General features: G+C 65.6%; 55 protein-coding genes and 1 tRNA gene (1 of these 56 only partly in view). 21 read left to right on the top strand and 35 right to left on the bottom strand.

Annotation, left to right across the window (positions count from 1 at the left end):
* Window positions 1-110: 110 nt before the first annotated feature.
* Entirely contained in the window at window positions 111-1,343 is a 1,233-nt protein-coding gene (locus FG486_RS13420) for a sel1 repeat family protein (protein ID WP_181267847.1), read from the top strand.
* Between the two features lie 3 nt (window positions 1,344-1,346).
* On the opposite strand, the gene FG486_RS13415 is transcribed toward FG486_RS13420, so the two are convergent.
* The 4 genes from FG486_RS13415 to FG486_RS13400 all read right to left on the bottom strand — a co-directional run bounded on the left by FG486_RS13415 (window position 1,347) and on the right by FG486_RS13400 (window position 4,127).
* The gene (locus tag FG486_RS13415; protein WP_066276981.1) at window positions 1,347-1,742 is read right to left on the bottom strand and encodes a hypothetical protein; all 396 of its coding nucleotides are present in this window, start codon (window positions 1,740-1,742) and stop codon (window positions 1,347-1,349) included.
* 65 nt (window positions 1,743-1,807) lie between these two features.
* Entirely contained in the window at window positions 1,808-2,266 is a 459-nt protein-coding gene (locus tag FG486_RS13410; protein WP_181267846.1) for a hypothetical protein, read from the bottom strand.
* A gap of 108 nt (window positions 2,267-2,374) precedes the next feature.
* Complete coding sequence (locus FG486_RS13405) at window positions 2,375-3,571, bottom strand: exo-beta-N-acetylmuramidase NamZ family protein (RefSeq protein ID WP_181267845.1); 1,197 nt, start codon at window positions 3,569-3,571, stop codon at window positions 2,375-2,377.
* A gap of 31 nt (window positions 3,572-3,602) precedes the next feature.
* The gene (locus tag FG486_RS13400) at window positions 3,603-4,127 is read right to left on the bottom strand and encodes a DOMON-like domain-containing protein (RefSeq protein ID WP_181267844.1); all 525 of its coding nucleotides are present in this window, start codon (window positions 4,125-4,127) and stop codon (window positions 3,603-3,605) included.
* 231 nt (window positions 4,128-4,358) lie between these two features.
* Here FG486_RS13400 and FG486_RS13395 point away from each other — a divergent pair, with 231 nt between their 5' ends.
* Window positions 4,359-5,300 carry a fatty acid desaturase family protein gene (locus FG486_RS13395; RefSeq protein WP_181267843.1) on the top strand — a complete coding sequence of 314 codons (942 nt, stop codon included), beginning with the start codon at window positions 4,359-4,361 and terminating at the stop codon, window positions 5,298-5,300.
* A gap of 9 nt (window positions 5,301-5,309) precedes the next feature.
* Here FG486_RS13395 and FG486_RS13390 read toward each other — a convergent pair whose 3' ends face one another.
* Genes FG486_RS13390 through FG486_RS13380 form a run of 3 tightly spaced genes read right to left on the bottom strand, consistent with a single transcriptional unit; the run spans window position 5,310 to window position 8,498 of the window.
* Window positions 5,310-5,873 carry a type 1 glutamine amidotransferase domain-containing protein gene (locus FG486_RS13390; RefSeq protein WP_181267842.1) on the bottom strand — a complete coding sequence of 188 codons (564 nt, stop codon included), beginning with the start codon at window positions 5,871-5,873 and terminating at the stop codon, window positions 5,310-5,312.
* 59 nt (window positions 5,874-5,932) lie between these two features.
* Window positions 5,933-6,913 (bottom strand): magnesium and cobalt transport protein CorA, encoded by a 981-nt coding sequence (locus tag FG486_RS13385; protein WP_181267841.1) that lies wholly within the window; start codon window positions 6,911-6,913, stop codon window positions 5,933-5,935.
* Between the two features lie 16 nt (window positions 6,914-6,929).
* Entirely contained in the window at window positions 6,930-8,498 is a 1,569-nt protein-coding gene (locus FG486_RS13380) for a lysine--tRNA ligase (RefSeq protein WP_194249920.1), read from the bottom strand.
* Between the two features lie 66 nt (window positions 8,499-8,564).
* Between FG486_RS13380 and FG486_RS13375 the strand changes: the two genes are divergently transcribed.
* From FG486_RS13375 to FG486_RS13365, 3 genes are read left to right on the top strand one after another with little or no spacing between them, the layout of a single operon-like run.
* The gene (locus tag FG486_RS13375; RefSeq protein WP_181267839.1) at window positions 8,565-11,390 is read left to right on the top strand and encodes an ATP-dependent DNA helicase; all 2,826 of its coding nucleotides are present in this window, start codon (window positions 8,565-8,567) and stop codon (window positions 11,388-11,390) included.
* Entirely contained in the window at window positions 11,387-11,932 is a 546-nt protein-coding gene (locus tag FG486_RS13370) for a SixA phosphatase family protein (RefSeq protein WP_181267838.1), read from the top strand. The genes FG486_RS13375 and FG486_RS13370 overlap by 4 nt, the downstream gene beginning before the upstream one ends.
* A 4-nt stretch (window positions 11,933-11,936) precedes the next feature.
* On the top strand, window positions 11,937-12,467 hold the full coding sequence (locus tag FG486_RS13365; protein ID WP_066277007.1) for a GNAT family N-acetyltransferase: 531 nt from the start codon (window positions 11,937-11,939) through the stop codon (window positions 12,465-12,467).
* A 15-nt stretch (window positions 12,468-12,482) separates the two neighbouring features.
* Here FG486_RS13365 and FG486_RS13360 read toward each other — a convergent pair whose 3' ends face one another.
* From FG486_RS13360 to rpmF, 5 genes are all read right to left on the bottom strand, one after another.
* Entirely contained in the window at window positions 12,483-12,860 is a 378-nt protein-coding gene (locus tag FG486_RS13360) for a MerR family transcriptional regulator (protein WP_338401613.1), read from the bottom strand.
* Entirely contained in the window at window positions 12,853-13,152 is a 300-nt protein-coding gene (locus FG486_RS13355; RefSeq protein ID WP_081097194.1) for an integration host factor subunit alpha, read from the bottom strand. The genes FG486_RS13360 and FG486_RS13355 overlap by 8 nt, the downstream gene beginning before the upstream one ends.
* Before the next feature lie 115 nt (window positions 13,153-13,267).
* Window positions 13,268-14,260, bottom strand: coding sequence for a beta-ketoacyl-ACP synthase III (locus FG486_RS13350; protein WP_181267837.1), 993 nt, complete (start codon window positions 14,258-14,260; stop codon window positions 13,268-13,270).
* Window positions 14,257-15,327 (bottom strand): phosphate acyltransferase PlsX, encoded by a 1,071-nt coding sequence (gene plsX / locus FG486_RS13345; protein ID WP_181267997.1) that lies wholly within the window; start codon window positions 15,325-15,327, stop codon window positions 14,257-14,259. Before plsX ends, FG486_RS13350 begins: the two co-directional genes overlap by 4 nt.
* Window positions 15,328-15,376: 49 nt before the next feature.
* Window positions 15,377-15,553: a 50S ribosomal protein L32 gene (gene rpmF / locus FG486_RS13340; protein ID WP_023837736.1), complete on the bottom strand. Its 177-nt coding sequence runs from the start codon at window positions 15,551-15,553 to the stop codon at window positions 15,377-15,379.
* 221 nt (window positions 15,554-15,774) lie between these two features.
* Here rpmF and FG486_RS13335 point away from each other — a divergent pair, with 221 nt between their 5' ends.
* Entirely contained in the window at window positions 15,775-16,173 is a 399-nt protein-coding gene (locus FG486_RS13335) for an MAPEG family protein (protein WP_181267836.1), read from the top strand.
* Window positions 16,174-16,199: 26 nt separating this feature from the next.
* Here FG486_RS13335 and recG read toward each other — a convergent pair whose 3' ends face one another.
* Window positions 16,200-18,257, bottom strand: coding sequence for an ATP-dependent DNA helicase RecG (gene recG, locus FG486_RS13330; RefSeq protein ID WP_181267835.1), 2,058 nt, complete (start codon window positions 18,255-18,257; stop codon window positions 16,200-16,202).
* 102 nt (window positions 18,258-18,359) lie between these two features.
* Here recG and FG486_RS13325 point away from each other — a divergent pair, with 102 nt between their 5' ends.
* Both FG486_RS13325 and mfd read left to right on the top strand, forming a co-directional pair.
* Window positions 18,360-18,626 (top strand): FAD assembly factor SdhE, encoded by a 267-nt coding sequence (locus FG486_RS13325; protein ID WP_181267834.1) that lies wholly within the window; start codon window positions 18,360-18,362, stop codon window positions 18,624-18,626.
* Window positions 18,627-18,654: 28 nt separating this feature from the next.
* The gene (mfd, locus tag FG486_RS13320) at window positions 18,655-22,152 is read left to right on the top strand and encodes a transcription-repair coupling factor (protein ID WP_181267833.1); all 3,498 of its coding nucleotides are present in this window, start codon (window positions 18,655-18,657) and stop codon (window positions 22,150-22,152) included.
* A 137-nt stretch (window positions 22,153-22,289) separates the two neighbouring features.
* On the opposite strand, the gene FG486_RS13315 is transcribed toward mfd, so the two are convergent.
* Entirely contained in the window at window positions 22,290-23,828 is a 1,539-nt protein-coding gene (locus FG486_RS13315; protein WP_181267832.1) for a bifunctional diguanylate cyclase/phosphodiesterase, read from the bottom strand.
* 189 nt (window positions 23,829-24,017) lie between these two features.
* Between FG486_RS13315 and FG486_RS13310 the strand changes: the two genes are divergently transcribed.
* Entirely contained in the window at window positions 24,018-24,806 is a 789-nt protein-coding gene (locus tag FG486_RS13310; RefSeq protein ID WP_066277038.1) for an NAD kinase, read from the top strand.
* A 94-nt stretch (window positions 24,807-24,900) separates the two neighbouring features.
* A tRNA-Asn gene (locus FG486_RS13305) sits at window positions 24,901-24,975 on the top strand.
* 97 nt (window positions 24,976-25,072) lie between these two features.
* Here FG486_RS13305 and FG486_RS13300 read toward each other — a convergent pair.
* From FG486_RS13300 to radA, 10 genes are all read right to left on the bottom strand, one after another.
* Window positions 25,073-25,468 carry a hypothetical protein gene (locus tag FG486_RS13300; RefSeq protein ID WP_181267831.1) on the bottom strand — a complete coding sequence of 132 codons (396 nt, stop codon included), beginning with the start codon at window positions 25,466-25,468 and terminating at the stop codon, window positions 25,073-25,075.
* 176 nt (window positions 25,469-25,644) lie between these two features.
* Window positions 25,645-26,664 (bottom strand): FkbM family methyltransferase, encoded by a 1,020-nt coding sequence (locus FG486_RS13295; protein WP_241695810.1) that lies wholly within the window; start codon window positions 26,662-26,664, stop codon window positions 25,645-25,647.
* A gap of 237 nt (window positions 26,665-26,901) precedes the next feature.
* Entirely contained in the window at window positions 26,902-27,177 is a 276-nt protein-coding gene (locus FG486_RS13290; protein WP_181267829.1) for a hypothetical protein, read from the bottom strand.
* 77 nt (window positions 27,178-27,254) lie between these two features.
* Entirely contained in the window at window positions 27,255-28,007 is a 753-nt protein-coding gene (locus tag FG486_RS13285; RefSeq protein ID WP_181267828.1) for a sulfite exporter TauE/SafE family protein, read from the bottom strand.
* A 6-nt stretch (window positions 28,008-28,013) separates the two neighbouring features.
* On the bottom strand, window positions 28,014-30,737 hold the full coding sequence (secA, locus tag FG486_RS13280) for a preprotein translocase subunit SecA (protein WP_066276595.1): 2,724 nt from the start codon (window positions 30,735-30,737) through the stop codon (window positions 28,014-28,016).
* Between the two features lie 122 nt (window positions 30,738-30,859).
* Window positions 30,860-31,138 (bottom strand): hypothetical protein, encoded by a 279-nt coding sequence (locus FG486_RS13275; RefSeq protein ID WP_181267827.1) that lies wholly within the window; start codon window positions 31,136-31,138, stop codon window positions 30,860-30,862.
* 74 nt (window positions 31,139-31,212) lie between these two features.
* Window positions 31,213-33,003, bottom strand: a complete 1,791-nt coding sequence (locus tag FG486_RS13270) for a monovalent cation:proton antiporter-2 (CPA2) family protein (RefSeq protein ID WP_181267826.1) — start codon at window positions 33,001-33,003, stop codon at window positions 31,213-31,215.
* 4 nt (window positions 33,004-33,007) lie between these two features.
* Entirely contained in the window at window positions 33,008-33,442 is a 435-nt protein-coding gene (locus FG486_RS13265) for an iron-sulfur cluster assembly scaffold protein (protein ID WP_181267825.1), read from the bottom strand.
* A gap of 20 nt (window positions 33,443-33,462) precedes the next feature.
* A complete protein-coding gene (locus FG486_RS13260; protein WP_066276610.1) occupies window positions 33,463-33,966 on the bottom strand; it encodes a CvpA family protein in 504 nt (167 codons plus the stop codon).
* Window positions 33,967-33,977: 11 nt separating this feature from the next.
* Complete coding sequence (gene radA / locus FG486_RS13255; protein ID WP_066276624.1) at window positions 33,978-35,357, bottom strand: DNA repair protein RadA; 1,380 nt, start codon at window positions 35,355-35,357, stop codon at window positions 33,978-33,980.
* A 130-nt stretch (window positions 35,358-35,487) separates the two neighbouring features.
* Between radA and FG486_RS13250 the strand changes: the two genes are divergently transcribed.
* The 5 genes from FG486_RS13250 (at window position 35,488) to FG486_RS13230 (ending at window position 41,024) form a co-directional block, all read left to right on the top strand.
* Window positions 35,488-37,824, top strand: a complete 2,337-nt coding sequence (locus FG486_RS13250) for a patatin-like protein (protein WP_181267824.1) — start codon at window positions 35,488-35,490, stop codon at window positions 37,822-37,824.
* 38 nt (window positions 37,825-37,862) lie between these two features.
* Window positions 37,863-38,783, top strand: coding sequence for a TraB/GumN family protein (locus tag FG486_RS13245; protein ID WP_181267823.1), 921 nt, complete (start codon window positions 37,863-37,865; stop codon window positions 38,781-38,783).
* Between the two features lie 119 nt (window positions 38,784-38,902).
* Complete coding sequence (locus FG486_RS13240) at window positions 38,903-39,514, top strand: 50S ribosomal protein L25/general stress protein Ctc (RefSeq protein WP_066276641.1); 612 nt, start codon at window positions 38,903-38,905, stop codon at window positions 39,512-39,514.
* 113 nt (window positions 39,515-39,627) lie between these two features.
* Complete coding sequence (gene pth, locus FG486_RS13235) at window positions 39,628-40,197, top strand: aminoacyl-tRNA hydrolase (protein WP_181267822.1); 570 nt, start codon at window positions 39,628-39,630, stop codon at window positions 40,195-40,197.
* Window positions 40,194-41,024 (top strand): hypothetical protein, encoded by an 831-nt coding sequence (locus tag FG486_RS13230; protein ID WP_181267821.1) that lies wholly within the window; start codon window positions 40,194-40,196, stop codon window positions 41,022-41,024. Before pth ends, FG486_RS13230 begins: the two co-directional genes overlap by 4 nt.
* Here the strand turns inward: FG486_RS13230 and aac(3) are convergent.
* A complete protein-coding gene (gene aac(3), locus FG486_RS13225; protein ID WP_181267820.1) occupies window positions 41,021-41,818 on the bottom strand; it encodes an aminoglycoside 3-N-acetyltransferase in 798 nt (265 codons plus the stop codon). The two genes, FG486_RS13230 and aac(3), sit on opposite strands and share 4 nt — an antisense overlap.
* 215 nt (window positions 41,819-42,033) lie before the next feature.
* Here aac(3) and FG486_RS13220 point away from each other — a divergent pair, with 215 nt between their 5' ends.
* The 6 genes from FG486_RS13220 (at window position 42,034) to FG486_RS13195 (ending at window position 49,595) form a co-directional block, all read left to right on the top strand.
* Entirely contained in the window at window positions 42,034-43,935 is a 1,902-nt protein-coding gene (locus tag FG486_RS13220; protein WP_181267819.1) for a PhoX family protein, read from the top strand.
* Between the two features lie 127 nt (window positions 43,936-44,062).
* Window positions 44,063-45,058 (top strand): SDR family oxidoreductase, encoded by a 996-nt coding sequence (locus tag FG486_RS13215; RefSeq protein WP_181267818.1) that lies wholly within the window; start codon window positions 44,063-44,065, stop codon window positions 45,056-45,058.
* Window positions 45,059-45,148: 90 nt separating this feature from the next.
* Window positions 45,149-46,249 (top strand): redox-regulated ATPase YchF, encoded by a 1,101-nt coding sequence (gene ychF, locus FG486_RS13210; protein ID WP_066277192.1) that lies wholly within the window; start codon window positions 45,149-45,151, stop codon window positions 46,247-46,249.
* Between the two features lie 71 nt (window positions 46,250-46,320).
* Window positions 46,321-47,877: an alkaline phosphatase D family protein gene (locus tag FG486_RS13205; RefSeq protein WP_181267817.1), complete on the top strand. Its 1,557-nt coding sequence runs from the start codon at window positions 46,321-46,323 to the stop codon at window positions 47,875-47,877.
* Window positions 47,874-49,088 carry an alkaline phosphatase family protein gene (locus tag FG486_RS13200; protein ID WP_181267816.1) on the top strand — a complete coding sequence of 405 codons (1,215 nt, stop codon included), beginning with the start codon at window positions 47,874-47,876 and terminating at the stop codon, window positions 49,086-49,088. Before FG486_RS13205 ends, FG486_RS13200 begins: the two co-directional genes overlap by 4 nt.
* 42 nt (window positions 49,089-49,130) lie before the next feature.
* A complete protein-coding gene (locus FG486_RS13195; RefSeq protein WP_066277202.1) occupies window positions 49,131-49,595 on the top strand; it encodes a MaoC family dehydratase in 465 nt (154 codons plus the stop codon).
* 12 nt (window positions 49,596-49,607) lie between these two features.
* On the opposite strand, the gene FG486_RS13190 is transcribed toward FG486_RS13195, so the two are convergent.
* The 10 genes from FG486_RS13190 to rpsH form a co-directional block, all read right to left on the bottom strand.
* Window positions 49,608-50,123, bottom strand: a complete 516-nt coding sequence (locus FG486_RS13190) for a hypothetical protein (protein ID WP_181267815.1) — start codon at window positions 50,121-50,123, stop codon at window positions 49,608-49,610.
* Between the two features lie 14 nt (window positions 50,124-50,137).
* The gene (locus FG486_RS13185; RefSeq protein WP_181267814.1) at window positions 50,138-50,431 is read right to left on the bottom strand and encodes a hypothetical protein; all 294 of its coding nucleotides are present in this window, start codon (window positions 50,429-50,431) and stop codon (window positions 50,138-50,140) included.
* 301 nt (window positions 50,432-50,732) lie between these two features.
* Window positions 50,733-51,380 (bottom strand): adenylate kinase, encoded by a 648-nt coding sequence (locus FG486_RS13180; protein WP_066277215.1) that lies wholly within the window; start codon window positions 51,378-51,380, stop codon window positions 50,733-50,735.
* 61 nt (window positions 51,381-51,441) lie between these two features.
* Window positions 51,442-52,809: a preprotein translocase subunit SecY gene (gene secY, locus FG486_RS13175; protein WP_066277220.1), complete on the bottom strand. Its 1,368-nt coding sequence runs from the start codon at window positions 52,807-52,809 to the stop codon at window positions 51,442-51,444.
* A 203-nt stretch (window positions 52,810-53,012) separates the two neighbouring features.
* Window positions 53,013-53,513, bottom strand: a complete 501-nt coding sequence (rplO, locus tag FG486_RS13170; RefSeq protein ID WP_066277223.1) for a 50S ribosomal protein L15 — start codon at window positions 53,511-53,513, stop codon at window positions 53,013-53,015.
* 185 nt (window positions 53,514-53,698) lie between these two features.
* Entirely contained in the window at window positions 53,699-53,875 is a 177-nt protein-coding gene (gene rpmD, locus FG486_RS13165; RefSeq protein WP_023837771.1) for a 50S ribosomal protein L30, read from the bottom strand.
* Between the two features lie 5 nt (window positions 53,876-53,880).
* Entirely contained in the window at window positions 53,881-54,585 is a 705-nt protein-coding gene (gene rpsE / locus FG486_RS13160) for a 30S ribosomal protein S5 (RefSeq protein ID WP_241695728.1), read from the bottom strand.
* Between the two features lie 3 nt (window positions 54,586-54,588).
* Complete coding sequence (gene rplR / locus FG486_RS13155; protein WP_060979877.1) at window positions 54,589-54,939, bottom strand: 50S ribosomal protein L18; 351 nt, start codon at window positions 54,937-54,939, stop codon at window positions 54,589-54,591.
* A 3-nt stretch (window positions 54,940-54,942) separates the two neighbouring features.
* Window positions 54,943-55,476, bottom strand: a complete 534-nt coding sequence (gene rplF, locus FG486_RS13150; RefSeq protein ID WP_031318019.1) for a 50S ribosomal protein L6 — start codon at window positions 55,474-55,476, stop codon at window positions 54,943-54,945.
* A gap of 1 nt (window position 55,477) precedes the next feature.
* Window positions 55,478-55,843 carry the 3' portion of a 30S ribosomal protein S8 gene (rpsH, locus tag FG486_RS13145; RefSeq protein WP_060979876.1) on the bottom strand. Its footprint extends 30 nt past the window's final position, so the window shows 366 of its 396 coding nt (coding positions 31-396); the start codon falls outside the window, past its right edge; its stop codon occupies window positions 55,478-55,480.

Below are 55,843 nucleotides of genomic sequence, written 5' to 3'. Positions count from 1 at the left end.
CGCGCGCGAGCATGACGGCCAAGCGCAAACATATGGTTAGGGGATGTTCCGCGAGCTTGACGAACCGCGCGCGTTCGCCTTTGACCTGGCGCGGACGCGAAAGGGGCATCATGCGCATTCTGACCTGGCTGGCAGCGATCGTTCTGGCGTGGTGCGGGGCACCTCAGGGTCTGGCGCAGGTGACCATGCCCGACGGATCGGTCATTGCCAAAGACCGGATCGATTCCGCAGCGGCCGCTTGCAAGGCGGGCAAGGCCGATGCCTGTCTGGTGCGCGGCCTTGCGCTGGAACGTGGCATCGGTGAACCCATCGAGATCAATCTCGCGGCCGCCGCTTTCCGCAGCGCTTGCGAGGGCGGGATGGGCATGGGGTGCGAAAAGGAGGCCGATATTGCCGCACGGCGGCACGACAAGCGCCAGGACCTGAGGCTAGCCGCCGAACGCTGGGGCAAGGCGCGCACCACGTTCACCACGGGCTGCGAGGCCGGCAACCCGCTTGCCTGCCATCGCCTGGCGGACATGCTGGCCAACAACAGCGCGATGATCGACAAGCCCCGCGCGGTGACACTGCTCGCCAAAGCCTGTTTCGACCTGAGATTTGGCCCTTCCTGCATCGCGGGCAGCGCGCTGACCGGGCTGTCCACATCTGCGGTGCGCGATCCGGCTCTGGCCACGCGGTTCGAGGCTGCCGTCGATCCGGCCCTTACGAGCGCTTGTGACGAGGACCGGGTCGGGGCATGCGCGATGCTCGGCGAATGGCTGCTCGGCCGACTTGGCCCCAAGGACACCGCACGCATCGCCATGCTTGCCGAAAAGGCGTGCAGCGGCGGCGCCGCGCATGGTTGCGCGCTGGCGGCCGATCTCGTCCGCCGCACCGATAGCAGCGCCGAGGGCTGGGACAGACGATATGCCTATCTCGATCGTGCCTGCGCGATCCAGTTCGGCTATTGCAGCGGCCTGGCCGATCTGATGCGGGCCGCGCCGCCGATCCGATCGGTCGATAGCGGCCTCATCTTCCTAGCCGATATCAAGGCCTGTCTCGCCGAAGCCGAAGAGCATTGCTGGCGGCTGTACGAGCCCGCTGCCAGGCTGAGCGCCACCGAGCTCGCCCAACTCGTCGAGACATTCGATCAGGCCTGTCTCAATCTGCCGAGACCCAGCGCCGAAATCTGCGCGTCTGCCGCCAGCAACCATCTCGAGCGCGCCGAAGCCGTTCCTGCCAGCGCTGCGACCGATCGGGCGACGGCGCGCCGCCTGTATCAGCGCGCGCTGGAACTGCCGGAGGAAGCCGAGGACAATCCGACCGCGCACAGCGAGGCGCGGGCATTCCTGGCAGGCCGCTGAACCTCAGGCCGCGATGCTGCCTTCCGCATCGTCCTCGGCGAGCAGCCAGGCCTCGGCCTCCTTGATGTCGGTAAACATGCGGGCATCGCGCCCCTGGCTGGCGCGCATCAGCTGCATCCGCGCCAGCGATTGCGAGAAGACAAAAGCCAGCTTGCGCGAGCGATAGCGCGGCCCTGCGAGCACGGCACCGAACGCCTGCACGATCTCCTGCGGCTGGATCTTCATGTCGCGCACATCGACCAGGGTCACATGCTCGTTGGGACCGCAGGTCAGCCGCTCATGCGCCGCATTGCGCGCCGCAACGAACCGCTCGACGTCCACAGCCTCGAAAAAGCCTGCGAGATACTGCCGCACCATGTTGGTCGATGGATCGGCTGTGATTCGAAAAATTGCCCCCATATCGGCTGGATATTCCGGGGAAATGAAGATTCGGTAAGCGCTGGAACACGATCGTTCCGGACCGGCTAGGCGTCCGTCGTGAGGCCCTGGACGCCACGTTTCCAGGGCATATGCCACTCGGGCGCGTTCGACTTTGCAAGGCGCGGCAACACACCATCCCTGCCCAGCAGCCAGGCCTCGGCCTCCGCGACCGAATAGAAGAAGCGCGCATCGCGTCCGGATGCGGCGCGCTGCAGCTGCTTGCAGGCCAGCGAATGCGAAACGACAAAGGCAAGCTTGCGCGAACGCAACGGCGGATTGGCCAGCACGGCCTGAAATGCCTGGACGACTTCCTGCTGCTGAATCTTGACATGACGCGCGTCTACCAGCGCCAGATGCTGGTTCGGCCCGCACGTCAGCTGTCCGAAAGCGGCATTGCGGTCAGCGACAAAGCGCTCGACATCCGCTGGTTCGAAGAAACCAGCGAGATACTGCCGGAGAATATTGTTTACCGGATCGACCTCAATTTTGTAAATCGCGTCCATAAATCCGACTTATGCGAGTCGAATGAAGATTTGGTAAGCGCAATTTGTGTGGGATATGACGCTGAACCGCCAAGCTTTATTGCAACTTTTTGCAGATAACAGTCATGCTTAATAAAGCCTCAAGTCGTTCACCGCTTGCCAGGCCGTTTCATCAGTCCCGGTGAGCGCGTCGAGATCGCCCGGCTGCGCACCTGCATCATCCACCCATTCACGCAACGCCGGACCGCCATTGATCACGTCGATCGCCAGCTTCCCAAGCTCGTACTCGTACGGGAAATCGCGCCAGAGCGGGTAATCGGGATAGAGCGCGCGGATCGCCTTGAAGCCCAGCGCCTGGACGCGCCAGGGGCGGAAGGCATGATGATCGTAGAACTGGCCTTCAGCATGAATGTGCACGCCATGGCAGAGCTGGCCGACATGCTTGTGGAAGGTCGGCTCGAACCAGATCTCGCGCAAGGCGCAGCCGGCCAGCCATTCGGGCGCGAGAGCATGCATCTTTCCGATCACGTCGCGTGCGTTGATGTCGGGCGCGCCGAACAGTTCGAGCGGGCGGGTCGTCCCCCTGCCCTCGCTCAGCGTCGTGCCTTCGAGCATCACCGTGCCGGCATAGGCGCGCGCCATGTTGACGTTGGGCGCATTGGGGCTGGGATTGACCCAGAGCCGGTCGGTCGGCCAGCCAAAGCCTGGCGCGGCCTCGGGCTGCCAGCCGCGCATCGCGACCACGCGATAATCGACATCGAGCCCGTAGTGCCGGATGAACCAGTGGCCCATCTCGCCCAGCGTCAGCCCGTGGCGCATCGGCATGGGACCTGCGCCGACAAAGCTCTCCCAGCCGGTGCGCAGCGTCAACCCCTCGACCGGGCGTCCGGCGGGATTGGGCCGGTCGAGCACCCAGACCGACTTGCCATGCGCGACGGCGGCCTCGAGAATGTAGAGCAAGGTCGTGACGAAGGTGTAGATGCGGCAGCCCAGGTCCTGCAGGTCGATCAGGATCACGTCAAAGCTGTCCATCATCGCCGGGGTCGGGCGGCGCACCTCGCCATAGAGGCTGAACACCGGGATGCCGTGCACCGGATCGGTGAAATCCGGGCTTTCGACCATATTGTCCTGCTTGTCGCCGCGCAGCCCGTGCTGCGGCCCGAAGGCGGCGGTCAATTGGATGTCGTCGAGCGCGGCCAGGGCATCGAGCGAATGCACCAGATCGGCGGTCACCGAGGCAGGATGCGCGAGCAGCGCGACGCGACGGCCCTTGAGCGGCGCGCGCAGCTCGGGCTCAGCCAGAAGACGATCGATACCGAAGAGCATGGGGGCCTCGCTGCAAGATGATGCGCGCTGTTTAGCCGAGCCGCGCGGCAAAACAATCCGGGTGGTGAAAATCGGGTTTGCCGGACGGATGCGCAAGCGACCAGTAGCTCTTGGCTCCGTCGGTGTCTTCGATCACGGCGGTGATCGCCAGCCGCCAGGGCGCGGGGCCGAGCAGCGCATCGAGCCCGGCGAGCGGGATAGCTGCCTGCCAGAGCCCGCTCTCTCCCGCCATCTGCGGGTCGCTTGGCAACGCAAGGTCGCGCATCCCCGCACGGTAACCGTCGAACGCATAGGCGGCCCATGCACCCGAGTGCGCGAGGTTGAACTCGGCATAGGCGGGACCGGTGGTCGATCCGATAAATGCCTCGAAGCAGGTGTGCTGCCAGAGGCCATCGGCGCGCCCCTGCGCACGGGCAGGCCAGAGGATGCAATTGCCCGGGTCGGTGACATGGTAGGCGATGGTGAGCGTCTGATCGTCGGACAGAGACCAGTCCGCCGCCAGCGCTGTGCCATCGGGCGCGGGAAAATCGGGATGCGGGTGGAGACGCTGCGACATGCTCAGAGCTTTTCAGACCAACCACCTCCAGTTCAACTGTTTTCGTCACCCCCGCGCAGGCGGGGGTCCCGCTTTATTTCTCGGTTGGCACAGAAGCGGGACTCCCGCGTTCGCGGGAATGACGGAAGGTATCGATCCATATCTGAGCGGGAACGACGGAGTTGGCGCACTGGTTGCACAATGCTAGACTGACGCAAACGTAAAGCGCGCCAAGCGCATCGGGAGAGCATCATGGCGCTGGTCAAGGCCGCCAATCCATCGCAGATCTTCGGGCGCGAGGCGTTTCGCGACCTTACCGCCATATCGCGCTGGAAGGGACTCGCATTGGTCGCGCATGCCTGGATCACGATCGTCGCGCTCGCCTGGGGCGCGGCCTGGATCGGCACCTGGTGGGCCTGGGTGATTGCGATCGTGCTGATCGGCGGACGGCAGCTTGGTCTCGCCATCCTGATGCACGAAGGCGCGCACGGGCTGCTCCACCCGAACCGTGCGGTAAACAACTGGGTCGGGCAATGGGTCACCGGCGTGCCCATGGGCACCGATCTGCACGCCTATCGCACCTATCACCTGACGCACCATCGCTACACGCAACAGCCCGAGGACCCGGACCTTTCGCTCTCCGCGCCCTTCCCCACCACGCGCGCCAGCCTGATGCGCAAGGTGTTCCGCGACCTCACCGGCCAGACCTTCGTCAAGCAGCGCGGCGCGCAGCTGGCGATGGCAATCAAGGGCTTCGGTCCGGGCGCCAAGGAGCAGAACCTGTTCATCGGCAAGGTGACGCTGCGCTTCCTCGCCGCGCAGGTCGTGCTGCTCGCGCTCTCGTTCGCTACGGGGCTCGGCGCGCTGCCGTATCTTATCTGGCTGACCGCGATGGCGACGACGTTCCAGCTGTACCTGCGCATCCGCAACATCGCCGAACATGCCTGCACCACCACGGGCAGCGAGGACCCGTTCACCCATGCGCGCACGACCTATGCGGGCCTGTTCGAGCGGGCAACGGTCGCGCCCTATTGGGTGAATTTCCATAGCGAGCACCATCTGTTCATGGGCGTGCCCTGCTATAATCTGGCCAAAGCGCACCGCATGCTGGTGCAAGCGGGGCATGCCGGGCGGATGACGATCGCGCCCGGCTATGCCGCGGTGATGCGGCAGGTCGTCAAACCTGCCGCATGACCTGAAGCATCACGCCATTTCGGCGCTGGCCTTTTCGCTGACCATCTCGGCAATCGCCTTGCCGAAGGCGGGCAGATCGTCGGGGCAGCGGCTGGTGATGAGATTGCCGTCGATCGCGACCTCCTGATCGACGAAATTCGCGCCGGCGTTCTTGAGGTCGGTGACGATCGACTTGTAGCCGGTGAGCGTCTTGCCCTCGGCAAGACCCACCTCGACCAGCAGCCAGGGTGCGTGGCACACGGCGGCGACGGGCTTGCCCGCGTCGGCAAAGGCCTTGATCAGCGCCAGCGCCTCGGGATTGACGCGCAGCAGGTCGGGGTTGATCTGGCCGCCGGGCAGCACCAGCGCGTCATACTGCTCGACCCGCGCGCCCGAAAGCGGCGCATCGACGCTGACGCTCTGGCCCCAGTCGTCACCCTTCCAGCCCCTGATCTCGCCGCTTTCAGGCGAGACGATAGTGACATTGGCGCCCGCACCCTTGAGGTCGTCGCGCGGCTGGATGAGTTCGGATTCCTCGAAACCGTGCGTGGCGAGGATGCAGATATTGCGGCCGGAAAGATCGGGAAGGCTCATGGGGGATTCTCCGTTTGGGGGGTTTCCCCCTTCCTACGGACGCGGCGCAAACCCGTTCCCTAGAGCCATTTCGCCCATTTGAAGCGGAGATAGAGGCCGATGCAGATCGTCACCATCGCGCCCACCACCAGAAAATAGCCGTGCCGCCATTCCAGCTCTGGCATGTACTTGAAATTCATACCGTAAATACCGGCGATCGCGGTCGGCACCGCCAGGATCGCGGCCCAGGCGGCGAGCTGGCGGGTGATGACGCCCTGGCGCTGCTGCTCGAGCAGGCCGCTGGTCTCGATCACCGAGGTCAGCGTGTCGCGCAGGCCGGCGACGCGATAATCGGCGCGGCGGACATGGTCGTGCAGGTCGCGGAAATAGGGATGGATGTCGGCATCGATCTGCGGCAGCTCGAGGTGCATGCAGCGGTTGGCGACGTCCTGCATCGGGCTCAGCACGCGCTGCAGCCGGAACAGGTCGCGGCGCAGCGAGAAGAGCTGCGCGGTCTCCTGCTTGTTCAGAAACGCATCGAGCGCGCGGTCCTCGATGCCGAGCACCTTGTCCTCGAGCGCATCGATCACCTCGAGATAGCCGTCGACGATGAAATCGAGGATCGCATGCAGCACGAAATCCGCGCCGCGCTTCAGCAGCCGTGGTGTCGCCTCGAGCTTGTGGCGTACCGGGCTGTGATCGCGCAGCGATCCGTGCCGCACGGTGACGATGAACTGGCGGCCCATGAAGATCGCGGTATTGCCATAGGTGATCGCGGTGTTGCTGTCGCTCTCGTCGAGATGCACGGTGCGCGCCACCGCGAACAGATGCTCGCCATAAGGCTCGATCTTGGGCAGGTGCCGCCGGTCGAGCGCGTCTTCCACCGCCAGCGGGTGCAGCCCCAGCTGCGACTGGATCGGCATCAGCTCGGCCTCGCTCGGCTCGTGCAGCCCGATCCACAGCAGGTCCGCCGGGTCGTCGAGCGGCGGCAGCGGCTGGCTCAGGTCGATATCGCGCACCCGCTCCCCATCGCGATAGAGGCGCGCGGCGATGACGGTCACCGGACGAAAGCCCGTGTCAAACCATCTCTCCCGTCCGCCCCAGCGCTTCCGCGATCAGCTTGCGGGTGTTGGCGATGCCGTAGAGCGCGATGAAGCTGCCCATGCGCGGCCCCTGCTCGCTGCCCAGCAGCGTCTCGTACAGCGCCTTGAACCAGTCGCGCAGGTTGCCGAAGCCATAGGCCTCGTCCTTGCCGATGGCATAGACGATGTTCTGGATATCCTCGGCCGATGCGTTTTCGGGCAGTTCGGCGAGTTCGTTGTCGAGCCGGGTCAGCGCGTCGATCTCGGTCCCTTCGGGCCAGCGGCGCTTGAGCGTCGGGGCGATGAAATCGCGGCCATAGTTCACCGCATTCTCGATCAGCCCGTCGAGCTCCGGATGCGTCTCCGGCGAGACGCCGGGCGCATATTTCTGCACGAAGCCCCAGACCAGATCCTTGTCGTCCATGCCCGGCAGGCTGACGACATTGAGCAGCAGCCCGAAGCTCACCGGCGGGCTGCCTGCGGGAACGTCGCCTGCATGGATATGGTGCGCGGGGTTGCCCAGCCGCTTGTCGGCATCCTGGCCGTGCCAGTTGTCGCGGAACTGGAAATATTCGTCCACCGCTCGCGGGATGACGCCCAGATGCAGCTGCTTGGCCGCCTTGGGTTCGCGGAAGATGTAGAAGGCCAAGCTGTTCTCGCTGCCGTAGCGCAGCCATTCCTCGATCGACAGGCCGTTGCCCTTGGACTTGGAGATCTTCTCGCCCTTTTCGTCGAGGAACATCTCGTAGATCATGCCCTCTGGCTTCTGGCCGCCGAGCACGCGGGCGATCTTGCCCGATTGGACGCCGCTATCGGTCAGGTCCTTGCCGTACATCTCGTAATCGACGCCCAGCGCCACCCAGCGCATCGCCCAGTCGACCTTCCATTGCAGCTTCGCACCGCCCGAGAGCACCGATTGCTCGATCGTCTCGCCCTCGTCGGTGAAGCGCACGATCCCGGCCTCGGCATCGACCACCTCGACCGGCACCTGCAACACCACGCCCGACTTGGCGCTGATCGGCATGATCGGCGAATAGGTCGCGGCGCGCTCGGCACGCAGCGTCGGCAGCATGATGTCGAGGATCGCCTGATAGTTGCGCAGCACCCCGCGCAGCGCCTCGTCGAACGCGCCGCTGCGATAACGCTCGGTCGAGGAGACGAACTCGTAATCGAAGCCGAACTGGTCGAGGAACGCGCGCAGCATCGCATTGTTGTGATGCGCGAAGCTTTCGAACTTGCCGAACGGATCGGGGATCTGGGTCAGCGGCTTGCCGAGATGCTGGCGCAGCATTTCCGGATTGGGCACGTTGTCGGGCACCTTGCGGAGGCCATCCATGTCGTCGCTGAACGCGACCAGCCGCGTCGGTGCGCCGTCGGTCAGCGTCTCGTAGGCGCGGCGCACCAGGGTCGTGCGGAACACCTCCTGGAACGTGCCGATATGCGGCAGGCCCGATGGGCCATAGCCGGTCTCGAACAGCATCGGCCCCTTCCCCTCGGGCTTGCCATTCGGATAGCGTTTCAGCAACTTGCGCGCTTCCTCGAACGGCCATGCCTTGGATCGCATTGCAGCTTCGCGATACGCGCTCACACGTGTTTCCTTTTCGTTCCGATGTGTCCTATAGGACGGGCAATGATCGCTTCCCTAAACTTTCCAGCCCTGCATGCAAGCCATAGCGCGATCTGGTTCGCGCATCCCGGCGAGCCTGCGGTGCGCATTTCCAAGGGCGAGGCAATCGCGCGCGCAGCCGAGACGCCGCTGATCATGCTCAACGCGCCGCTGGTGGCGCAGCGGCTGGGATACCCTGAGCTTTCCGGGCTCGACCTGCTCGAGCTGTTCGCCTTCGTCCACCCCGCGCAGTTCATGGTGCCGACACCGATGGGGCTGGCGAAGGCGCTGAAGCTCCCTCTCCTACTCAGGGGAGGGGGGAACGCGCCCGAGCTGGCATTACAATCCCCTCTCCCAACCCTCTCCCCTCAAGGCGAGAGGGCTGAACAAGGTCTCCCCGAATCCGCCATCCCCGCGCTGCTGCACGCCGCTGCCGAGGCGCTGATCGCGACGCTCGAACGCCCCGACTGGCCGCAGCGCGAGGGGGCATGGACCGGATTGCAGGCGCTCGCGCGGCTGCGCTGGCCCTGGGCGGGCGTCGCCTCGCGCCACCTCAAGGCCCCCGAAAAGGCCGAACGCTGGCTGTTCTCGCGCCTGCCCGAATGGGAGGAGCAGGCCCCGCGCCCGCAGCCGCGCCAGATCACGCTGGCGGAAAATGACGCCGAGGCGCAGCTCGAGGCGCTGACTGGCGCGGGCGCAGAGCGCCGCGAGGGCCAGCGCCAGTTCGCGCGCACCGCATCGCACATCTTCGCCCCGCGCGAACGCCGCGCCGAACCGCATATGCTGCTCGCCGAAGCGGGCACCGGCATCGGCAAGACGCTGGGCTATCTCGCGCCTGCCTCGCTCTGGTCGCACGGCGCGGGGGGAACGGTGTGGATCTCTACCTATACCAAGGCGCTGCAACGCCAGCTCTCGCGCGAGACCGAGCGCATCTATGCGGGCGAGGCCGAGTTCCGCAAGCGCGTGGTCATCCGTAAGGGGCGCGAGAACTATCTGTGCCTGCTCAACCTCGAGGATGCCTTGCAGGGCGGCTTCCAGAACCGCGCCGCCGTGCTGGCGCAGCTGGTCGCGCGCTGGGCCGCGTACAGCCGCGATGGCGACATGATCGGCGGCGACCTGCCCGGCTGGCTCACCACTCTGTTCCGCCGCGCGGGCGTTACCGCGCTGACCGACCGGCGCGGCGAGTGCGTCTATGCCGGCTGCCCGCATTACCGCAAATGCTTCATCGAGCACGCCGCGCGATCGAGCCAGAATGCCGATCTGGTCATCGCCAACCATGCGCTGGTGATGGTCAACGCCGCGCGCGCGCGCGAGCAGCAGGGTCGTCCGACACGGATCATCTTCGACGAGGGCCATCACCTGCACGATGCCGCCGATTCGATGTTTGCGGTCGCGCTGACCGGCCAGGAAACAGTCGAGATGCGCCGCTGGGTGATGGGGCCCGAGGGCAAGTCGCGCGGCCGCAGGCGCGGGCTCGCCGCGCGCCTCTCGGACGTCGCCTCCTATGACGAGGCGGGCGGGCGCGCGATCGAGGCGGCGCGGATCGCCGCCGAAGCGCTGCCCGGCGAAGGCTGGCTCGCGCGCATTCGCGAGGGCGCGCCCTCGGGCGAGATCGAACAGCTGCTCGCCGCGATCCGCGGCACGGTCTATGCCCGCGACGAGAGCGGCGCAGAGGATGCAGGCTACGGCATGGAGACCGAACTTGCCGAGCTCGACGGTCCGCTGATCGCCGCCGCGATGGAAGCCGCGCGCGCGATCGATGCGCTGCACCAGCCGCTGGTCGCGCTGGGGCGCAGGCTGGAAGTGCTGATCGAGGATCCGCCCGACTGGCTCGACGGCCCAGCGCGCGCGCGCATCGAGGGCGCGCTCGCCTCGCTTGGCTGGCGCATCGACCTGCTCGCCGCCTGGGCCTCGCTGCTCGGGCGGATCGGCGGCCCTGCGGATCCCGATTTCGTCGACTGGCTGGCGCTCGACCGCGTCGAGGGGCGCGAGTACGACATGGGGCTGCACCGGCGCTGGCTCGATCCGGGCAAGCCGCTGGCCGAAGCCGTCATCAAGCCCGCGCATGGCGTGCTGGTCACCTCAGCCACGCTCAAGGCCGGCGAGGACTGGACCCCGGCAATGATGCGCACCGGCGCGGTGCATCTGGAAAAGCCGCCCGAATTGTTCGAAGCGCGCAGCCCGTTCGATTATGCCAACCAGGCCGAGGTGCTGATCGTCACCGACGTGAAAAAGGGCGACATGGCGGGGCTGGCCGGGGCCTATGGGCGGCTGATCGAGGCCGCCGGTGGCGGAGCCCTGGGCCTGTTCACCGCGATCAAGCGGTTGCGCGCGGTGCATGGCCGCATCGCCGACCGGCTCGCGCAATCGGGTCTGCCGCTCTACGCGCAGCATGTCGACCCTATGGAGACCGGCACCCTGGTCGACATCTTCCGCGACGATCCACGCGCCTCGCTGCTCGGCACCGATAGCTTGCGCGACGGGGTCGACGTGCCCGGCGATTCGCTGCGGCTGGTCATCATGGAAGGCGTGCCATGGCCCAAGCCCGACATCCTGCACCGGGCGCGCAAGCTCGCCGGTGGCGGCACCCAATATGACGACATGATCATCCGCGCACGCCTCGCCCAGGCGTTCGGACGGCTGATCCGCCGCGCCGACGATCGCGGGCGGTTCGTGATGCTCTCCTCCGCCTTTCCCTCGCGTCTGCTCAGCGCCTTTCCGCCCGGAACGCCGGTGCGACGGTGCACGCTTTCCGAAGCTTTACAAGCGGTGCAATCTGGCGTTTCTGCGCGAGGAAACGAGGGCGCGCGAATCGATCCCGTGACGGGATCGGGGGGAGAGATGCGATGAAAAGGCTGACCTTGCTGCGGCACGCCAAATCGGACTGGCTGGACCGCTCCCTGCGCGATTTCGATCGGCCGCTCAACGCACGCGGGCTGAAGGGCGCCAGGGCCATGGGCTTTTATGCCGCCGAGAAGAAGATGGTGTTCGACGCGGTCGTGGCCTCGCCCGCGGTGCGCGTCACCGAGACGATCGACCATTTCGAGACCGCCTATGGCCAGACGCTGCACCCCGACTGGGACCGGCGCATCTATCTCGCCTCGTCGGTGACGCTGATCGACGTGCTGCGCGGGGTGGATGACAGCGCCAACCATGTGCTGATGGTCGGGCACAATCCGGGGCTGGAAGACCTGGTGTTCGATCTGGTGCCCGATGACGGATCGAGCCCGTTGCGCGATGTTGTCGAGGAGAAATTCCCCACCGCCGCGCTTGCGATCATGGACATTGCGATCGATCACTGGTCCGAACTCGACAACCGCACCGCGAAGCTGATCGAGGTCACCCGCCCGCGCGATCTCGATCCCGAGCTGGGGCCGCAGGACGACGACTGACGCCATGGCAAAGCCGCTGCCCGAGACCATCCTGCGCCGCGCGGGCCCGGACGATGCCGCGAAGCTGGCGCTGATCGGCTCGGCGACCTTTCTCACCGCCTTTGCGCATGATCATCCGGGGCAAGCGCTGATCGACCATTGCAGCGTCGAGCATGGCATGGCGCGCTATGCTGGCTGGCTGGACAAGCCCGAATACGCCTTTTGGCTGCTGGAAACGCCGCTCGGCGCGCCGGTCGGCTATGCGATGATGAGCCCGCCCGAGCTCGATATCAAGCCGCAGCCCGGATCGGTGGAGTTGAAGCGCATCTATGCGCTGTCGGGCTGGCAGGGTGCTGGCCTTGGCCGCAGGCTGATGGACGCGGTGATCGACGAGGCCCGCGCCCGCGAGGCCACGTGCCTGTATTTGTGCGTCTATACCAACAATCCCGATGCGCAGCGCTTCTACGAACGCTTCGGGTTCGAGAAGGTCGGGCAGCAGCAGTTCATGACCGGCAACGTGCCGTTCACCGACTGGATCATGCGCAAGCCGCTCTGAACGGTGCCAAGTGGCTCAGGCCGCTTCGAGTGCCGCTGCCAACCGGTCGCGGATCGCGCGCAGCGCGGCGAGATCGATCGAAGGGGCAGCGGTTACGGCAGGCGCAGGTGCTGCGGCAGGCGCCGGCTTCGCCGCCTTGCCTGCCAGATACTGCCGCGCGCCGCGCACGGTAAAGCCCTCGCGGTTGAGCAAGCGGTCGATCGTGCGCAGCGTCTCGACATCCTCGGGCCGGTAATAGCGTCGCCCCCCGGCACGCTTGAGCGGCTTGATGCTGTCGAACTGCGCTTCCCAATAGCGCAGGATGTGCGGCTTGACCCCCAGTTCGGCCGAAACCTCGCCGATGGTGCGCATCGCGCCCTCGGCCTTGCCGGAGGAGGTCACCGGGTCAGTCACCGGCCATGATCCTTTCCTTCATGATCTGGCTGGCGCGGAAGGTCAGCACGCGGCGCGGGGTGATCGGAACCTCGACCCCGGTCTTGGGGTTGCGCCCGACGCGCTCGCCCTTGTCGCGCAACAGAAAGGTGCCGAAGCCCGAAATCTTCACATTCTCGCCGCGCTCGAGAGCGTCGGTCATGTGGTTGAGCACCGATTCCACCATCTGCGCCGCATCGGCGCGAGACAGTCCTACCTGGTTGTTGATCGTATCGGCCAGATCAGCCCTGGTCAAAGTACCCACTGAACGCATCGCCCCGTCTCCTAACCCGCCAAGAGCAGGATAGCGGATCGAAGTTATAATGGCAAATCGAGGCTATGTAAAAACAGTGCGAATAGAGGCGATTGCGCGACAAAATTGCGTGAGGTTAATAGCGGATTACCGCCGCCCCCCAGGTAAGGCCGCCGCCCATCGCTTCGAGCACCAGCAGGTCGCCGCGCTGGATGCGGCCGTCGCGCACGGCGGTGTCGAGTGCGAGCGGAACCGACGCGGCCGAGGTATTGGCATGCTGGTCCACGGTGACCACCACCTTTTCCGGCGGCAGACCCAGCTTGCGCGCGGTCGCATCGAGAATGCGGGCATTGGCCTGGTGCGGCACCACCCAGTCGATATCGGCGCTGGTCAGGCCCAGCCGGTGCAGCACCTGCTCCATGACTTCGGCCAGATTGACCACGGCATGGCGAAACACCTCGCGCCCCTTCATCCGGACCTTGCCGACGGTGCCCGTGGTCGAGGGCCCGCCATCAACATAGAGCAGGTCGTGATGGCGACCATCGGCGTGCAACTGGGTCGTCAGGATGCCGCGCGCGGCGCTATCGCCCTCCGCGGCGGTTTCGAGCCCGAGCACGACCGCGCCCGCACCATCGCCGAACAGCACGCAGGTGCCGCGATCTTCCCAGTCGAGAATGCGGCTGAAGGTTTCCGCACCGATGACCAGCGCGCGGCTGCCCATGCCGGTGCGCAGCATGCTGTCGGCAACGCTGAGCGCGTAAAGAAAGCCCGAACAGACCGCTGCGACGTCGAAGGCGATACCGCCTGTCATCCCGATCGCCGACTGCACCTTGGTCGCGGTGGCGGGGAAGGTGTGGTCGGGGGTCGCTGTCGCAAGCACGATCAGGTCGATATCGCTGCCTGCCAGTCCTGCGGCTTCGAGCGCCCTGTTGGCCGCATCTATTGCCAGCGTGCCCGTGGTCTCTTCCGGCGCGGCGATATGGCGGAACTTGATGCCGGTGCGCTCGGTGATCCACTCGTCCGAGGTATCGACGGTTTCAGCCAGTTCGGCATTGGATACCCGCTTGGATGGCAGTGCCGATCCCGTGCCGAGAATGACACTGCGCGTCGCCGGAGCCTGAAAAGTCATTTGGGAAATTCGCCCGATCCGTTGGAAGCGACGCCGTTGCTGGCGATCGCGCTGGTATCAAAGTCCTTGAGCACATCGCCGATGCGCTGGGTGATATTGTCCTCGACCAGCCTTGCTGCGACCTCGACCGCGTTCGCCACGCCCTTGATGCTGGCCGATCCGTGGCTTTTCACCACCACGCCGTTGAGGCCCAGGAACACCGCGCCATTATGGTTGTTGGGATCGAGATGGTGCTTGAGCAATTCGGTCGCCGGGCGCGAGATCAGAAAGCCGATCTTCGAGCGGAGCGAGGACTGGAAGCTGCGCTTGAGCAGATCGGTGACGAAGCGCGCTGTGCCTTCGAGCGCCTTCAAGGCGATATTGCCTGAAAAGCCATCGGTGACGACGACATCGACATCGCCGCGCGAGATCTTGTCCGCCTCGATAAAGCCCTTGAACTGCATCGGCAGGTGCGTCGCGGCGCGCAGCGCGGCGGCGGCATCGCGGATCGCCTCGGTGCCCTTCGATTCCTCGGTGCCGATGTTGAGCAGCCCGGTGCGGGGCTTTTCGAAGCCGAAGATGATCTGCGAATAGACCGCGCCCATGATCGCGAACTGGACGAGATTGCGCGCGTCGCACTCGGTATTCGCGCCAAGGTCGAGCATGACCATGTCGGTCTCTTCGAGCGTCGGCAGCAATGCGGCGAGCGCGGGCCGGTCGATGCCGGGCATGGTGCGCAGCGCGAGCTTGGCCATCGCCATTAGCGCGCCGGTATTGCCGGCGCTCACAGCCGCACTGCAATCGCCGGACTTTACCGCCTGGATGGCGAGGCCCATCGAGCTGTTCTTGGATTTGCGCAGCGCCTGGCTTGGCTTGTCCTCGCCCTTCACCACCTCTTCGGTGTGAAGGATCTCGGACGCCGCGCGCAAATTGGGGTGATTGTCCAGGCCCTGCTTGATCTGCTTTTCGTCGCCGACCAGCAGAAAGGTGAAGCGCTCGTGGCGGTGGCGCGCCTCGGCCGCCCCGCCCAGCATCACCCGCACGCCTTCATCACCGCCCATCGCATCAATCGCGATCCGCGGCTTCATCGGCACCGGTTAATCCCCCTGAAAAAGTGCAAAGACCGTCTGATAAGGATCAGGCGACTTCGAGCACCTCACGGCCGTTATAATGGCCGCATGCGCCGCAGACATGGTGCGGGCGCTTCAGTTCACCACAGTTGGAGCATTCGCTGAACGCGTCGATGGTCAGCGAATCGTGGCTCCGGCGCATGCCGCGCTTGGAGGGCGAAGTTTTTCTCTTAGGAACAGCCATGGCAGCCTGCTTACCTTAAATTGCTTGTCAATCAATGCGATATTGCCAACTCGCCCCATCAGGACGCCACTGGCGCGGCCTGCCGATACAGCGACACGGCCCATTCGCGTGCGAAGGCGGCGCTATAGCGAAAATCTCGTGCGTTGCAAGCTCTGTCGCGCTAGTCCGCTGCACAATTGGTCGTCGCGACGCGGACGACCGCCAACGAGGGGACGATACGCATGAACCTGCCGCTGACACTGACCATGGCCGCTGCCGCCGGATTGATCAACCTGTGGCTTGCCATCCGCATTGGCCAGGTGCGCACCAGCCAGAAAGTCAGCGTGGGCGATGGCGGCAATGAGTTCGTCATCCGCCGCATGCGCGCCCAGGCCAATTTCGTCGAATACACGCCCTTCGTGCTGGTGCTGATCGGTGCGCTCGAATGTTCGGGCTATGCTGCGACCTGGCTGTGGGTGGTCGGCATCGTCTACATGATCGGCCGGCTGGCGCATGGCCTGGGCATGGACGGCGGCGCGTTCGGCATCGGCCGGATGATCGGCACGCTGACCTCGATGCTGACGCTGCTCGGCCTGTCGGGCTATGCCATCTATGTCGCGAGCATCATGCCCGCCGCCTGACAAACCATCGCGCTCGGGGGCGGCGCCTACCCGCCCCTGAGCAGCTTGGCTCCATAATCGCGCTCGAACAGGTAGAGCGCGGTGCGCGCCGCCTGGCCGCGTTCGCTGTCGAGCCCGCCATCGCGGTCCATCAGCAGCCGGGCATCGTCGGAGGCGGTGCCGATCAGCCGCTGCACCTGTTCGGGGCTGGCGATGCGGAAGGCACTGTCGCCCGATTGCCGCGTGCCGAGGAGCTCGCCGCCGCCGCGCAGCCGCAGATCCTCCTCGGCGATATGAAAGCCGTCCTGGCTCGAGCGCATCAGCGCCAGCCGCGCGCGCGCCGTCTCGCTGAGCGCGCTTCCGCGCAGCAGCACGCAGACCGATTTCTGGTCGCCCCGCCCCACCCGGCCGCGCAGCTGGTGCAATTGCGCCAGGCCAAAGCGCTCCGCCGCCTCGATGATCATCAGCGTCGCGTTGGGGACATCGACCCCGACCTCGATCACCGTGGTCGCGACCAGCAGCGCGGTCTTGCCGCTGGCGAAATCCGCCATCATCGCATCCTTGCGCTCGACCGGCATCTGGCCATGCACCAGCGAGACCATGCCGGGAAAACGCTCGGCAAGCTGTGCCGCGCGCGTTTCGGCAGCGGCGAGGTCACTCGTCTCGCTGTCCATCACCAGCGGGCACACCCAATAGGCCTGGCCGCCGCGCTCGATATGCCGGGCAAGCCCGTCGACGATCTCGTGCAGCCGATCGTCGGCGATCACCCTTGTCTCGATCGGCTGGCGCCCCGGCGGCAGTTCGTCGAGCCGCGAGACGTCCATCTCGCCATAATGGCTGAGCGTCAGGGTGCGCGGGATCGGCGTTGCGGTCATCGCCAGCAGGTGCGGCGTCGCCCTGCCCTTTTCCTGCAGCATCAGCCGCTGCGACACGCCGAACTTGTGCTGTTCGTCGATCACCGCGAGCGCGAGGTTGCGATAGCGCACCGCATCCTGGAACAGCGCGTGCGTGCCGATGACGATCTGGATAGACCCGTCCGCCAGCCCCATCAGCGTCGCCTCGCGAGCCTTGCCCTTGTCGCGCCCGGTGAGTACCGCGATGCTGACCGGCAGCCCCGAGAGCATCCGCGAGATCGTGTCGAAATGCTGCCGCGCGAGGATTTCGGTGGGTGCGAGCAGCGCCGCCTGGCCGCCGCATTCGACCGCATTGAGCATCGCCATCACCGCGACCAAGGTCTTGCCCGCCCCGACATCGCCCTGGAGCAGCCGCAGCATCGGCACCGGCTGCGCCATGTCGCCGTTGATCTCCTCGATCGTCCGCCGCTGCGCCCCGGTCATCGCGAAGGGCAGCTTGAGCTTGTCGCGCAGATGCCCATCGCCCTGCAGCGCGACGCCCTTGCGCTTGCGGTTCGATTGCCGGATCAGCGCGAAGGCGAGCTGGTTGGCGAATATCTCGTCATAGGCCAGCCGCTCGCGGGGCTTTTCGTCCATGCCCTGATGCGCGGCGGCGAGCGCCTCGTGCCAGTCGGGCCAGCCCTCGCGCGCCTTTAGCGTCGGCTCGATCCATTCGGGCAGCGGCGGCAGCTGCGCCAGCGCCTGCGCCGCCAGTGAGGCGACGCGCTTCTGCCCCAGCCCTTCGGCGAGCGGATAGACGGGCTCGGCCTCGCCGATCTGGTCGGCCTGGCCCGGCTCCACCACATGATCGGGATGGACGATCTGCCACGCCTCGCCCCAGATCTCGAGCTTGCCCGCCGCCAGCCGCGTCTCGCCCAGCGGCCAGAGCTTCTTCGCCCAGCCCGGATTGCCGCCGAAATAGACGAGCGCGATATGGTTGCCGATCGAATCCTCGGCGATCACCCGTGTCGGCCCGCGCCCGGGACTGGAGCGATAGCCGGTGGCGGTGAGCGCGATGATGATCTGCTCGCCGGTCCCCGCCTGATCGGCATTGTCGACGCGGCGGCGGCGAATGAAACCGGTCGGCAGGTGATAGGCCATGTCCTTGACCCGCGATATGCCCAGCCGCGCGAACGGCTTCTGCAAGCTCACGCCGACGCCCTTGAGGCTCTCGATCTCGGCGAATGCGGGGTTGAGTATATTGGGGCGCATGGCTATCGCAAAAAACGCAACGCACTGACATGTGCTGCTGGCTGGAATTCTGACCCGTCTTAGGCAGGCCCGGCCCACCCCGCAAGCAAAGGAACTTCTGGCATGGACCGCGAAACCCGATTGCGCCGCCTGGCCTTCCGCGCCTGGCACCGGGGCACGCGCGAGGCGGATTACATGATCGGCGGCTTTTTCGACCGCTATGGGGAAGGCTGGTCGGACGCAGAGCTCGACTGGTTCGAGACGCTGATCGAGGAACAGGACGTCGACATCATGGCGTGGGCCATCGGCACGCAGCCGGTGCCCGATCGCTTTGCCGGGCCGCAGATGGACGCGTTCCGCCAGCTCGATTTCATCAACATTCCGCGCTGATCGCACCGGCGCGCAAGGCACAGCACTTATGGACAGCATCAGCCGCATCCTGCAGGCGACCGCGCCGCTGACGCTGGCGAGCGTCGCGCCCGGCGCGCTGCCGCTGCTGCTGGCGGACCTCGCCCGCGCCGCCGCCGCGCGCAAGCAGGGCGGGCGCATCGTCTTCATCGCGCCCGACGATGCGATGATGCATGCGGTGGCCGAGACCGCGCCCTTCTATGCGCCCGATCTGGAAGCGATCGAATTTCCCGCCTGGGACTGCCTGCCCTATGACCGCGCCTCGCCCTCGCTCGGCATCACCGCGCGGCGGCTCAAGGCCTTGTGGACGCTGCAGCAGCCGGCGGGCGGGCCGCAGCTGCTGGTCACCACGGTCAACGCGGTCACCCAGCGCACATTGACCCCGTTCCGCATCCGCCAGGTCGGCGCGGAGCTGAAACCCGGCATGATGATCGCGCGCGAGGCGCTGATCGAGAAGCTGGTGCGCCAGGGCTATGCCCGCACCGATACCGTCGCCGATTCGGGCGAGTTCGCGGTTCGCGGCAACCTCATCGACATCTTCCCCGCAGGGATGGATTCGGGGCTCCGGCTCGATTTCTTCGGCGACGAGCTCGACACGATGCGCGCCTTCGATCCGGGCACGCAGCGTTCGACCGAGCGAGTCGAGCGGCACATCTTGCTGCCCGCCTCCGAAGTGCTGCTCGACGCCGACAGCATCAAGCGCTTCCGCAGCGCCTATCGCGAGGCGTTCGGCGCCAATGCCACCACCGATCCGCTCTATCAGGCGATCAGCGACGGGCGCAGGCTCGCCGGCATGGAACACTGGCTGCCGATGATCGAGGAGCGGCTGGTGCCGCTGTTCGAGCATCTGGATGATGCCGATATCGTGCTGCGCGACGCCGGGGCCGATGCCGCCGCCGACCAGCGGTTCGAGAGCATCACCGACTATCACGCCAACCGCCAGCGCGGGAACGAGGACAAGGCGGGCAGCTATCGGCCGCTCAAGCCCTCGGCGCTCTATCTGGTGCCCAAGGAATGGCGCGCGGCCGAAGGTGAAACGCCGATCCATCTGGTCAGCAGCCATGACGAGCCCGAATCGCAGCGCGTGCTGGGCCTCGGCTATCGCACCGCGCGCGATTTCGGCGCGGAGCGCGCGCGCGGCGACAATGTCTATGCCGCCGCCGTCGCGCATATCGAGCAGCTGCGCGCCGCGGACCGGGGCGCGATCATCGCGAGCTATTCGGAAGGCTCGCGCAGCCGGTTGCTCGGGCTGCTCAAGGACCATGGCCTTGCGCGCATGGCGCTGGCGGGCAGCTGGCAGGAGGCTCTGGGCCAGGCCGCGACCGGCATGGCCTCGATGGTCGTGCTGCCGCAGGATCACGGCTTTGCCACCGACCGCTACGAGATCCTGTCCGAACAGGACCTGCTCGGCGACCGGCTGGTGCGTCGGCGCAAGAAGCGCAAGTCCGCCGATGCGTTCCTGGCCGAACTGCAATCGCTCGCGGCCGGCGACCTGGTCGTGCATATCGACCATGGCATCGGCCGCTATGAGGGGCTGGTCTCGATCCCGGTCGGCAAGAGCCCGCACGACTGCGTTTGGCTGACCTATGCGGGCGGCGACAAGCTCTATGTGCCGGTCGAGAATATCGACGTGCTCACCCGCTACGGCTCCGAAAGCGAGGGCGTCGCGCTCGACAAGCTGGGCGGCGAGGCCTGGCAGCGGCGGCGCGCCAAGCTCAAGGAACGCATCCAGGCGATCGCGGGCGAGCTGATGAAGACCGCCGCCGAGCGTGCCTTGCGCACCGCCGATGTCGCCGAGGTCGAACCGGGCGTCTATGCGAGCTTTGTCGATCGCTTCCCGTACGAGGAAACCGAGGACCAGGAGCGCGTCATCGCCGAAGTGCTCGAGGACCTCGCCTCGGGCAAGCCGATGGACCGGCTGGTCTGCGGCGATGTCGGCTTCGGCAAGACGGAGGTGGCGATGCGCGCGGCGTTCGTCGCCGCGATGTCGGGCATGCAGGTCGCGATCGTCGCACCGACGACGCTGCTGGCGCGCCAGCATTACACCAATTTCGTCGAGCGCTTTCAGGGCTTCCCGCTCAATATCGGCCGCCTTTCGCGCCTCGTCACCGCGAGCGAGGCCAAGGCCACGCGCGAGGGCCTGGCCAATGGCACCACCGACATTGTCATCGGCACGCATGCGCTGCTCGCCAAATCGGTCGAGTTCAAGCGGCTGGGCCTGGTCATCATCGACGAGGAACAGCGCTTCGGCGTCGTCCACAAGGAGCGGCTGAAGGCGCTCAAGGCCGATGTCCATGTGCTGACGCTGACCGCGACGCCGATCCCGCGCACGCTGCAGATGGCGATGTCGGGCCTGCGTGAGCTCTCGGTTATCCAGACCCCGCCGGTCGACCGGCTCGCGGTGCGCACCTATGTGATGCCCTGGGACCCGGTGGTGCTGCGGGAGGCGCTGCTGCGCGAACATTACCGCGGCGGCCAGTCCTATTTCGTCGCGCCCCGGATCAGCGACCTCGACAAGCTGAGCGAATTCATCCGCGACGAGGTGCCCGAAATCCGCCACATCATGGCGCATGGCCAGATGGCCCCGTCCGATGTCGAGGAGCGGATGAGCGCCTTCTACGACCGCAAGTACGACGTGCTGCTATCGACCACCATCGTCGAATCGGGCATCGACATTCCGAGCGCCAACACGCTGATCATTCACCGCGCCGACACCTTCGGCCTCGCCCAGCTCTACCAGCTGCGCGGACGCGTCGGCCGCTCCAAGACGCGCGCCTATGCGTATCTGACCACGCCGGAAAACCGCGTGCTGACCGAAACGGCGGACAAACGCCTCAAGGTGCTGGGCGATCTCGATACGCTGGGCGCGGGCTTCCAGCTTGCCAGCCACGATCTCGACATTCGCGGCGCGGGCAATCTGGTCGGCGACGAACAGTCGGGCCATATCCGCGAGGTCGGGTTCGAGCTCTACCAGTCGATGCTCGAAGAGGCGATTCTGGAGGCCAAGGCCGGCGGCCTGTCGCTCGACCTGCCGCGCCAGAAATTCTCGCCGCAGATCACCGTCGATGCGCCGATCCTCATTCCGGAAGACTACGTGCCCGATCTCGCGGTGCGCATGGCGCTCTATCGCCGGATGAACGACCTCACCAACCGCGCCGAGATCGAGGCTTTCGCGGCGGAAATGATCGACCGGTTCGGCCCGCTGCCCGATGCGACGAGTAACCTCATCAAGCTGATCGAGATCAAGCTCAACTGCATCACCGCGTGCGTCGCCAAGATCGATGTCGGCGCGCGCGGGGCTTTGGTCAGCTTCCATAATGACAGCTTCCCCGACGTTCCCGGCCTGCTCGCCTATGTCGATCGCCTGAAGGGCACCGCCAAGCTGCGCCCCGACCAGAAGCTGCTGATCCAGCGCGTGTGGAGCGATCCGGCCTCGCGGATCAACGGATTGATCCAGCTTTCCAAGGGCCTGGCGGGCATTGTGAAGAAGAGCGTGAAGGCGGGGTAAGGCGCGCCGAGGCTGCGGACAGTTTCCTTTCCTTGCCCGTCACCCCCGCGAACGCGGGGGGTGGCCCCGCTTATTCTTCGCGCCGGCTTGAAAGCGGGATTCCCGCGTTCGCGGGAATGATGTCGCTGGCTCGAATTTCAGCCCAGCTCACCCTGCGCAAACTCCGCGAAAACCTCCGCCTCCATCGCCCGGCCGCGCAGGAAGCCCTGGAAATAGTCGCAGCCCTCGGCGCGCAGCGCGGCAAGCTGGGCGTCGCTCTCCACCCCCTCGGCAATGACCTTGAGGTTCAGCGCCTTGGCCATCGCGATCACCGAGCGCACGATGATCCGGTCCGCTTCCGCTCCGCCGATATCGCGGGTCATCGCATGGTCGAGCTTGAGATAATCGAGCGGCAGGCGCTTCAAGTACAGCAGGCTCGAATAGCCGGTACCGAAATCGTCGACCGCGATGCGCACCCCCGCCTCGCGCAACGCGGCAAAACGCGCCGCCGCGCGCTTGAGATCGGGGACCAGCGCCTGTTCGGTCATTTCCAGCGTCAGGCGGCGCGGGCTGAACCCGGCCTCGGCCAGCATCGCCAGCTCGCGCCGGGCAAAGCCCTTCTCGCCCAGATCCTCGGCGGTGACGTTGAGCGACAGCCGCAGCGGCGCGAGCGGCCCGGTCCAGCGCGCCGCGTGCTGCATCGCGCGCTGGCGGATATGCCGCGACAGCACGCGCGTGAAATCGGCCTTGTCGGCCAGAGCGAACAATGTGCCCGCGCCAATCTCGCCATATTGCGGGTGCTGCCAGCGCGCGAGCGCCTCCGCCCCGGTGATCCGCCCGGTCTCGACTGCGAATTGTGGCTGGAAAAGCACGGTGATCTCGTCGCGCTCGATTGCCTGGACGATGTCCTGTTCGAGCCGATAGCCGCTCTGCGGCGCGTGGTCGGACTGGCGATCGGCCCAGCGCACCGGATCGGCGGCGCTTTCGCGCGCCTGGGCAAGGCCCGCCGAAAGCCGGTCGAGCAGCGAGACCGGCCCCTCGCCCTCGCGCGCCACCGCCAGCGCCGCGCGCGCGGTGAGCCGCAACCTGTGCCCGGCGACGTCGAGCGGTTCGGAAACGACGCGCAGCATCCGCTCGGCCATGACCTGCCAGCCCAGCCGCTCCTCGGCCATGGCATAGGCAATCAGGAAATCGCCGCCCGACAGGCGCAACGTCAGCGCGCTGCCGGCGGAAAGCCGTGCCGCCTGGCGTTCGAGCCGCTGCTCCATCGCCTCGAGCGCGGCATCGCCCACCGCAGTGCCATAGGTCGCGTTGACCGCGGGCATGCGGCGCAGCCCGATCAGCATCGCGTGCAAAGCCCCCTCGCCCGCTGCTGCAAAATCCGCGATTCGCGCGTGCAGATCCGGCGCCATTCCATGGCGGGCGGCAAGCTGGCCATGGATCAGCCGCAGCTGCAATCGCAGCGCATCGTCCGCAAATGGCGCGAGCAGCGCATGCGTGATTCCAGGCGGGATGGGATGCGCAAGGTCCGGCCAGGCACTGTCGCAGATCAGCAGACCGGGACCGGAATGACCGGCGATCTCGCGTGGCAGGTCATCGGTCTTGCCGCGCATGTCCGCAACCAGCAGATCGGCAGGGCCGTCGCCGGCAGGCGCGAAGCCGCACGCCGCGAGCGCCGCTGCCAGCGCCGCGTCCAACGCGCCGACGCCGCTGCCGCGCCAGGTCGGCCTGTCCCGATATCCGCTGCTGTCCAGACCCCGCCCCCATCTGCAGGAACACTGCCGCGCGATGCCCTGCATGGGCACGATGCGCAAGACCCCAAGAAACATTGGCGCATTAGCACCGATCCGTTAAGACCCTGTCACCCATAAGATAAGGCGTGGAACATGCCCCCATCGGTTATTGACCGCAAAATCGCGCTGGCCGTCTCCCCTACCGAAAGGGCGCGCAAGGCGGCGCGCGAGGTGCAGGCGGCGCATGAATGGGCCAGCCTGGACGAAGCCGATATCGTCGTCGTCATGGGCGGCGACGGCTTCATGCTGCAGACGCTGCACCAGATGTTGGAGCGCGGGCGCATCGTGCCGGTCTATGGCCTGAACCTCGGCACCGTTGGGTTCCTCATGAACCTGTGGCGCAGCGGCGACAGCATCGTGCACCGGCTGGAACGGGCGCAGAGCTTCGAGGTGCTGCCGCTGTCGATGACCGCGACCACGATGAGCGGCGAGCGCGTCACCTATCCCGCGATCAACGAGGTGTCGCTGCTGCGCGAGACGCGGCAGACCGCCAAGCTGGAGGTCAGCGTCAACAACGCGGTGCGAATCGGCGAACTGGTCTGCGACGGTGTACTGGTGGCGACGCCGGCGGGCTCGACCGCCTATAACCTGTCCGCAAACGGGCCGATATTGCCGCTGGGCTGCGGCATGCTGGCGCTGACGCCGATCAGCCCGTTCCGCCCGCGCCGGTGGAAGGGCGCGCTGCTGCCCGATTCGTCGCAGATCACCTTCCGCGTGCTGGAACCCGGCAAACGCCCGGTCAGCGCGGTGGCCGACCAGCGCGAGGTGCGCGATATCCGCGATATCCAGATCGCCATCGACCCCAACCGCCGCCTGTCGCTGATGTTCGATCCGGGCCACAGCCTCGACGACCGCATTTCGGCCGAACAATTTATCGTCTGAACGTGAAATCAGGTGCTTGCCAAACCAAAAAACCCGGTGCTATAGGCGCGCTTCTCCCGGGGAGCATCGCCTCGCCGGGAAGGCAAAAGAGCGTTCCCCGATAGCTCAGCGGTAGAGTAGGTGACTGTTAATCACTTGGCCGTAGGTTCGAATCCTACTCGGGGAGCCAGCCTTTTGCATCCAAGCCCTTGAAATTTACGACTTTTTTTCTGCGGCTTGCGAGCTGTTCCCAAGCCAGGTACCCGTCTCTACCTCGACACGGATTCTCATCCGATCATTTCTGGCGCATCGATGCGCGCGATCGCAAACTTATGTTCCGCACGCAGGTTCAGGCAATAGCCGGTGAGCTCGCGCCCGTTGCTGGCCCAATTTCCGACCGTACGCACGCTCGCCAGTCCATGGTCATCGGTATAGGTGAATCGGATCAAATCACCCGATGCGCCAGGCTTAAGCAGCCACCGCTTGGCCATGTCAGCGCGCAGCCCCTTCTTCGCCGCTCTCGCGACGGGCGGCGGCGCTGAGGCAGGCGGCAGCTTGGGGGCAGCACTTCTCAGACTCTGGGCCTTATCAATCAAACCGGTACCGGCATCATAGATCGATTTCACCGTCTTGATCGTGTTTGGATCGCTAAGCGTCTTGGCGGCTGCGATCAGCAGGTGCACCGGTATTGGCATCGATTAAGCCTCTGCATTGTTACGCTGGGCAGAAATGAGGGGCGCATTGATGAATGCAGGTGGATCATTTTTCAGACCCGAATGCAAGCGCCCGCATAATCCGGCCACTCACTGCCCCGGCTGATGCCGCACCTTCTCCCGAAGCCTCTGCACGGCCAAAGCCGTCAGCAGATCGCGTAGAGCACCGTTTCCTCGGCGTGCGTCGTATGATGGTCGAGATAGAAACGGTAGTCTGGCTGGATCGACGCAATCAGCGGCGCAAGGCCCGTCAGATCGGCGAGCGAATGATATGCGCTGATGGCAAGCTTTGGACGATATCGCCGGATGGTGTCAGCAGAGCCCCGCAGAGCCGCACTCTCGGCGCCCTCTACGTCCATCTTGATGAATGTCGGGACGACGCCAGTTTCCCTTATCCAGTCATCGAGGCGGCAGGTCGGAACCTTGATCGTGCCAGCGTGCGAGGGATGAGCTGCCGCACCACCGTCAGCAAACAGCAGTTCGACGCGGCGGTCAAACACGGCCAGGCGATGAACGTGCACCCGCGACGCAAGCGCAGGATTGCGGGCCAAGTTGCGCTCGATGACCTCAACCTGCCGAGGCATCGGCTCGAAAGCATCAACCCGGCCAGTCTCGCCAGCAGCGGCGGCGAAGGTCAGCGACGTGTCACCAAAACAGGCCCCGAGATCGAGCACACTGTCACCCGGTTCGACGGCGATGCGAATGCCGTCGCGCTCAAAGACATATTGCTGCTCGAAAAAATCTGCCCAGATGTTTAGCGGCCACGCTTCGATGGTGATGTCGCCCATCCGGTACAACTGTGTGCCAAAGGCCGGGTCGTCGCCAGGACCGACCATGCACGCGGTGGCCTGCGGCTGCGATTCGAGAGGGTTGTCGGTATCGGACGGAAGATTGACGTAACGGGGCCCGAGTGCTCGATAGGCAAGAATGCGGCGGAGGAGCTCGCGCGACGGTTCGTCGGCGAGCAGAGCCATGGTCCGATCTAGATCGGCACGGTGCGACCTTGCGTGCCACAGAACGCGAAGCGCATCTAGAGAACTGAATTCCGGCGGGCCGTCGCGGAAGCGCTCGCGATCGCTGCGTGGATTGGCAAGCGGCCTGCTGCGGTGCTCGTTGATGGACTTGGTCAACTCGCCAAGTTCACCATTGCACCTGGCGCGAAGCATGTTCTTCACGATAATCGATCCCAGCAGATCGATAATGGAGTTATGTTTTAAATTATTTATCAAGAATCCCCACTATAGACCTCGAACAATTTCGTCAAAAAAAATACCTTGCCTGCGAGAAAGATATAATTCAGTTCGCCTATATATAATTCGTCAGTTTCTATTTAGAATTTGAATAACTAGACACAATCAATTCTAAACGATCGCGATTTTTCGTCCGAACCGAGCAGACCCAACCTACTCGCCTCTTTTTTCCGTCTCGCGCCGCTTTTGGCGATCCAGCTGATACTGCCGCTGACGTCGATCGACTTGAGTGTACGATGTGTGGCGTGCATAGAAAATGGCCGCGACGATAACGGAGACGATCAGGACGATCAGGCCATAAGCCACGAGAAGTCTTGGTTCGATAAACAGATCCTTTGCGTGAGCGCTGTCGCTCCTGAACACCTTTACGGACCGATCGCCCATTGGTTGCCGATCTGCATCAGACTTGGTGACCGGACCGTCGTCCAACGGGGATGTGGCTGCCTTGGCGCCAACAGGGTGCTTTTGGATCCGTCTTAACCGATCGCGCCCCGGCTAGACCGCGATCAACCCCCGAACCGCTGCCACAGCAGCTGCCCTGCGACGTACAGGATCAGCACCGCCGTACCGATTCGGATCAGCTTTTGCGGGAGCAGCTTCACGCCCGCCAGGCTGCCGATCTGCCCACCGATCAGCACCGCGACGAACAGCGGCCAGTAGCTGGCGATCGCGGCCGGGGTCGCGGCGGCGTCCGCTTTCATCAGCTGCCCTGCCAGCCCGGCGAGCGAATTGACCAGGATGAACACGCTGGCGCTCGCGGCGATCTGGCGGGCGCTCGCCCAGCGCAGCAGGTGCAGCACGGGGGCGAGGAAGATGCCGCCGCCGATGCCGACAATACCGCTGAAAAAGCCGACGCCCATACCGATCGGCGCGCCCAGCCAGCTGAGGCGCTGGCCCGCCCCCTGCCCCGCTTTCGGCTCGCGCTGGAACAGCATCAGCAGCCCGGCGACAAGCAGCGCCGAGCCGAGCAGCGCGACGAACAGCGGCTTGTCCACCGGCAGCCGGCCACCCGCCCAGGCGCAGGGCGCGGACAGCAGCAGGATCGGCCAGAGAGGCCTCCACGGCACCTGCCGCGCGCGCGCGAAGCGGATCGTGCCTCCGGTCACGACGATCAGGTTGCACACCAAAGCGATCGCCGGGAGCAACCGATAGTCGGTCCCGGCGAGCACGAGCAGCGCATTATAGGTCGATCCGCCGCCAAAGCCGACGGATGCGTAAAGCAGGGCCGTCAGCGCGAAACCGCCAGCCAGCCCCCACATAGGCGGTTACGCAGCCTTGCCGTGGCAGTGCTTATACTTGCGCCCCGATCCGCACGGACACGGCGCGTTGCGGCTGATCTCGCCGGTGAACAGGTCGTCTGACGCCTCGGGCATCGGCGACTGGCGCGGCGGCAGCGTCGCGGTGACGGTGCCCAGAGTGCCGCCGTCGATATCCGCGCTGTTGTCCTCGCCCGTGAACGGATCGAAATGGGTGGTGAGGAAATCGGGCAGTTCGGGCAGCGCCGGGACTTCCGGTTCGCGGATTTCCAGGTTCATGATCGTACCGGTCACGTCCTCGCGGATCACCTCGAGCATGCGCTCGAACAGGCCGAACGCCTCGCTCTTGTACTCGTTGATCGGCGTCTTCTGTGCATAAGCGCGCAGGAACACGACCTGACGCAGCGCGTCGAGCGTCGCCAGATGCTCCTTCCAGTGATGGTCGAGGCTCTGCAGCAGCACCGATTTCTCGATCGAGCGCCACATGCCAGTCTCGATCTCGCTCGCCTTGGCCTCGACCTTGGCCTCGGCCATCTCGCGGATGCGCTCTTCGAGCATTTCGGGGTCGACCGCGTCTTCCTGCAGCCAGGCATCGATATCGGGCTCGAGCCCGAAGACCTCGCTGACGCGCGCCTTCAACTGGCTGACATTCCACTGTTCGGGATAGCTGCCCGGCGGGCAGGCTTCGCCGACGATCGCGTTGACCGTGTCCGCGCGCATGTCGGCGACGACATCGTCGACCGCCTCGGCATCCATGATCTCCGAACGCTGCTCGTAGATCACCTTGCGCTGGTCGTTCATCACGTCGTCATATTCGACGACCTGCTTGCGAATGTCGTAGTTGCGCGCCTCGACCTTCTTCTGCGCGGTCTCGATCGCCTTGGACAGCCATTTGGAGCCGATCGCCTCGCCATCGGCCAGGTTGTTCTTCATCATGCGCGAGAACAAGGTGTCGGGCCCGAAGATGCGCAGCAGATCGTCCTCGAGGCAGAGATAGAAGCGCGACAGGCCGGGGTCGCCCTGACGGCCCGAACGGCCGCGCAGCTGGTTGTCGATGCGGCGGCTCTCGTGCCGCTCGGTGCCGAGCACGAACAGGCCGCCAGCATCGAGCACCTGCTGCTTCTCGGCGGCGACCTCGGCCTTGATCCGCTCGATCGCGGCATCGCGCTCGGGGCCCTCGGGCATGTCGCGAAGCTCGTCGTCGATGCGGAACTCGACATTGCCGCCCAGCTGGATGTCTGTGCCGCGGCCCGCCATGTTGGTGGCGATGGTCACCGCGCCCAGACGGCCCGCCTGCGCCACGATATGCGCTTCCTGCTCGTGGAAGCGCGCGTTGAGCACGCTGTGCTTCACGCCTTCCTTGTGCAGGAACTCGGAGAGCATTTCCGACTTCTCGATCGAGACGGTGCCGACCAGAACCGGCTGGCCGGTCTCGTATTTCTCGCGAATCGCCTTGGCGATCGCCTGGAACTTGTCGGTCGTGTTCTTGTAGAACTCGTCCTCCTCGTCGATGCGGCGGATCGGGTTGTTGGTCGGGATGGTGACCACGTTCATCTTGTAGATGTCGAAGAATTCGGCCGCTTCGGTCGCCGCGGTGCCGGTCATGCCCGACAGCTTGGGATACATGCGGAAATAGTTCTGGAAGGTGATCGAGGCGAGCGTCTGGTTCTCGGGCTTGATCTGCACGCCCTCCTTCGCCTCGACCGCCTGGTGCAGGCCGTTCGACCAGCGGCGACCGTCCATCATGCGACCGGTAAACTCGTCGATGATGACGATCTGGTCATCCTTGACGATATAGTCGATGTCGCGCTTGAACATCACATTCGCCTTGAGCGCCTGATCAAGGTGATGGACAATCTGTGTGTTCTCGACATCATAGAGGTTGCTGCCGGTGAGCAGGCCGGCTTCCTCGAGCAGCCGCTCGGCCTTCTCGGTGCCGTCCTCGGTCAGGATCACCGAGCGCGACTTCTCGTCCTTCTCGTAATCAGCCTCGTCGAGCTTGAGCACGATCGCGTTGACCGCGATGTACATTTCGGACTTGTCGTCGGTCGGGCCGGAGATGATCAGCGGGGTGCGCGCCTCGTCGATCAGGATCGAGTCAACCTCGTCGACGACCGCGAAATTGTACGGGCGCTGCACCATCTGGCTGCGCTCGTGCTTCATGTTGTCGCGGAGGTAATCGAATCCGAGCTCGTTATTGGTCGCATAGGTGATGTCGGCGGCATAGGCCTCGCGCCGCTGCGTCTCGTTGAGGTTCGGCACGATCACGCCGGTGGTGAGGCCCAGGAAACGATAGACCTGGCCCATCCATTCGGCGTCGCGCGCGGCGAGATAGTCGTTCACCGTGACGACGTGCACGCCCTTGCGCTCGATCGCGTTGAGATAGCAAGCGAGCGTCGCCACCAGCGTCTTGCCCTCGCCGGTGCGCATTTCGGCGATCTCGCCGCGATGCAGCACGATACCACCGACCATCTGCACATCGAAATGGCGCATCCCAAGCGTGCGGATCGAGGCTTCGCGGACGGTGGCAAAGGCTTCGGGCAGAATGTCGTCGAGCGTCTCGCCCGCTTCGAGGCGCGCGCGGAACTTGAGCGTCTGGTCGCGCAGTTCCTCGTCGGACATGGGGGAGATCTGCGGCTCGAAGGCGTTGATCTTGTCGACGATCTTGAGCAGGCCCTTGACGTAACGGTCGTTGGCAGAGCCGAAAAGCGATTTGGCAATGGCGCCGAGCATGGCGGTAATTCCTTGGAAAACTTGGGAGAAACGGTCGAATGCCAGGCGCAGGCGCGCGTGTCTGGCCGGCCCCGGTCAGGACAGGGGCTGAAGACGCATCGAAAGACGCGCCGGATTGCAGCTTATTGGAGCAGCCGGTCCGAACGATGGACGGTAAGCGGCGCGACGCGGATGGTCCGCGCGATCAGGCGGTGCTGGGTCGGCCGCAAAGTGATGACCAGCGGCAGCAGCGTGACGACGAGCAGCACTGCGGCACTGATGGCGACCTGGCGGTCCTCGGCCAGGATCTGCGAGTCGCGGACGACATTGTTGCCCGCCGCCATGGCCGGATCGGCCAGGCGCACGCCATCGCTCACCGAAAATCCGGTCAGTAGCGCAAGCAGGGCAAGAAGCAGTTTCACTGGGAGCACGTCATCCTGTTGAGGCGGTTACATAGGCAATGGCAGGCCATTCGTCCATGGCCTTGCACGGATGGTCATGCCTGTTCGGCTTGCGGATCGAGCGCCTGCGGGTCGAAGGCCTCCGAATCCACCGCACCGAAGCTCAGGTGCATTCCTGCCCTCATACTGCCGGCCTCCATCTGGAGTTCCAGCCGCTCGCAGTCTCTCCGGCGGAATTCCTCGACCACGCGATCGGCGACCACCGGGTCGATGCCGGTACGCAGCAGCGCGGTATGCGCGAGCTTGACCGAGGATTCGAACAGCTCGCGCTGCGCTGCCGCGATCGGCGCGTGCTTGAGCGCGAGCAGCTGGCGCCGGTCGTTGGCGCGCACGAAGATCTTGGCGTCGGGAAAGGCATGCGCGATCGGCGCGATCTGGTCTGGCCCGAAATTCTTGTCGTCCATGCAGAACAGCAGCGCGCCCGCGCCTTCCGCCCCTGCCCGGCGCAGCAGGTCGATGCGCGTGCCATCGCCATAGAAGACCTTGCGGCCGAATTCGCCGCTGAGGCGGATCTGGTCGGGATTGATGTCGATCAGCGTGACGGAAATGCTCGCGCCCGCGAAGATCTGCGCCACCGCCTGGCCGAACCGGCCATGGCCGATGACGATCGCGTTCGACTGGCGCGCCTGTTCGGGATCGACCATGTCCTCGGTGCCCGATCCGCGCACCCCGCCGAACAGCCGGGTGGTGAGCATCAGGAACGGCGTGGTCGCCATCGACAGCGTGACGATCGCGCCGAAGCGGCTGGCGGCGGAAGGTTCGATGAGCAGCGCCGCCTGCGCCTCGGCGAACAACACGAAGGCAAATTCGCCGCCCTGGCTGAGCAGCAGGCCGAGCACGAACGCGGCGCGGTTTTCCATGCCGAACGCCTTGGCGATGCCGAAGATGATGGCGACCTTGATCCCCACCAGCGCCAGCGCCATCGCGATCACGAACAGCGGGTCGGCCATGATCACGCCAATATCGAGCATCATGCCGACGCCGAGGAAGAACAGTCCGAGCAGGATCGAACGGAACGGGTCGATATCGGCCTCGAGCTCGTGCCGGAAAGGCGAGTCGGCCAGCATCACGCCCGCGATGAACGCGCCCAGCGCCGCCGACAGGCCGATGGCATTCATCAGCGCCGCGCTGCCGAACACCGCGAACAATCCGGCGACGATGAACAGCTCGCGCTCCGCCACCTTGCCGATCAGCTTGAGCAGCGGCGCCAGGCCATAGCGCCCGGCGATCACCAGCCCGCCGATCGCCGCGACGGCATAGAGCGCGAGCAGCCAGCCCGGGGTCTGCGGTCCGGTCTGCGGCGCACGCGACAGCGCAGCGATGATCGTCAGCAGCGGGACGATCGACAGGTCCTGGAACAGCAGGATCGAGAAGGCGCGCTCGCCGGTGGGGGTGTTCAGGCGTCCCTGCGATTGCAGCAGCGGCAGCACCTGCGCGGTCGAAGACAAGGCGAGCGGCAGGCCGAGGCCGAGCGCCGCACCCCAGGTCGAACCCGTGACGAGGAACACGAACCCGGCGAGCACCAGCCCGCACACCACCACCTGGCTCATGCCAAGCCCGAAAATATCGCGCTTCAACTGCCACAGCCGCGCCGGGGCGAGTTCGAGCCCGACCAGGAACAGCAGCAGCACGATGCCGATCTCGGCGAAACCGACGATCAGTTCGGGATCGGCGACCAGCCCGAGCACCTGCGGCCCGATGATGATGCCGCCGACCAGATAGCCGAGCACCGCGCCAAGGCCCAGCCTGCGGAACAGCAGCACGAAGGCGAGCGCTGCGGCGAGCAGCACCGTGCCCGAGAGGAAGATATCGCCGCCATGTTCCATGCGTTCAGGTGTCCGTTCGGGCCGAAAGGTCGAGCGCGGCGACCGTCGCGCGCCAGGGCAGCATAATCGAACCGTGCCGCGCCGGATAGGGCAAGGCGCTGGCGAGATGCTCGATCCCCGGCCATTGGCCCGGATCAGGGCGCTCGCCAGCCAGAAACGCGGCAATATCGTCGCGCGCCGCCTCCAGCGCGTCTCTCCCCTGCCCGGCCACATGGCCTGCGAGGATCGCGGTCGAGGCCTGGCCGAGCGCGCAGGCGGTCGCCTGCACGCCGAAGCGCTCGACCCGCCGGTCCCCATCAAGCGCCAGCCCCACCTTCACCACCGATCCGCAGCTTTGCGAGCGCAGTTCGGCGCGGTGCGGCAGATCGTCGGTCAGCGGATGATCGGCGAGCGACACCGCGAGCGCAAGGATGGCGGGGGTGTACAGCACCTCAGCCATGACGCCCCCGGCGGCCCGGCTCACTCATCGCCGAGCGTCTGCTGATAGTCGTAGAGGTCGACCAGTGCGGTGCCGCTGGCGTTGAGCAGCGGATAGGTGCGGCTGTCGGTGATCCATTCGGGCTGGCCCTCGTTCGGCCAGACGATGCCGTGCAGCATGGTGACGAGCAGATAGGTCAGGGTCGCCAGGATCAGCCCCTTGACCGCGCCGAAGCCGAAACCGAGCACGCGGTCGATCGGGCCGAGCACCGACTTGCGCGTCCGGCTGCGCAGCGTGGTCGCGATGAGCTTTCCGATCAGATAGACGCTGAGATAGATGCCTACCAGCGCCAACGCCGCCGCGCCCGCGTCATTGCCCACCGGCTCCTTGAGCAGCGCTGTCACCGGCGCGTGGAACAGCCGCAGCGCGAAGATGCCCGCCACCCAGGCGATCAGTGAGATCGCAGCATAGACGAAGCCGTTGAGGAAACCCAGAATCGCGCCGCCCGCAAGCAGCGTGAGGACAAGGACATCGAATGCGGTCATGGAGCGAACCGCTAGTTGCGGCCCAGCAGTTGGTCAACGAGATTTGCCAGCCGGGCATAGGAAGACAGCCGCATTCCGCCGGTATCGCCCGAGGCCTTGGCCGTCACGCTCGCGGGCACCAGCGCCTTTTCAAAACCGAGCTTCGCCGCCTCGCGCAGCCGCAGCCCCGCATGCGCGACCGGACGCAGCTCACCCGACAGTGCGAGTTCGCCGAACACGATCGTGCCTGAGCCCAGCGGCCGTTCCGACAGCGCCGAGACCAGCGCCGCGGCCACCGCCATGTCCGCCGCCGGATCGGACAGGCGATAGCCGCCCGCGACGTTGAGATAGACCTCCGCGGTCGAGAAGCTCAGCCCGCAGCGCGCCTCGAGCACCGCGAGCACCATCGCCAGCCGTCCCGAATCCCAGCCGACCACCGCGCGGCGCGGCGTCGCCCCGCTCGACAGCCGCACGGTCAGTGCCTGGATCTCGACCAGCACCGGCCGCGTGCCCTCCAGCGCGGGGAAGACCGAGGTGCCCGGCATCTGCGCGTCGCGATCGCTCAGGAACAGGCTCGACGGGTTGCCCACCTCGGACAGCCCCGCCTCTTCCATCGCGAACACGCCGATCTCGTCGGTCGCGCCAAAGCGGTTCTTGATCGAACGCAGGATGCGATACTGGTGGCTGCGCTCGCCCTCGAAGCTCATCACCGTGTCGACCATATGCTCGAGCACGCGGGGGCCCGCGATCGTGCCGTCCTTGGTGACATGCCCGACCAGGATCACCGCGCAGCCGCTTTCCTTGGCATAACGGATCAGTTCCTGCGCCGAGGCGCGCACCTGGCTGACCGTGCCCGGCGCGCCCTCGATCAGGTCGCTGTGCATCGTCTGGATCGAATCGATCACCAGCATCACCGGCGATTCCATGCTGCGCAGCGTGGTCAGGATGTCGCGCACCGATGTTGCCGAGGCGAGATCGATCGGCGCGTCGGCCAACCCCAGGCGCAGCGCGCGCAGCCGCACCTGATCGGCCGCCTCCTCGCCGCTGATATAGACGATGGCATGGCCTGCGCGCGCCATGTTGGCCGAGGCCTGGAGCAGCAGGGTCGACTTGCCGATGCCCGGATCGCCGCCCATCAGCGTCGCCGATCCCGCGACCAGCCCGCCGCCCAGCGCGCGGTCGAACTCGGCAATGCCGGTCGTGATGCGCGGCGGCAGCTCGACCGCGGCATCCAGCCGCGCGAGCTGGATGCGCTGCCCGCCGGTCTGCAGGTCGTGCCGGGCAGAGAAAGCGGTGGGCGCGGCCTGTTCGGTAAGCGTGTTCCACTCGCCGCAATCGGCGCACTGGCCCTGCCAGCGGTTGGAGACGCTGCCACAGGCCTGGCAGACATAGGTTTTGCGCGGCTTGGCCATGGCGGCGGCATAGCCCGAACAAAACTGGAACGCAATTGCCGCTTTGCGCTTGCCTTCGCGCGTAACATGGATAGCGTTGCAGCGAACTGACCTTACAAGCCTGCAACAACAAAGGGTCCGCGCCGCCGCCATGCGCCAGAAGGAACTTCGCATTGCCCTGGTCTGCTATGGCGGCATCAGCCTCGCGGTCTACATGCACGGCATCACCAAGGAAATCTGGCGCGCCACCCGAGCCAGCCGCAATTTCCACGCGGGCGATCCCCCCGCCAGCGGCAGCCAGGCCATCTATCGCGAACTGTTCGAGGCCTTTGCAGCGCAGAGCCAGGTGAAGCTGCGGCTGCTGCCCGATATCATCGCAGGGGCCAGCGCAGGCGGCATCAACGGCGTGTTCCTGGCGCAAGCGCTGACCAGCGGCCAGTCGCTCGAACCGCTCACCCGGATGTGGCTCGAATGCGCGGATATCGACCGTCTGCTCGATCCCGATGCGCGGCCCTTTTCGCGCTTCACCAAATTCTGGGCGCAGCCGCTGGTCTGGCTGCTGCTGCGGCGGCCCGGCGGCGCGCTCGACCGCAGTGTCGCGCCCGAGGCGCGCGCCGAGGTGCGCACCAAGCTCTCGCGCCTAGTGCGCGCGCGATGGTTTGCCCCGCCCTTCAGCGGCACCGGCTTTTCCGCGCTCTTGTACGAGGCGATGGAGGCGATGGCAGCCACGCCCGCCGGACCGCGCCTGCTGCCGCTCGGCCAGCCGCTCGACCTGTTCGTCACCGTCACCGATTTTCGCGGGCATCTCGAGCGGCTGCGGCTCAACAGCCCGGCCGAGGTGGTCGAGACCGAGCACCGGCTTTCCATCGGCTTTCGCTATCTGCGTGGCCGCGACGATTCGCTCGCCGATCCGGCCGAACTGGTCTTCGCCGCGCGCGCGACCGCGAGCTTTCCCGGCGCCTTCCCGCCGTTCAACGTCGCCGAGATGGACCGGATGCTGGCGCGGCGGGAGAAGCACTGGCCTGGGCGCGAGGCCTTTCTGGCGCGCGTCTTTCCGCAGCAATATGCCGCAGGCGAGGCGGAAAGCGCGGTGCTGATCGACGGATCGGTGCTCGCCAACGCGCCGTTTGCCCAGGCGATCGACGCATTGCGCGACCGGCCCGCGCATCGCGAGATCGACCGGCGCTTCGTCTATATCGACCCCAAGCCGGACATTGTCGGCGGCATGGACCAGTCGCGCGAACGCGATGCCATGGGCCAGCGACTGCCCGGCTTCTTCTCGACCATTTTCGGCGCGATCTCGGACATTCCGCGCGAACAGCCGATCCGCGACAATCTGGAAGGCATCGAGCGCCGCTCCTCGCGCGTCCGCCAGATGCGCGCGATCACCGATGCGCTGCGCGCCGAAGTCGAGGAAGCGGTGAGCAAGCTGTTCGGCTACACCCTGTTCCTCGATAGCCCGACCCCGCAGCGGCTGACCAAATGGCGCAACAAGGCGCAGGACCGCGCCGCGCATATGGCGGGCTTTGCCTATGCCTCCTATGCGCAGCTCAAGCTCGCGACGATCGTCGAGGACATGGTCGACACGCTGCGCCGCGCGCATCGCGGTCCGCGCGCGCTCTATGCCGAGCGGCTGCGCGAGGCGATCCGCGCCGAACTGCACCGCAGCGGCATGGACCGGCTCTCGGGCAAGGGCGGCGGGGCGAGCGACGAGGCGATCCTGTTCTTTCGCACCCAGGATCTGGGCTTCCGCATCCGCCGCCTGCGCTTCCTGGCGCGGCGGCTGGGCGAGGATATCGCGCAATCGGGCCGCACACCGCCCGAAGCGGTGGTCGCGATGCACGAAACGCTCTACGCCTGCCTTTCGCACTATCTCGACCGGGAGACGACCGACCATCTCGGTCAGGGATTTGCCGATATTGCCGCAGGCGCGATCGACGACCCCGCCATGGCGATCGCCGAGCTCGCTGCGCGCCGCGACCTGCGCAGCGCGGACGGTATAGTCGACGAGCAGCTTGCAGGCGCCCTCGCGCTGCTGCCGCGCGAAAGCCGCCGTTCGCTGCTGCTCGCCTATCTCGGTTTCCCGTTCTACGATATCGCCACTTTGCCGCTGCTCCAGGGCGAGGGGCAGAACGAATATGACCCGATCAAGGTCGACCGCATCTCGCCCGACGATTGCCAATCGCTGCGCCAGGGCGGCGCGACGGCGATGCTCAAGGGGATCGAGTTCAACAGCTTCGGCGCGTTCTTCAGCCGCGCCTATCGCGAGAACGACTATCTCTGGGGACGCCTGCACGGGGCCGAGCGGTTGATCGACATCATCGCCTCGGCCATGCCCGATGGCAGCCTGTTTCCGCCGCACCTGCTCGCCGATTTCAAGCGCCGCGCGTTCCTGGCGATCTGCGACGAGGAAGAGGCGGTGCTGACCACCGATCCCGATCTCGTCCCTGGCATCCGCCGCGAAATCGAGGCGGCATTCAGCGGCTAGGCTTTCCATTGCCGCGCGGCGTCCCTAGCTTGGTCGCCATGAATTCCACGATCGCCCGCTGGCTGATGCTGCCGTTGCTCCTGCTGATCCAGGCGTGCAGCGGCTTTCCGTTTCTCGACATGGGGATGGCCGCCTGGGACGGCCCGAAGAAAGGCACGCCCGCGCTCTGGCATGTCCAGGGGCCGAATGGCGGCGAAGCCTGGCTGTTCGGCGGCATCCACGCGCTGCCCGCAGATCTCAAATGGATCAGCCCGAAGATGAAGAAAGCGATGAACGAATCCGACCGGCTGGTGCTTGAGGTCGTAGGGCTGGAGGATTCTGCCGAAATCACGAAGACCTTCCAGGAACTGGGCAACAGCCCCGGCCAGCCGCCGCTTGCCGATCGCCTGCCGCCCGCGCTGCGCGACAAGGGCGAGGCGCTGCGTGCCGCCAGCCGCCTCTCGCCCTCGCGCTTCGAGACGCTCGAAAGCTGGGCCGCAGCGATCTCGCTCGCGGGCGCCGCCACAGCCAATCTGGCGATGGTGCGCGAGGAAGGCGTCGAACGCGTGCTCGCCGCGCGCTATCGCCGCCGCGACAAGCCGGTGATCGGGCTCGAGACCCCGGCGCGCCAGTTCACCTATTTCGACCAGCTGGACGAGGCCGACCAGCGCGCGATGCTCGAAAGCGTGATCGCCGATGCCGACAATGCCCCTAGGGCCTATCGCGACATGGTAACCGCGTGGCTCGAGGGCGAGCCCGAAAAGCTTGCGGAAGCCGCCAATCGCGGGCTGCTCGAACGTCCGCAGATCCGCGAGCGCATCCTGGTGCGCCGCAACCGCGACTGGGCCGCGCAGATCGAGGACCTGCTGAGCCTCGGCGCCAGGCCCTTTGTCGCAGTCGGCGCAGCGCATCTGGCGGGCGATGACAGCGTCCAGGCGCTGCTCGAGGCGAAGGGCTACAAGGTCACCCGCCTCCAATAGGCCCGAAACGCTTGCTTTTCGCGAGAGTCGCGACTATGCGCACCGCTTCCCCGCCGCCATGGTCATCCCTGGAGGCGTGGCCGGGGATATTTTGACCATCTACAATCTGGAGACAGTTTATGAGCGATACGCTTACCCTGTCGGCCCAGCTGCGTGATCGGGCAGGCAAGGGAGCCTCCCGTGCACTCCGCCGCGAAGGCCGTGTACCCGCCGTCATTTACGGCGACAAGAAGGATCCGGAAACGATCCATGTCGAAGAACGCGCGCTGAACAAGTTGCTCGGCACCGGCCATTTCATGAACTCGATCGTCGAGATCGAAGTCGATGGCAAGACGATCGTCACCCTGCCCAAGGACGTGGCGTTCCACCCGGTCAGCGACCGCGCGATCCATGTCGATTTCCTGCGTATCGCCAAGGGCGCGACCGTTGAAGTCGCCGTGCCCGTCGTGTTCGTCAACGAAGACGCCTCGCCCGGCCTGAAGCGCGGTGGCGTGCTCAACGTCGTGCGTCACGAGCTGGAACTGGTCTGCGACGCGACCAACATCCCCGACGAGATCGAAATCGACGTCACCGGCACCGATGTCGGCGATTCGATCCACATCTCCGCGGTCAAGCTGCCCAAGGGCGCGACCTCGGCGATCACCGACCGCGATTTCACCATCGCCACGATCGTTGCTCCCTCGGCGCTGAAGTCGAGCGAAGGCGACAACGAAACGCCGGCTGGCGAGTAATCCATCTTTCTCGCCCTCTCCCCCTTGGGGGAGAGGGTTGGGAGAGGGGAATGTCGAGAGGCTGGCGCATCGCCCCTCTCCCCGCCCCTCCCTGAACCAAAGGGAGCGGTTCCATGCAAATCTGGGTTGGCCTGGGCAATCCCGGCCCCGAATATGCCCTGCACCGGCACAATGTCGGGTTCATGGCGATCGACATCATCGCCGACATGCACGGTTTCGAGCCGCCCAAGCGCCGCTTTCAGGGCTGGGCGCAAGAGGGCCGTCTAGGCAATCAGAAGCTGCTGCTGCTCAAGCCCGCGACCTTCATGAACAAGTCCGGCCAATCGATCGGCGAGGCGATGCGCTTCTTCAAGCTGGGGCCTGAGGACGTCACCATCTTTCACGATGAGCTCGACCTTGCCCCGTTCAAGGTCAAGGTGAAGCGCGGCGGCGGCACCGCCGGGCATAACGGCCTGCGCTCGGCCGACCAGCATATCGGACCCGAATTCCGCCGCGTGCGGATCGGCATCGGCCATCCCGGCAACAAGGACCGGGTGACGGGCCATGTGCTCGGCAATTTCGCCAAGACCGAACTCGACGACCTGACCGACATGCTCGGCGCGATCGGCGCGGAAGCCGGCTGGCTGACGCAGGACGACGATGTGCGCTTCATGAACGATGTCGCGATGAGGCAGCAGGGATGAGCCTTGCAGCTCGCAGCGATGCCCGGCTGCTCGCAATGTTCGCGCTGCTGTCGCTGATCGCGACCGGCTGCGGCATCGCGGCGATGGTGCTGAGCGGCACGCCGCAGATGCGCTGGATTCCCAATGTCGTCGCTTGGATCGTCGGCGGCGGCGCGGCCTTCGCGATCGCGCGGACCGCGCCCTCGCCCAGGGTCTGGATCGGCATTGCGCTCGGCGCACTGGCGCTGGTCGCGGCGACATTGGTGGGGCCCGATCAGCAGGGCGTGCACCGCTGGCTCGCCGCCGGGCCGCTGTTCGTCAATATCGCCGCGCTCACCCTGCCTGCCGCTCTGGTCGCGATGGCGCGGCTGGGCGCGCAGCACCGGCTGGTGCCGATGATCGCGACGCTGCTCGCCGCGATCCTCGCGCTGCAGCCCGATGCGTCGCAGGCGTTCGCGCTGGCGCTCGCTGGTTTTGCCATCCTGGTCATCGACAAGCGCATCTCGGCGCTAGTCACCACCTTGTGCCTGTTCGGAATTGCCGCGTTGTCGCTGCTCCGCGCCGATCCGCTGCAACCGGTGGCGGAGGTCGAGCAGATCATTCAGCTCGCGCATGCGTCCGCGCCTGCGCTCGCCTGGGCTGCCGTGGCGAGCCTGGCCGCCATCCCCGCGATGCTGTTCGCGCGGCGGCTGGACGATGTCGCCGCGCGCGCGCTCGCGCTCTATATCGCGGTTGCCTGCGCCGCGCCGATCTTCGGATGGTTCCCGGTCCCGCTTGTGGGCGCAGGCATGAGCTTCCCGCTCGGCCTCTGGCTGGGCATCGGTCTGCTCGCGGCGCGGCGCGGCTAGAACCGGCGCTCGAGCCAGTCGACCGCAAAGCGCGTCATCGCGGGCGCCTCGACCAGCAGCGCATCGGCGCTACCGACCTTGCCCTGCCGTCCGCCGCCCGCCGCGACGAAATCGCGCACCACTTCGTCGAAATAGTCGTCGTCGAGCCCATCGACCACCGGATTGCCGGTGTCATATTCCTCGACCGTGCGCCACACCGTCTGCCCGTCCTCGAGAAACGGCACGTCCCAGCGGACGACGCGCTTGCCCGGGATGTCGGCAAGATGTTCGGCATGGTGGAGCAGCGTCATCGTCTCCCACGGCGCGCCGATCATCACGACCTTGCCGCCCGCCTCCACCAGCCGCGCCAGAGGAGTGCCGGGGCCATAGCCGTAATCGAGCGGGTGCGGATCGATCAGCCAAGCGGCCTTCGCCCCCAGCGCCACCATCGAGGGGCCGGGGCTGAGGCTCCGCAGCGCGCCGGGCGTGGTGCGCAGGAATTCAGGAAATGCGCCATTGTCGCGGATCGCGCGCGATGCGGCGGGATCGAAGGGCAACACATGGTCGCGCCATTCGGGCAGGATATGCCCTTCCTCGTCGCAAGCCGCTTCGGGGGCGCCCTGCCAGTCGGCATAGGCCATGACCGTGCCGTCCGCCCCCACCACCTGGCGCAGCGCCGCGATCAGTGTATCGGGCCCGGCGATCATCGGCCCGACGCTGCGCAGGCCAGCATGGCCCAGCACGATATCGCCCTGCCCCATCCCGAGCGCCGCCAAATCGCGCGCGAGATCGTCAATAGTCCAAAAGGATTTCATGCTCGCGCAGATGTGTGCGGACGGGTCCTAAGACAAGTCCTTGGGGGAGCGGAAGATTGCCCCCGAAACGATGTCTTGTTGCTGACGCACAGCTTTCTTCGACCTGTCATCGCGCCGCCATCACGATCGCGCGCAACTCGGGCAACACACGCGCACGCCGTTCCAGCGCGGGGCTGAATGCGGCACCAACACCATGATTTTTCGGGGGAATCACCTTGTCTCACCTGACCGACGCTGCGCGCGCGCCCTATCGCATCGAACATGCCGATCATGACGATCCCAACAGCCTGGAAGCGATCGTCGCGGCCAATCCGTCGCGCCGCAAGATCCTGGTGAACGGCCTGTTCGGGCTGGCGCTGGCGCCGATGGTCGCAAGCTGCGGCGGTGACGGCAATGGCGCGGGCAACAATGTCACGCTGCCCCCCAATACCGGCACTGCGCCGACGCCGACACCGACCCCGGCCCCTGCCCCCAGCTTCTCGGTCACGTTCAACTCGGTCCCGGCCAATCAGAACGACCGCGTCACCGTGCCGACCGGATATGAGACCGCCGTGCTGCTCAAGGCGGGCGATCTGATCGAGCCCGGCGTCGCCGGCTTCTCGGGCGCCTTCCCTACCCCCGGCCAGGCCGAGAAATGGGCCGGCGGCAACCATGATGGCATGGAGCTGTTCGCAATCCCGAACACCGACGCCAACACGTCGGGCGTGCTCGCGGTGAACTTCGAATATCCCGATTTCAACATCCTGATGAGCGACGCCGATGCGGCGGCGGTCACCAGCAATCCCGCTTCGGCCACCGCCGCGCAGCGCCAGCTCGCGCTCTCGGCAGTTGGCGTCGGCGTAGTCGAAATCACCAAGGGCGCGGACGGCAAATGGTCGGTCGTTCCCAATTCGCGCTACAACAAGCGCTATACCGGCAACTCGGCCTATCGCGTCGGCGGTCCGGCGGCAGGTCTGCTCAGCAACCCGATCAAGGGCACGCTCAACAACTGTGCCAGCGGCCGCACGCCGTGGAATACCTATCTCACCTGCGAGGAAACCACGGACAACTATTTCGACCCGAGCCAGCCCGCCAACGATTATGGCTGGGTGGTCGAGATCGACCCGTTCCAAGAGCTCGCCCAGCCGACCAAGCGCACCGCAATGGGCCGGTTCGACCATGAGAACACCGCGTTCATGGCCAATGCCGACCGCCGCGTCGCCTTCTACATGGGCGACGATGCGACCCCGGGCTGCATCTACAAGTTCTTGTGCGAACGCGCTTTCAGCGCCACCAACCGCGCCGCCAATATCGACATGCTCGATTTCGGCCAGCTGTTCGTCGCGCGCTTCAACGCGGACGGCACCGGCGAATGGCGTCTGCTGCAACAAGGCCAGAACGGTCTGGTCGTCGGCGCGCGCGATCCGGGCGATGTCAGCCAGTCGACCACGCCGCCCGCTGCGCGCACCGTCGATTTCCGCAACCAGGCCGATGTGCTGATCAACACCAAGTCGGCCGCGCGCGTCGCCGGGGGCACGGTGATGGACCGCCCCGAATGGATCACGGTGGCGCCCGACAACACCGCCATCTTCGTCGCGCTGACCAACAATTCGGGCCGCCGCGTGACCGATGCCACCAACCCGCGCGTCACCAACCGCCACGGCCACATCCTCAAGATGCGCGAATCGGGCGATTCGCCGCTCGCCACCACCTTCACCTGGGAGCTGTTCCTGCTCGCGGGCGATCCGGCGCTGCGTCCGGGCGGCGACAATCTGGTCGGCAATATCAACGGCGATACCTTCTCCAGCCCCGACGGCATCCGCATCGACCCGCAGGGCCGCCTTTGGGTGCAGACCGACCACTCAGTCCCGGGCAATTCGGGCGTCAGCGGCGTCACCATCGACCAGGCGTTCGGCCATAACGCGATGTTCCATGTCGATCAGCGCACCAAGCAGTCCAAGCGGTTCCTGGTCGGTCCGCTCGGCTGCGAGATAACGGGCATCGCCTATACGCCCAGCCTCACCGACTTCTTCATCAACATCCAACACCCGACGGGCAACTGGCCGATCAACGGCGAAAAGCCGCGCTCGTCGACCATCGTGGTGACGCGCACCGACAAGCAACCGGTCGGCAACTGATCGTACCGCAATCATGCGCTGCAGGCTGAGGGTTAACCGTAACAGGCACGCCCAAGTCCCTGAAACATTTGCGGCCGCCAGCAGGTTTTGCGATGCTGGCGGCCGCAGTCTTTCAGGAGTGACAGCCATGGCCGAATTTCCCCATCGCCGCGACGTGCTTGGCGGCGCAGCGCTGGCCGGTATTGCCGCGTTCGCGCCGGGTGCCGCAGCGCAGTCGGCGGCAACACCCGATCTCAAGGGCAAGTCCATTCTCATCACCGGCGCCGCCACCGGCTTCGGCTTTCTCGGTGCACTGCATTATGCGCGCGCCGGTGCAAAGGTCTTCGCGACCATGCGCAACCTGCCACGCCCCCAGGCCAGCGAACTGCTCAACGCGGCAGAGACCGAAAAGCTGGACATCTCGGTGCTCGAGCTCGACGTCCTGTCGGATGCCATAGTCGCCAAGGCGGTGCGCGAAGCAGAGGCACAAGCCGGTGGCGCGCTCGATGTCGTCATCAACAATGCCGGGATCGGCATTACCGGCCCGATAGAGCTGCAGGACATGGAAGCGACGAAGCTGATCTTCGACACGAATGTCTTCGGTGCCCAGCGCGTCGCGCGCGCGGCGCTGCCCGCGATGCGCAAGGTCAAGCGCGGCCTGATCGTCAACATCTCCTCGCAGCTCGGCCGGGTGATCGTCCCCAATGGCGGGCATTATTCCGCGACCAAGTTCGCGCTCGAAGCCTTGAGCGAGCAGATGGCCTATGAACTGGTGCCACATGGCATAGACGTGACGATCATCGAACCAGGCGGCTATCCCACCGATGTCTGGCGCAACCGCAACCGCTATACCGGCGCGCTCAAGGCGCGGCTCGATGCCGAGCGCGCGACGGCCTATCCGGCGGTGGTGGCGCGCATGGGCACGGAGGACGGCAGCGGTCGCTCGGCCGACCCGATGGACGTCCCCCGCGCGATCGCCGAGATCATCGCGCTGCCCGCCGGCCAGCGTCCCCTGCGCCGTGCCGTGCATCCCGGCCCCAAACCGCAAGAAGCGATCAACGAGGTTTCAGCCAGGGTGCAGGTGCAGATGTTGGGCAGCTCCCCCTATGGCCCCTGGGTCAAGGCGGTGCATGATATCGGTTGAGCGGAGAGACTGGAATTGCCCCGGCAATGGCGCTAGGGCGCAGCCAGGGTCGGCGCAGGCGCCGACAATCACTTTCAGGCTGGGATAATCATGGGTTTCAAATGCGGTATCGTCGGGCTGCCGAATGTCGGCAAGTCCACGCTGTTCAACGCGCTGACCGAGACGCAGGCGGCGCAGGCGGCGAACTATCCGTTCTGCACGATCGAGCCCAATGTCGGCAATGTCGCAGTGCCCGATCCGCGGCTCGACAAGCTGGCCGCCATCGCGGGCAGCCAGAAGATCATCCCCACCCAGCTTGCGTTCGTCGACATTGCAGGTCTGGTGCGCGGTGCCTCGAAGGGCGAAGGCCTGGGCAACCAGTTTCTCGGCAACATTCGCGAGGTCGATGCCATCGTGCACGTGCTGCGCTGTTTCGAGGATGACGACATCCAGCATGTCGAGAACAAGGTCGATCCAATCTCGGACGCCGAGACGGTCGAGACCGAATTGCTGCTCGCCGATCTCGAAAGCCTCGAAAAGCGCGTCCCCGGCCTGGTCAAGCGCGGCCAACAGGGCGACAAGGAATCGAAGATCGGCGCATCGGTGCTCGGCAAGGCGCTCGAACTGCTGCGCGAAGGCAAGCCCGCGCGGCTGACCGAGCCTGCCGATGACGAGGAAGCGCGCGTGCTCGCGCAGGCGCAGCTGCTCACCTCCAAGCCGGTGCTCTATGTCTGCAACGTCGACGAGGGCAGCGCGGCTGACGGCAACGCGTTCAGCGCGCGGGTGTTCGAAAAGGCGAAAGCCGAAGGTGCAGAGGCCGTCGTGGTCTCCGCCGCGATCGAATCCGAGCTGGTCGGCATGGACCATGAGGGGCGGATGGAATTCCTCTCGGACTTGGGGCTCGAGGAGACCGGCCTCGCCCGCGTCATCCGCGCCGGCTATGATCTGCTCCACCTCATCACCTTCTTCACCGTCGGCCCCAAGGAAGCGCGCGCCTGGACGGTCGAGGTGGGTTCCAAGGCCCCGCAGGCGGCAGGCGAGATCCACAGCGATTTCGAACGCGGCTTCATCCGCGCCGAGACCATCGCCTATGACGATTACATCGCGCTGAACGGCGAGGCCGGTGCCCGCGATGCCGGCAAGCTGCGCCAGGAAGGCAAGGAATATGTCGTGCAGGACGGCGACGTGCTGCACTTCAAGTTCAACGTCTGATCCGTCACCGGCCTGTCAGATAATCCGGGCATGGCGGTGTTGCGCCGCCACCCCTCGAAGGACCACGACCGATGCTCTCACGCCGCCTGTTCATCGCCGCCGCGCCGCTTGCTCTCGCCGCGCCCGGCATCCTCAGGGCGCAGAGCGTGTTCCGCACCTTCCCGTTCGCACTGGGCATCGCCTCGGGCGATCCCTCGCCCGACGGTTTCGTGATCTGGACCCGGCTCGCGCCCGATCCGCTCGAAGCGCATGGCGGCATGCCGATGTCGCCCATGGCGGTCGACTGGGAGGTGGCGAGCGACGACCGCTTTGCCACGATCGTCGCCAAGGGCCAGGTTATCGCGCGGCCCGAAACCGCACACAGCGTGCATGTCGAGGTCAGCGGGCTGCAGCCGCATCGCCCCTATTGGTATCGCTTCACCGCAGGCGGCGAGCGCAGCTTCGCCGGTCGCGCGCGGACGCTGCCGCTCGCCCAGGCAGCCGTGGATCGGCTGAAATTCGGTGTCGTGGGATGCCAGAATTTCGAGGACGGCTATTACGGCGCGTACAATCACCTCGCGCGCGAGGACCTCGATTTCGTGTTCCACTATGGCGACTATATCTACGAATATGGCGGCAGCCCGACCCGCGCCAATTATTTCAGCGGCAGCCTGCAGGTGCCGGTGCGTCTGCACGTCGGCCAGAATCTCTACGACCTGGCCGATTATCGCCAGCGCTACGCGCAGACCAAGACCGATACCGACCTGCAGCGCGCGCATGCTGCGCACAGCTTCTTCCCGACCTTCGACGATCACGAGATCGAGAACAATTGGGTCGCCGGCATCAGCGGGGGCAAGGACGTCCCGGCAGATGCGTTCGAGCTTCGCCGCGCCGCCGCGCTGCAGGCTTGGTACGAGCATATGCCGATCCGCCGCGCCAATATGCCGCGCTTCGGCACCGGCATCTTCCACCGCACTGCGCGCTTCGGCAACCTCGCCGAACTGCAGCTGCTCGACACCCGGTCCTATCGCAGCGATCAGGCGTGCGACGACGGCTTCAAGCCGATCTGCGAGGGCGTGGGCGACAAAACCGCGCAGGTGCTGGGCGCAGAGCAGGAAGAATGGCTCGCGCGCAACCTCAAGCGCAACACCGCGCGCTGGAACTGCCTGGCGCAACAGATCATGATGATGAGCCTCGACCGCAGGCGCGCCGCGAACGAGGACACCCCCATCGCCAATATGGACAGCTGGGCCGCCTATGAGGTGCCGCGCCAGCGGATGCTGGGCCGGATGGCGGGCCTCGGAAATGTCGTGGTGCTGACCGGCGACGAGCACCAGAATTTCGTCGGCGATCTCGTCCATCAGGACAAGGTCGTGGGCACCGAGATCGTCGCCACCTCGATCAGCAGCGGCGGCGACGGATCGGATCTGCGCTATGGCAGCGAGCAGATGATGAAGAACAATCCCGAGCTCAAGTTCCTCAACGACCAGCGCGGCTATGTGGTCTGCGAGGTCACGCCCGAGGCCTGGCTGAGCCATTTCCAGGTCGTGGACAAGGTATCGGTGCGGCAGAACAGCATCAAGCGCCGCGCGACGGCAGAGGTGGCGCACGGCACGCCCGGCGCGCGGATGACCGGGCTGTCGGCATGATCGCGCGGCTGGTCGCAGCGCTGCTCGCGCTGGCGCTGGCGGCCCCTGCCTCTGCCCAGGCCGAGAATGCCGACCCGCCGGTCACGATCCTGATCTCGATCGACGGGATGCGTCCCGACTATCTCGAGCGCGGGCTGACGCCGAACCTTGCCGAATTCCGCCAGCGCGGCGTCGCGGCGGCGATGCGGCCGAGCTTCCCCAGCAAGACCTTCCCCAATCACTACACCATCGTCACCGGCAAGCGCCCCGACCGCAACGGCATTGTCGGTAACATGATGATCGACCCCGTCCGCCCCGACCAGATGTTCAGCATGGGCGATGCGCGCCAGGCGCTCGATCCGTTCTGGTGGGCTGAGGCCGAGCCGGTCTGGATCACCGCCGAAAAGGCGGGCGTGCGCACTGCGACGATGTTCTGGCCAGGCAGCGAGGTAGCGCATGACGGCCGCCGTCCGAGCGACTGGCTGCGCTTCGACCAGAATATCGGCAATGCGCAGCGCGTGAACACCGTGCTCGACTGGATGCGCCGACCGGCTGCGATCCGTCCGCGCCTCGTCACCATGTATTTCGATACCGTCGACACCGCCGGGCACCGGTTCGGCCCGGGCCGCTCGCCCGAGCTCGACGCCGCGATTGCAGAGGTCGATGCGCGGATCGGCGATCTGGTGCGCGGGGTCGAGACCCTCGGCGTGCGCGCCAATTTCGTCATCACCGCCGACCATGGCATGGCCGAAACCGCCGAGACCCGCGTGATCCAGCTCGACGAGCTGATCGACCGCGCCAGCTATATCGCGGTCGAGGCCGGGCCCTATGCCGCGATCGAACCGGCAGCGGGCACTGACGACCGCGTCTATCAGGCGCTGCTGAAGCCGCACGACCATATGGCCTGCCATCGCAAGGAGCAGCTCCCTGAGCATCTGCATTATGGCAGGAACCCGCGCGTCGCCGCGATCATCTGCGTTGCCGAGATCGGCTGGACAATCCTGTCCGGTACCCCGCCCTATCCGGTCAAAGGGGGCGCGCATGGCTATGATCCCGCCCATGCCGACATGTACGCGCTGTTCATGGCCTTCGGCCCCTCGATCCGCCCAACCGAGACGCTGCCGCTGTTCGACAATGTCGATGTCTATCCGCTGCTCGCGGCGCTGACCGGGATCGCGCCCCTGCCCTCGGATGGCAATCCTGCGACGCTCGCACCGCTGCTGGCGCGCTGATTTTGCTTGCAAATACAAGGTTGCGGATCAAGACTTAAGCCCATGATCCATTATGAAGACCTGGAAGTCGGCACGACTTCGAAATTCGGCCATTATGACGTCACCCGCGAGGAGGTGATGGAATTTGCCCGGAAATACGATCCGCAGCCCTTCCATCTCGACGACGAGGCGGCGGCGCAGACGCATTTCGGGCGGCTCTCGGCGAGCGGCTGGCATACCTGCGCGATGATGATGGCGATGCTGGTCGAGAACATGAAGACCACGCGCCAGGCGGGTCTGGGATCGCCTGGTATGGACAACCTGCGCTGGGTGAAGCCCGTCTATCCGGGCGACACGCTGCGCATCGAGACCACGATCATCGAGAAACGCCGCTCGAAGAACCGCCCGGACATGGGACTGTTCAAGTCCGATCTCGTCATCTTCAACCAGAATGACGAGCCGGTGATGACGCTGCGCAGCAACGGCCTGATCAAGGTCCGCAATCCCGAAGCGCCGATCGAGGACTGAGCGCGCCGGCGCTCAGTTGCAGGCCCAGTACCCGTCCTTGTACGCAAAGGCCGGTCCGTCGCTGTCGCTGACCTGCATGCTCGCCGCGCTGCCCGCAGCCTCCTTGCCCGAGGCCGAGACCATCAGCGTCACGCCCTCGCCCGCAAAGCTGCCCCCGGTCTGCTGAACGGGACCCGATGCCGCGACCTGCACCGTCCTGCCCGCAACCGAGACCATCGCCTTGCCGCCCGTCTTGCTGGCCACCAGCACCGGCAGCGCGCCTTGGGCCGGGCTGAAGCGGCACGCGCCGGTCTCCAGCCCTGCCTCACCGATCGCGCTCGACAGCAGCGGCTCGAGCTTCGATCCCTCTGCATCGACCGCCTGCACGCCCGTCACCGGAGCAGGCGTCGCGCCGCCCGCCGAGGCCGACACCGTGCCTTGCGCGGTGGTAGCGCCACCGTCGAGCGTCACCAGCTCATCCTGCTTGGCAGGCTCGCTGCTGCACGCTGCAAGCAGCGCCAGCGGGAGAACCACGGTCAACCTTATCATCAAGAAATGCTCCCTCAACCGGGCAGGATGCCCACCGCCAGTTCAGCCCAGACGAGCAGGAAGGCAAGTGCAATTGCCGCGATCAGTATCGCCCGGTTCACCGGCTTGCGAGCAAATCGCACCGCCAGCTCACCCGCGAGACCGCCAACTCCAATCAAAAGTGCCAACGCCGCAAAATCCTCGGCGCCCCAGTTCACCTCACGCGTGAACAGCATCGCGATGGCAGGCGCCACGAGCAACGCGGCCGCCGCGGACCACGCAATCTGGCGCGGCGTGAATCGGGCATTGTGCGCAGTCGTGATGTTCATCGTTCGATCTCCTGCCCCCGCGAGCCCAAATTATACTTGCAGTTCACAGGCTTGCACAGCCCCAGCTGCGCGCGAAGGATGGCGGCACGAGACAGACGCATGCACTCCCCACCTCTCCCTCGATGGGAGAGGTAGCGAGACTTGCCAGCTTGCTGGCTAGTCGCAGCAGTGAGGGTGTTGGTGCCGCGGAGCGCAACCGCGCGGCCATGAGAGCGGGGTACAATCCGGAGCGATCACCCCCACCCAACCCTCCCCCATCGAGGGGGAGGGCTTAGGGAGCGATACCGCAATCAGGGCAAATTTAACCGTTCAAGACGTCCGCGATCTGGCCAGCGACAGCATCCATGCTCGCCATGCCATCGACGCGGCTGACGATGCTGCGCGCTTCGTAGATCGGCAGGATCGGTGCGGTCTTGGCGCGATATTCGGCCATGCGCGTGCGCACGGTTTCCTCATTATCGTCCGGGCGACGCTTGAACTCGGTCGAGCCGCACTTGTCGCACACGCCTTCCTTGGCGGGCAGCTTGTAGCGGTCGTGATAGCCCTCGCCGCAATTGGCGCAGGTGAAGCGGCCGGTGATGCGATCGACCAGCGCGTCCTCGTTCACCTCGAGCTCGATGACATGGTGCAGGCTGCGGCCACGCGCTTCCAGAATCTCGTCGAGCGATTCGGCCTGGGCCGCAGTGCGCGGATAGCCGTCGAAGATGATGCCGGTCTCGGGCGACAGCTCGTCGAGCGCATCGCCGATGATCCCGGAGACGATCTCGTCGGAGACGAGCTCGCCCGCCTCCATCACCGCCTTGGCCTTGAGCCCGATCGGCGTGCCCGCCTTGACCGCGGCGCGCAGCATGTCGCCGGTCGACAGCTGCTTCATGCCGCGTTCGTCGACCAGACGCTGGGCCTGGGTGCCCTTGCCCGCGCCTGGAGGGCCCAAAAGAATGATATTCATGGGTAATCCATCCCCCAACGGGCCGGTTGTGCCCGGCCCCGACTATCCTCAAACACTGCGCTTAGCGCAAGCGTCCCTTCAGCTTCGCCTTCTTGATCAGGTCGGCATATTGATGCGCCAGCAGATGGCTCTGGATCTGGGTGATCGTATCGACAGTGACGTTGACGACGATCAGCAGGCTGGTGCCGCCCAGGAAGAACAGCGGAATGCCGGTTTGCGCAATCACATATTCGGGCAGCACGCAGACAAAGGTCAGGTACGCCGCGCCGACCACGGTGATGCGGGTGAGCACATAATCCAGATAGGTCGCCGTGTTCTTGCCCGGACGGATGCCGGGGATGAAGCCGCCATTCTTCTTCAGGTTCTCCGACGTCTCTTCCGGGTTGAAGACCACGGCGGTGTAGAAGAAGCAGAAGAAGATGATGCCGAGCGCATAGAGCGTCATGTACAGCGGCTGGCCATGCGCCAGATACTGGTTGAGCGTCTGCAGCACGCCACCGGCGGTCGAGGCGGGATCGACCGAATTGCCCGCGAACTGCGTGATCGTCAGCGGCATGAGCAGCAGCGACGAGGCGAAGATCGGCGGGATCACGCCGGCGGTGTTGATCTTGAGCGGAAGATGGCTGCGATCAGCCTGCATCACGCCGCGCTGCGTCGCGCGCTTGGGATACTGGATCAGCACGCGGCGCTGCGCGCGCTCCATGAAGCTGATCAACAGCACCAGGCCGACGATCATCGCGATCATGGTGACGATGGCAAAGGGCGAGATCGAGCCGGTACGGCCGCCTTCGAACAGCTGCGCGCCGAACACGGGCATCTGCGCGACGATGCCCGCCATGATGATCAGCGAAATGCCGTTGCCGATGCCGCGCGCGGTGATCTGTTCGCCCAGCCACATCAGGAACATGGTGCCGCCGACAAGGCTGATCACCGCGCCAACGCGGAACATGATGCCCGGATCGATCACGGCCTGGATGCCGCTGGCGCCGGCATAGGATTCGAGACCCACGGCGATGAAATAGCCCTGCATGGCGGTGAGGAACACGGTGCCATAGCGCGTATACTGGTTCAGCTTCTTACGGCCCGACTCGCCTTCCTTCTTGATCGCGGCGAGCTGCGGCGAAAGCGAGGCGGCGAGCTGCACGACGATCGAGGCGGTGATGTAGGGCATCACGCCCAGCGCGATCAGGCTCATGCGCTCGAGCGAACCACCCGAAAAGGTGTTGAAAATGTCTAGAACGCCGCCCTTGGTCTGCTGGTACAGCGCGGCCAGAGCGGTGGGATCGACGCCGGGGAGCGGAACATAGCTCAGCAGGCGGAAGATGATGAGAGCGCCGATGGTGAACCAGATGCGGTTCTTCAGATCGGTCGCCTGGCTGAATTTCGCCAGGCTGAAATTGCTAGCCAGATTGTCGGCCCGTGATGCCATGAAACCTGTATCCCAAAAAGCGGCCCATTGAGCGCCCATGCTGGCGCGTGGCCGAAAATTCTGTCCGAAGCGCCTAAGCCCCCGCGCCTGTCCGCCCCAGCGACAACAGAGCGCAGCGATACCGCCTTAGGGCGCTTCAAGCAAGACGCCCCGCGCTCACCATATCGGGAGGCGGGGCGTGCTTGACAAGCCGACCTTCGAGGTCAGGCTTTCTTTTCGCGTTCCGGCTTGCGGTACGGTTCGCGCGGAGCGATGATCTCGACCTTGCCGCCAGCCTTTTCGATGGCTTCGACAGCCGACTTCGATGCACCGGCGACCGCGAAGGTCACCTTGGCGGTCAGTTCGCCCTTGGCGAGCAGACGCACGCCATCCTTGCCGCCGCGCGACAGGCCAGCAGCGCGGAGCGCAGCCTGATCGACAGTCGCATCGGTGGCGAGCTTGCCGGCATCGATGAACTTCTGGATCATGCCCAGGTTGACGATGTCATAGTCCTTGCCGAACGGATTGTTGAAACCGCGCTTCGGGATGCGCATGTGGAGCGGCATCTGGCCGCCTTCAAATCCGGCGATCGACACGCCCGAGCGGCTGGTTTGGCCCTTCTGGCCGCGACCGCTGGTCTTGCCCTTGCCCGAGCCAATACCGCGTCCGACGCGCATACGGCCCTTGCGGGCGCCCTTGTTGTCGTTGATTTCGTTCAGTTTCATGGGTGCACTCGCTTTCGCTTTGTTCGCGCTGATAAAAATTCTCTCCCCTTCAGGGGAGAAATACGCAGCCTTGCCAGCCTGCTGGCTAGGCGCAGTAGAGAGGGGCTGGCCGTAGCGCAAGCCCCTCCCCTAAGCTTCACTGCGTGAAGCGGTCCCTCTCCCGTGAAGGGAGAGGAGGAAGAAGGTCAATCGACGATCGTCACCATGTGACGGACCTTCTGGATCATGCCGCGAATTTCGGGCGTGTCCGTGTGTTCCACCACGCGGTTCATCTTGCCGAGGCCCAGGCCAGCCAGCACCTTGCGCTGCGATTCTGGGCGACGGATCGGCGATCCGGTCTGCTTTACCTTGATGGTTGCCATGTCGATTACTCCGTGATCGCGGCGGCTTCGACCTCGGCGACAGCAGCCGATGCTCCGCCACGGCCCAGCAGGTCGGCAACCTTCTTGCCACGACGCGCTGCCACCGACTTGGGGCTGGTCTGTTCGCCGAGCGCCTCGAAGGTCGCGCGGATCATGTTATAGGGGTTCGAGGTGCCGTTGGACTTGGTCACAACGTCGGCCACGCCCAGGCTTTCGAACACGGCGCGCATCGGACCACCGGCGATGATGCCGGTACCCTGGGGCGCGCTGCGCAACGTCACCTTGCCCGCACCGAAATGGCCCTTGCCGTCATGGTGCAGCGTGCGGCCTTCCTTGAGCGGAACGCGGATCATCTTCTTCTTGGCAGCGGCGGTCGCCTTGCTGATGGCCTCAGGCACTTCGCGCGCCTTGCCATGGCCGAAGCCCGCACGACCCTGACCGTCACCGACCACGACCAGTGCCGCGAAACCGAAGCGCTTGCCGCCCTTCACGGTCTTCGACACGCGGTTGATGTGGACGAGCTTCTCGATCAGCTCTTCGCCCTGCTCTTCGTCGCGCTTGTTGCGGTCATCGCGACGGCCACGGCCACCACGCTCACCGCCACGATCATTGCCACCACGGCCACGACCGCGACCAACACGGCCCTGACGCTGCTCACCCTGGGGGAAGCCGTCGGTGCCGCCTTCTGCGTTGTTCAGTTCATCTGCCATCGCTTAAAACTCCAGACCGCCTTCGCGAGCGGCATCGGCCAGGGCCTTGACCCGGCCATGAAAAATGAAACCGCCACGGTCGAAGACAACGGTGGTGACACCGGCCTGCTTGCCGGCTTCCGCGATCTTCTTGCCAACGGCAATCGCATCGGCAACGGTCGCACCGGTGCCCTTGCTGCCCTTGGTCAGCGTCGATGCCGAAGCCAGCGTCTTGCCGGCGGCGTCATCGATGATCTGCGCGTAGATGTGCTTGCCGGTGCGGTGCACCGAAAGACGGGGACGTCCGCCTGCCCGGGCCCGCAGCGAAGTGCGGACGCGCTGGCGGCGACGATCGAACAAAGAGAGCTTCGCCATGGCTTACTTCTTCTTCCCTTCCTTGCGGAAGATAAACTCGCCCGCATATTTGATACCCTTGCCCTTGTAGGGCTCCGGCTTGCGCCAGCGACGGATCTCGGCAGCCACCTGGCCCACCTTCTGGCGATCGCTGCCCGAAATGTGGATGGTGGTCTGGTCCGGGGTCTTGATGTCGATGCCATCGGGGATGGCGAAATCGACGTCATGGCTGTAGCCGAGCTGCAGCTTGAGGTTGCTGCCCTGCACGTTGGCACGATAGCCGACGCCGGTGATGTTCAGCGTCTTGGTGAAACCTTCGGTCACGCCAACCACCAGGTTCTGCACCAGCGTGCGCTGCATGCCCCAGAAGGCACGAGCGCGACGGGTGCCGTTTGCGGGCTTCACCGACAGCTCACCATCGGTGAGGTCGTAGGTGATGTCCGGAACGGTCGGCATCGACAGTTCGCCCTTGGGACCCTTCATGGTGATGACACCATCGCCCATGGTGGCGGTGACGCCTGCGGGAATTGCCACAGGCTTTTTACCAATGCGGCTCATATCAGAATACCTCCGCCAGCACCTCGCCGCCGACATTCTGTTCGCGCGCTTCAGCGTCGGACAGAACACCGCGGGGGGTGGATACGATGGTGATGCCAAGGCCGTTGCGCACAATCGGCAGTTCCTTGGAACCCGAATAGACGCGGCGGCCAGGCTTGGACACGCGCGCGACATGCTTGATCGCGGGCTGGCCCTCGAAATATTTCAGCTCGATGCGCAGGCCCTTGTGACGGCCCAGCAGCTCTTCGCTATATCCGCGGATATAGCCTTCGCGCTGCAGCACATCGAGAACGCGGGCGCGCAGGTTCGACGCCGGCGACATCACGCTGTCCTTCCTGGCCTGCTGGCCATTGCGGATGCGGGTGAG

The sequence above is a fragment of the Blastomonas ursincola genome, assembly GCF_013607875.1.
Classification (GTDB): domain Bacteria; phylum Pseudomonadota; class Alphaproteobacteria; order Sphingomonadales; family Sphingomonadaceae; genus Blastomonas; species Blastomonas ursincola.
Note: the sequence above shows the minus strand (reverse complement) of the source record. Positions and strands in the feature narration are given on the sequence as shown.

What these genes read in the sequence shown, in the direction of transcription:
- FG486_RS13185 (WP_181267814.1), bottom strand. Translation starts at nt 50,431, where the DNA reads ATGAACATCACGACTGCGCACAATGCCCGATTCACGCCGCGCCAGATT.
- FG486_RS13375 (WP_181267839.1), top strand. Translation starts at nt 8,565, where the DNA reads ATGATCGCTTCCCTAAACTTTCCAGCCCTGCATGCAAGCCATAGCGCG.
- FG486_RS13350 (WP_181267837.1), bottom strand. Translation starts at nt 14,260, where the DNA reads ATGACTTTTCAGGCTCCGGCGACGCGCAGTGTCATTCTCGGCACGGGA.
- FG486_RS13325 (WP_181267834.1), top strand. Translation starts at nt 18,360, where the DNA reads ATGGACCGCGAAACCCGATTGCGCCGCCTGGCCTTCCGCGCCTGGCAC.
- FG486_RS13355 (WP_081097194.1), bottom strand. Translation starts at nt 13,152, where the DNA reads ATGCGTTCAGTGGGTACTTTGACCAGGGCTGATCTGGCCGATACGATC.
- FG486_RS13310 (WP_066277038.1), top strand. Translation starts at nt 24,018, where the DNA reads ATGCCCCCATCGGTTATTGACCGCAAAATCGCGCTGGCCGTCTCCCCT.
- mfd (WP_181267833.1), top strand. Translation starts at nt 18,655, where the DNA reads ATGGACAGCATCAGCCGCATCCTGCAGGCGACCGCGCCGCTGACGCTG.
- FG486_RS13405 (WP_181267845.1), bottom strand. Translation starts at nt 3,571, where the DNA reads ATGCTCTTCGGTATCGATCGTCTTCTGGCTGAGCCCGAGCTGCGCGCG.
- rplR (WP_060979877.1), bottom strand. Translation starts at nt 54,939, where the DNA reads ATGGCGAAGCTCTCTTTGTTCGATCGTCGCCGCCAGCGCGTCCGCACT.
- FG486_RS13370 (WP_181267838.1), top strand. Translation starts at nt 11,387, where the DNA reads ATGAAAAGGCTGACCTTGCTGCGGCACGCCAAATCGGACTGGCTGGAC.
- recG (WP_181267835.1), bottom strand. Translation starts at nt 18,257, where the DNA reads ATGCGCCCCAATATACTCAACCCCGCATTCGCCGAGATCGAGAGCCTC.
- FG486_RS13230 (WP_181267821.1), top strand. Translation starts at nt 40,194, where the DNA reads ATGAGCCTTGCAGCTCGCAGCGATGCCCGGCTGCTCGCAATGTTCGCG.
- pth (WP_181267822.1), top strand. Translation starts at nt 39,628, where the DNA reads ATGCAAATCTGGGTTGGCCTGGGCAATCCCGGCCCCGAATATGCCCTG.
- FG486_RS13420 (WP_181267847.1), top strand. Translation starts at nt 111, where the DNA reads ATGCGCATTCTGACCTGGCTGGCAGCGATCGTTCTGGCGTGGTGCGGG.
- FG486_RS13240 (WP_066276641.1), top strand. Translation starts at nt 38,903, where the DNA reads ATGAGCGATACGCTTACCCTGTCGGCCCAGCTGCGTGATCGGGCAGGC.
- FG486_RS13410 (WP_181267846.1), bottom strand. Translation starts at nt 2,266, where the DNA reads ATGGACGCGATTTACAAAATTGAGGTCGATCCGGTAAACAATATTCTC.
- FG486_RS13215 (WP_181267818.1), top strand. Translation starts at nt 44,063, where the DNA reads ATGGCCGAATTTCCCCATCGCCGCGACGTGCTTGGCGGCGCAGCGCTG.
- secY (WP_066277220.1), bottom strand. Translation starts at nt 52,809, where the DNA reads ATGGCATCACGGGCCGACAATCTGGCTAGCAATTTCAGCCTGGCGAAA.
- ychF (WP_066277192.1), top strand. Translation starts at nt 45,149, where the DNA reads ATGGGTTTCAAATGCGGTATCGTCGGGCTGCCGAATGTCGGCAAGTCC.
- FG486_RS13400 (WP_181267844.1), bottom strand. Translation starts at nt 4,127, where the DNA reads ATGTCGCAGCGTCTCCACCCGCATCCCGATTTTCCCGCGCCCGATGGC.
- FG486_RS13200 (WP_181267816.1), top strand. Translation starts at nt 47,874, where the DNA reads ATGATCGCGCGGCTGGTCGCAGCGCTGCTCGCGCTGGCGCTGGCGGCC.
- FG486_RS13390 (WP_181267842.1), bottom strand. Translation starts at nt 5,873, where the DNA reads ATGAGCCTTCCCGATCTTTCCGGCCGCAATATCTGCATCCTCGCCACG.
- rpmD (WP_023837771.1), bottom strand. Translation starts at nt 53,875, where the DNA reads ATGGCAACCATCAAGGTAAAGCAGACCGGATCGCCGATCCGTCGCCCA.
- FG486_RS13285 (WP_181267828.1), bottom strand. Translation starts at nt 28,007, where the DNA reads ATGTGGGGGCTGGCTGGCGGTTTCGCGCTGACGGCCCTGCTTTACGCA.
- FG486_RS13250 (WP_181267824.1), top strand. Translation starts at nt 35,488, where the DNA reads ATGCGCCAGAAGGAACTTCGCATTGCCCTGGTCTGCTATGGCGGCATC.
- secA (WP_066276595.1), bottom strand. Translation starts at nt 30,737, where the DNA reads ATGCTCGGCGCCATTGCCAAATCGCTTTTCGGCTCTGCCAACGACCGT.
- FG486_RS13270 (WP_181267826.1), bottom strand. Translation starts at nt 33,003, where the DNA reads ATGGAACATGGCGGCGATATCTTCCTCTCGGGCACGGTGCTGCTCGCC.
- FG486_RS13260 (WP_066276610.1), bottom strand. Translation starts at nt 33,966, where the DNA reads ATGACCGCATTCGATGTCCTTGTCCTCACGCTGCTTGCGGGCGGCGCG.
- FG486_RS13380 (WP_194249920.1), bottom strand. Translation starts at nt 8,498, where the DNA reads ATGCGATCCAAGGCATGGCCGTTCGAGGAAGCGCGCAAGTTGCTGAAA.
- FG486_RS13190 (WP_181267815.1), bottom strand. Translation starts at nt 50,123, where the DNA reads ATGATAAGGTTGACCGTGGTTCTCCCGCTGGCGCTGCTTGCAGCGTGC.
- rpmF (WP_023837736.1), bottom strand. Translation starts at nt 15,553, where the DNA reads ATGGCTGTTCCTAAGAGAAAAACTTCGCCCTCCAAGCGCGGCATGCGC.
- FG486_RS13265 (WP_181267825.1), bottom strand. Translation starts at nt 33,442, where the DNA reads ATGGCTGAGGTGCTGTACACCCCCGCCATCCTTGCGCTCGCGGTGTCG.
- FG486_RS13180 (WP_066277215.1), bottom strand. Translation starts at nt 51,380, where the DNA reads ATGAATATCATTCTTTTGGGCCCTCCAGGCGCGGGCAAGGGCACCCAG.
- radA (WP_066276624.1), bottom strand. Translation starts at nt 35,357, where the DNA reads ATGGCCAAGCCGCGCAAAACCTATGTCTGCCAGGCCTGTGGCAGCGTC.
- FG486_RS13295 (WP_241695810.1), bottom strand. Translation starts at nt 26,664, where the DNA reads ATGCTTCGCGCCAGGTGCAATGGTGAACTTGGCGAGTTGACCAAGTCC.
- FG486_RS13335 (WP_181267836.1), top strand. Translation starts at nt 15,775, where the DNA reads ATGAACCTGCCGCTGACACTGACCATGGCCGCTGCCGCCGGATTGATC.
- plsX (WP_181267997.1), bottom strand. Translation starts at nt 15,327, where the DNA reads ATGAAGCCGCGGATCGCGATTGATGCGATGGGCGGTGATGAAGGCGTG.
- rplF (WP_031318019.1), bottom strand. Translation starts at nt 55,476, where the DNA reads ATGAGCCGCATTGGTAAAAAGCCTGTGGCAATTCCCGCAGGCGTCACC.
- FG486_RS13195 (WP_066277202.1), top strand. Translation starts at nt 49,131, where the DNA reads ATGATCCATTATGAAGACCTGGAAGTCGGCACGACTTCGAAATTCGGC.
- FG486_RS13415 (WP_066276981.1), bottom strand. Translation starts at nt 1,742, where the DNA reads ATGGGGGCAATTTTTCGAATCACAGCCGATCCATCGACCAACATGGTG.
- FG486_RS13365 (WP_066277007.1), top strand. Translation starts at nt 11,937, where the DNA reads ATGGCAAAGCCGCTGCCCGAGACCATCCTGCGCCGCGCGGGCCCGGAC.
- FG486_RS13395 (WP_181267843.1), top strand. Translation starts at nt 4,359, where the DNA reads ATGGCGCTGGTCAAGGCCGCCAATCCATCGCAGATCTTCGGGCGCGAG.
- FG486_RS13245 (WP_181267823.1), top strand. Translation starts at nt 37,863, where the DNA reads ATGAATTCCACGATCGCCCGCTGGCTGATGCTGCCGTTGCTCCTGCTG.
- FG486_RS13205 (WP_181267817.1), top strand. Translation starts at nt 46,321, where the DNA reads ATGCTCTCACGCCGCCTGTTCATCGCCGCCGCGCCGCTTGCTCTCGCC.
- rplO (WP_066277223.1), bottom strand. Translation starts at nt 53,513, where the DNA reads ATGAAACTGAACGAAATCAACGACAACAAGGGCGCCCGCAAGGGCCGT.
- rpsE (WP_241695728.1), bottom strand. Translation starts at nt 54,585, where the DNA reads ATGGCAGATGAACTGAACAACGCAGAAGGCGGCACCGACGGCTTCCCC.